At 56.9% G+C, this 57,671-nt stretch carries 50 protein-coding genes and 3 pseudogenes (1 of these 53 running past the window's edge); 15 read left to right on the top strand and 38 right to left on the bottom strand.

The features are described 5' to 3' along the window. The 7 genes from ACFOFO_RS12280 to ACFOFO_RS12250 all read right to left on the bottom strand — a co-directional run. Window positions 1-465, bottom strand: partial view of an ABC transporter permease gene (locus ACFOFO_RS12280; RefSeq protein ID WP_390331631.1) — the 5' portion only. It extends 285 nt beyond the left edge of the window; the window shows 465 of its 750 coding nt (coding positions 1-465); its start codon is at window positions 463-465; its stop codon lies beyond the left edge, outside the window. Between the two features lie 7 nt (window positions 466-472). Beyond that, complete coding sequence (locus ACFOFO_RS12275; protein WP_390331629.1) at window positions 473-1,165, bottom strand: ABC transporter permease; 693 nt, start codon at window positions 1,163-1,165, stop codon at window positions 473-475. A gap of 221 nt (window positions 1,166-1,386) precedes the next feature. Continuing rightward, the gene (locus ACFOFO_RS12270) at window positions 1,387-2,175 is read right to left on the bottom strand and encodes an ABC transporter substrate-binding protein (RefSeq protein ID WP_390323306.1); all 789 of its coding nucleotides are present in this window, start codon (window positions 2,173-2,175) and stop codon (window positions 1,387-1,389) included. A gap of 312 nt (window positions 2,176-2,487) precedes the next feature. Then, a complete protein-coding gene (locus tag ACFOFO_RS12265; protein ID WP_390323304.1) occupies window positions 2,488-3,741 on the bottom strand; it encodes an ABC transporter ATP-binding protein in 1,254 nt (417 codons plus the stop codon). Window positions 3,742-3,774: 33 nt separating this feature from the next. Next, entirely contained in the window at window positions 3,775-4,665 is an 891-nt protein-coding gene (locus ACFOFO_RS12260; RefSeq protein ID WP_390327980.1) for an ABC transporter permease, read from the bottom strand. Between the two features lie 20 nt (window positions 4,666-4,685). Further along, complete coding sequence (locus ACFOFO_RS12255; RefSeq protein WP_390331627.1) at window positions 4,686-5,597, bottom strand: ABC transporter permease; 912 nt, start codon at window positions 5,595-5,597, stop codon at window positions 4,686-4,688. 95 nt (window positions 5,598-5,692) lie between these two features. After that, window positions 5,693-6,790, bottom strand: coding sequence for an ABC transporter substrate-binding protein (locus ACFOFO_RS12250; protein WP_390331625.1), 1,098 nt, complete (start codon window positions 6,788-6,790; stop codon window positions 5,693-5,695). A gap of 258 nt (window positions 6,791-7,048) precedes the next feature. Between ACFOFO_RS12250 and ACFOFO_RS12245 the strand changes: the two genes are divergently transcribed. Next, entirely contained in the window at window positions 7,049-7,828 is a 780-nt protein-coding gene (locus tag ACFOFO_RS12245; protein WP_390331624.1) for an SDR family oxidoreductase, read from the top strand. Window positions 7,829-7,966: 138 nt separating this feature from the next. Here ACFOFO_RS12245 and ACFOFO_RS12240 read toward each other — a convergent pair whose 3' ends face one another. After that, window positions 7,967-8,926: a porin gene (locus ACFOFO_RS12240; protein WP_390323301.1), complete on the bottom strand. Its 960-nt coding sequence runs from the start codon at window positions 8,924-8,926 to the stop codon at window positions 7,967-7,969. A 421-nt stretch (window positions 8,927-9,347) separates the two neighbouring features. Here ACFOFO_RS12240 and ACFOFO_RS12235 point away from each other — a divergent pair, with 421 nt between their 5' ends. Next, the gene (locus ACFOFO_RS12235; RefSeq protein WP_390331622.1) at window positions 9,348-10,229 is read left to right on the top strand and encodes a LysR substrate-binding domain-containing protein; all 882 of its coding nucleotides are present in this window, start codon (window positions 9,348-9,350) and stop codon (window positions 10,227-10,229) included. Between the two features lie 236 nt (window positions 10,230-10,465). On the opposite strand, the gene ACFOFO_RS12230 is transcribed toward ACFOFO_RS12235, so the two are convergent. The 3 genes from ACFOFO_RS12230 to ACFOFO_RS12220 form a co-directional block, all read right to left on the bottom strand. Next, window positions 10,466-10,984, bottom strand: a complete 519-nt coding sequence (locus tag ACFOFO_RS12230; RefSeq protein WP_390331621.1) for a hypothetical protein — start codon at window positions 10,982-10,984, stop codon at window positions 10,466-10,468. Window positions 10,985-11,273: 289 nt separating this feature from the next. Next, window positions 11,274-13,445, bottom strand: coding sequence for a GGDEF/EAL domain-containing response regulator (locus ACFOFO_RS12225; protein WP_390323298.1), 2,172 nt, complete (start codon window positions 13,443-13,445; stop codon window positions 11,274-11,276). 116 nt (window positions 13,446-13,561) lie between these two features. Then, window positions 13,562-13,813, bottom strand: coding sequence for an acyl carrier protein (locus ACFOFO_RS12220; protein ID WP_390331619.1), 252 nt, complete (start codon window positions 13,811-13,813; stop codon window positions 13,562-13,564). A 483-nt stretch (window positions 13,814-14,296) separates the two neighbouring features. On the opposite strand from ACFOFO_RS12220, the gene ACFOFO_RS12215 reads away from it, so the two are divergent. After that, the gene (locus tag ACFOFO_RS12215; RefSeq protein WP_390331617.1) at window positions 14,297-16,381 is read left to right on the top strand and encodes an ATP-binding protein; all 2,085 of its coding nucleotides are present in this window, start codon (window positions 14,297-14,299) and stop codon (window positions 16,379-16,381) included. Window positions 16,382-16,669: 288 nt separating this feature from the next. Here ACFOFO_RS12215 and ACFOFO_RS12210 read toward each other — a convergent pair whose 3' ends face one another. After that, window positions 16,670-17,584: a crotonase/enoyl-CoA hydratase family protein gene (locus tag ACFOFO_RS12210; RefSeq protein WP_390323292.1), complete on the bottom strand. Its 915-nt coding sequence runs from the start codon at window positions 17,582-17,584 to the stop codon at window positions 16,670-16,672. Between the two features lie 27 nt (window positions 17,585-17,611). Then, on the bottom strand, window positions 17,612-18,874 hold the full coding sequence (locus ACFOFO_RS12205) for a beta-ketoacyl-[acyl-carrier-protein] synthase family protein (RefSeq protein ID WP_390331616.1): 1,263 nt from the start codon (window positions 18,872-18,874) through the stop codon (window positions 17,612-17,614). A 271-nt stretch (window positions 18,875-19,145) separates the two neighbouring features. On the opposite strand from ACFOFO_RS12205, the pseudogene ACFOFO_RS26595 reads away from it, so the two are divergent. Further along, a pseudogene (locus ACFOFO_RS26595) lies at window positions 19,146-19,244 on the top strand (IS6 family transposase); the annotation flags it as partial. Window positions 19,245-19,607: 363 nt separating this feature from the next. Here ACFOFO_RS26595 and ACFOFO_RS12200 read toward each other — a convergent pair. The 3 genes from ACFOFO_RS12200 to ACFOFO_RS12190 all read right to left on the bottom strand — a co-directional run bounded on the left by ACFOFO_RS12200 (window position 19,608) and on the right by ACFOFO_RS12190 (window position 21,879). After that, window positions 19,608-20,822 (bottom strand): 6-phosphofructokinase, encoded by a 1,215-nt coding sequence (locus ACFOFO_RS12200; RefSeq protein ID WP_390323290.1) that lies wholly within the window; start codon window positions 20,820-20,822, stop codon window positions 19,608-19,610. A 298-nt stretch (window positions 20,823-21,120) separates the two neighbouring features. After that, complete coding sequence (locus ACFOFO_RS12195) at window positions 21,121-21,381, bottom strand: hypothetical protein (protein ID WP_390323289.1); 261 nt, start codon at window positions 21,379-21,381, stop codon at window positions 21,121-21,123. Between the two features lie 318 nt (window positions 21,382-21,699). Next, window positions 21,700-21,879, bottom strand: coding sequence for a hypothetical protein (locus tag ACFOFO_RS12190; RefSeq protein WP_390323288.1), 180 nt, complete (start codon window positions 21,877-21,879; stop codon window positions 21,700-21,702). 686 nt (window positions 21,880-22,565) lie between these two features. Here ACFOFO_RS12190 and ACFOFO_RS12185 point away from each other — a divergent pair. The 4 genes from ACFOFO_RS12185 (at window position 22,566) to gcvP (ending at window position 27,542) form a co-directional block, all read left to right on the top strand. After that, window positions 22,566-22,766: a DUF2905 domain-containing protein gene (locus ACFOFO_RS12185; protein WP_390323285.1), complete on the top strand. Its 201-nt coding sequence runs from the start codon at window positions 22,566-22,568 to the stop codon at window positions 22,764-22,766. Window positions 22,767-23,009: 243 nt separating this feature from the next. Continuing rightward, window positions 23,010-24,125 (top strand): glycine cleavage system aminomethyltransferase GcvT, encoded by a 1,116-nt coding sequence (gene gcvT / locus ACFOFO_RS12180; protein ID WP_390331615.1) that lies wholly within the window; start codon window positions 23,010-23,012, stop codon window positions 24,123-24,125. Window positions 24,126-24,192: 67 nt separating this feature from the next. Further along, window positions 24,193-24,570: a glycine cleavage system protein GcvH gene (gene gcvH, locus ACFOFO_RS12175; RefSeq protein ID WP_390323284.1), complete on the top strand. Its 378-nt coding sequence runs from the start codon at window positions 24,193-24,195 to the stop codon at window positions 24,568-24,570. 80 nt (window positions 24,571-24,650) lie between these two features. After that, window positions 24,651-27,542: an aminomethyl-transferring glycine dehydrogenase gene (gene gcvP / locus ACFOFO_RS12170; protein ID WP_390323283.1), complete on the top strand. Its 2,892-nt coding sequence runs from the start codon at window positions 24,651-24,653 to the stop codon at window positions 27,540-27,542. A gap of 147 nt (window positions 27,543-27,689) precedes the next feature. Here gcvP and ACFOFO_RS12165 read toward each other — a convergent pair whose 3' ends face one another. Further along, the gene (locus ACFOFO_RS12165) at window positions 27,690-28,601 is read right to left on the bottom strand and encodes a LysR family transcriptional regulator (protein WP_390331613.1); all 912 of its coding nucleotides are present in this window, start codon (window positions 28,599-28,601) and stop codon (window positions 27,690-27,692) included. A 265-nt stretch (window positions 28,602-28,866) separates the two neighbouring features. Between ACFOFO_RS12165 and ACFOFO_RS12160 the strand changes: the two genes are divergently transcribed. The 6 genes and pseudogenes from ACFOFO_RS12160 (at window position 28,867) to ACFOFO_RS12135 (ending at window position 34,804) form a co-directional block, all read left to right on the top strand. Continuing rightward, window positions 28,867-29,730: an FAD binding domain-containing protein gene (locus ACFOFO_RS12160; RefSeq protein WP_390323280.1), complete on the top strand. Its 864-nt coding sequence runs from the start codon at window positions 28,867-28,869 to the stop codon at window positions 29,728-29,730. After that, entirely contained in the window at window positions 29,727-30,218 is a 492-nt protein-coding gene (locus ACFOFO_RS12155) for a (2Fe-2S)-binding protein (RefSeq protein ID WP_390323279.1), read from the top strand. Before ACFOFO_RS12160 ends, ACFOFO_RS12155 begins: the two co-directional genes overlap by 4 nt. Next, entirely contained in the window at window positions 30,218-32,503 is a 2,286-nt protein-coding gene (locus ACFOFO_RS12150; RefSeq protein WP_390331655.1) for a xanthine dehydrogenase family protein molybdopterin-binding subunit, read from the top strand. The genes ACFOFO_RS12155 and ACFOFO_RS12150 overlap by 1 nt, the downstream gene beginning before the upstream one ends. 188 nt (window positions 32,504-32,691) lie before the next feature. Continuing rightward, window positions 32,692-33,504: an outer envelope protein gene (locus tag ACFOFO_RS12145; protein WP_390327978.1), complete on the top strand. Its 813-nt coding sequence runs from the start codon at window positions 32,692-32,694 to the stop codon at window positions 33,502-33,504. A gap of 380 nt (window positions 33,505-33,884) precedes the next feature. Then, window positions 33,885-34,394 (top strand): annotated as a pseudogene (locus tag ACFOFO_RS12140) (alpha/beta hydrolase-fold protein); the annotation flags it as partial. A gap of 74 nt (window positions 34,395-34,468) precedes the next feature. Beyond that, on the top strand, window positions 34,469-34,804 hold the full coding sequence (locus ACFOFO_RS12135) for an HAD family hydrolase (RefSeq protein WP_390323277.1): 336 nt from the start codon (window positions 34,469-34,471) through the stop codon (window positions 34,802-34,804). Between the two features lie 258 nt (window positions 34,805-35,062). On the opposite strand, the gene ACFOFO_RS12130 is transcribed toward ACFOFO_RS12135, so the two are convergent. The 18 genes from ACFOFO_RS12130 to ACFOFO_RS12045 all read right to left on the bottom strand — a co-directional run bounded on the left by ACFOFO_RS12130 (window position 35,063) and on the right by ACFOFO_RS12045 (window position 53,503). Next, a complete protein-coding gene (locus ACFOFO_RS12130; protein WP_390323276.1) occupies window positions 35,063-35,791 on the bottom strand; it encodes a maleate cis-trans isomerase family protein in 729 nt (242 codons plus the stop codon). 82 nt (window positions 35,792-35,873) lie between these two features. After that, window positions 35,874-37,256, bottom strand: coding sequence for a UbiD family decarboxylase (locus ACFOFO_RS12125; RefSeq protein ID WP_390323274.1), 1,383 nt, complete (start codon window positions 37,254-37,256; stop codon window positions 35,874-35,876). A gap of 71 nt (window positions 37,257-37,327) precedes the next feature. After that, the gene (locus ACFOFO_RS12120; RefSeq protein ID WP_390323273.1) at window positions 37,328-38,242 is read right to left on the bottom strand and encodes an amidohydrolase family protein; all 915 of its coding nucleotides are present in this window, start codon (window positions 38,240-38,242) and stop codon (window positions 37,328-37,330) included. A gap of 63 nt (window positions 38,243-38,305) precedes the next feature. Beyond that, window positions 38,306-39,220, bottom strand: a complete 915-nt coding sequence (locus ACFOFO_RS12115; protein WP_390323271.1) for an amidohydrolase family protein — start codon at window positions 39,218-39,220, stop codon at window positions 38,306-38,308. A 364-nt stretch (window positions 39,221-39,584) separates the two neighbouring features. Next, on the bottom strand, window positions 39,585-40,526 hold the full coding sequence (locus tag ACFOFO_RS12110; RefSeq protein ID WP_390331611.1) for a LysR substrate-binding domain-containing protein: 942 nt from the start codon (window positions 40,524-40,526) through the stop codon (window positions 39,585-39,587). 212 nt (window positions 40,527-40,738) lie between these two features. Next, window positions 40,739-40,954: a porin gene (locus tag ACFOFO_RS12105; protein ID WP_390331610.1), complete on the bottom strand. Its 216-nt coding sequence runs from the start codon at window positions 40,952-40,954 to the stop codon at window positions 40,739-40,741. Between the two features lie 2 nt (window positions 40,955-40,956). Beyond that, window positions 40,957-41,730 carry a porin gene (locus tag ACFOFO_RS12100; RefSeq protein ID WP_390331608.1) on the bottom strand — a complete coding sequence of 258 codons (774 nt, stop codon included), beginning with the start codon at window positions 41,728-41,730 and terminating at the stop codon, window positions 40,957-40,959. 196 nt (window positions 41,731-41,926) lie between these two features. Further along, window positions 41,927-43,345, bottom strand: coding sequence for an amidohydrolase family protein (locus tag ACFOFO_RS12095; RefSeq protein WP_390323267.1), 1,419 nt, complete (start codon window positions 43,343-43,345; stop codon window positions 41,927-41,929). 127 nt (window positions 43,346-43,472) lie between these two features. Further along, window positions 43,473-44,558 (bottom strand): BMP family ABC transporter substrate-binding protein, encoded by a 1,086-nt coding sequence (locus tag ACFOFO_RS12090; RefSeq protein ID WP_390331606.1) that lies wholly within the window; start codon window positions 44,556-44,558, stop codon window positions 43,473-43,475. A gap of 111 nt (window positions 44,559-44,669) precedes the next feature. Then, window positions 44,670-45,602, bottom strand: coding sequence for an ABC transporter permease (locus tag ACFOFO_RS12085; RefSeq protein WP_390323265.1), 933 nt, complete (start codon window positions 45,600-45,602; stop codon window positions 44,670-44,672). Beyond that, the gene (locus tag ACFOFO_RS12080; RefSeq protein ID WP_390323263.1) at window positions 45,587-46,681 is read right to left on the bottom strand and encodes an ABC transporter permease; all 1,095 of its coding nucleotides are present in this window, start codon (window positions 46,679-46,681) and stop codon (window positions 45,587-45,589) included. The genes ACFOFO_RS12085 and ACFOFO_RS12080 overlap by 16 nt, the downstream gene beginning before the upstream one ends. After that, window positions 46,671-48,248, bottom strand: a complete 1,578-nt coding sequence (locus tag ACFOFO_RS12075; protein ID WP_390323262.1) for an ABC transporter ATP-binding protein — start codon at window positions 48,246-48,248, stop codon at window positions 46,671-46,673. The genes ACFOFO_RS12080 and ACFOFO_RS12075 overlap by 11 nt, the downstream gene beginning before the upstream one ends. Beyond that, the gene (locus ACFOFO_RS12070) at window positions 48,245-49,447 is read right to left on the bottom strand and encodes a CobW family GTP-binding protein (protein WP_390323260.1); all 1,203 of its coding nucleotides are present in this window, start codon (window positions 49,445-49,447) and stop codon (window positions 48,245-48,247) included. Before ACFOFO_RS12070 ends, ACFOFO_RS12075 begins: the two co-directional genes overlap by 4 nt. Window positions 49,448-49,863: 416 nt before the next feature. After that, window positions 49,864-50,490, bottom strand: a complete 627-nt coding sequence (locus ACFOFO_RS12065; RefSeq protein WP_390331605.1) for a UbiX family flavin prenyltransferase — start codon at window positions 50,488-50,490, stop codon at window positions 49,864-49,866. Beyond that, complete coding sequence (locus ACFOFO_RS12060; RefSeq protein WP_390331604.1) at window positions 50,487-51,512, bottom strand: XdhC family protein; 1,026 nt, start codon at window positions 51,510-51,512, stop codon at window positions 50,487-50,489. Before ACFOFO_RS12060 ends, ACFOFO_RS12065 begins: the two co-directional genes overlap by 4 nt. A 58-nt stretch (window positions 51,513-51,570) precedes the next feature. After that, window positions 51,571-52,956, bottom strand: coding sequence for a nucleobase:cation symporter-2 family protein (locus ACFOFO_RS12055; RefSeq protein ID WP_390323254.1), 1,386 nt, complete (start codon window positions 52,954-52,956; stop codon window positions 51,571-51,573). Window positions 52,957-53,102: 146 nt separating this feature from the next. Beyond that, entirely contained in the window at window positions 53,103-53,282 is a 180-nt protein-coding gene (locus ACFOFO_RS12050; RefSeq protein WP_390328349.1) for a hypothetical protein, read from the bottom strand. Continuing rightward, complete coding sequence (locus ACFOFO_RS12045) at window positions 53,225-53,503, bottom strand: (2Fe-2S)-binding protein (RefSeq protein WP_390327976.1); 279 nt, start codon at window positions 53,501-53,503, stop codon at window positions 53,225-53,227. The genes ACFOFO_RS12050 and ACFOFO_RS12045 overlap by 58 nt, the downstream gene beginning before the upstream one ends. Before the next feature lie 159 nt (window positions 53,504-53,662). On the opposite strand from ACFOFO_RS12045, the gene ACFOFO_RS12040 reads away from it, so the two are divergent. After that, the gene (locus ACFOFO_RS12040) at window positions 53,663-54,556 is read left to right on the top strand and encodes a LysR family transcriptional regulator (RefSeq protein WP_390323253.1); all 894 of its coding nucleotides are present in this window, start codon (window positions 53,663-53,665) and stop codon (window positions 54,554-54,556) included. Between the two features lie 108 nt (window positions 54,557-54,664). On the opposite strand, the gene ACFOFO_RS12035 is transcribed toward ACFOFO_RS12040, so the two are convergent. The 3 genes and pseudogenes from ACFOFO_RS12035 to ACFOFO_RS12025 all read right to left on the bottom strand — a co-directional run. Further along, window positions 54,665-55,015 (bottom strand): response regulator, encoded by a 351-nt coding sequence (locus tag ACFOFO_RS12035; protein WP_390323251.1) that lies wholly within the window; start codon window positions 55,013-55,015, stop codon window positions 54,665-54,667. A gap of 15 nt (window positions 55,016-55,030) precedes the next feature. Beyond that, the gene (locus ACFOFO_RS12030; RefSeq protein ID WP_390323250.1) at window positions 55,031-56,626 is read right to left on the bottom strand and encodes an ATP-binding response regulator; all 1,596 of its coding nucleotides are present in this window, start codon (window positions 56,624-56,626) and stop codon (window positions 55,031-55,033) included. Between the two features lie 457 nt (window positions 56,627-57,083). Further along, window positions 57,084-57,590: pseudogene (locus ACFOFO_RS12025) on the bottom strand (transposase); the annotation flags it as partial. Window positions 57,591-57,671 lie beyond the last annotated feature (81 nt).

Below are 57,671 nucleotides of genomic sequence, written 5' to 3'. Positions count from 1 at the left end.
CGGCAGCGCGCGGCGCAGCATCGACGGTATCAGGATGCGCCGATACAGCGTGATCTTTCTCATCCCGACGCTCTGCGCGGCTTCTACTTCACCGGATGGAATACTCCTCAAGCCGCCGGCAAAGATCTCGGTCGTGTAAGCGGTCGTGTTGATCACAAAAGCGAAAATAGCGCAGAAAGTCGCATTTGAAAACCATGCCCATAGAATGCTTTCACGCACCATTTCAAATTGCGACAAGCCGTAATAGATCAAAAACAATTGCACCATGGCCGGCGTACCACGCACCACGAACGTAAACGCGGCGACCGGGGTCGCCACCCATCTAGCGGAAGAAATGCGCATCACAGCCAGCGGAATGGACAATAAAAGACCGAACAGGACGGAAGTCGCGGTCAGGAACAGGGACACCAAGATTCCCTTGCCGAACAAGGGTAGATTTTCAAGAATCAAATTCCAGTTCATCATTGCGCCTCTATGAAAAATTCGCTGGTTTGAAGCCCATCGAATATTTCTTTTCCAGCCAGCGCAACATCAGCATAGAGACCGTCGTGATGGCGAGATACACCAGCGCCGTCACCAGATAGAACGTGAACGGCTGGCGGGTCGCTTCCGATGCGCCGCGCGCCTTGAACATGATGTCCTCCAGACCGATGATCGATACCAGCGCAGTGCATTTCACCAGCACCAGCCAGTTATTGGTAAATCCGGGAATGGCCAGGCGCACCATCTGCGGCAGGATAATGCGCAAGTACACGCGTGTGTTGCTCATGCCAAATGCCAGACCCGCTTCCGCCTGTCCCTTTGGTATCCCCAAAATAGCGCCGCGAAACGTTTCGGTCAGATAGGCGCCGAAGATGATGCCCAGCGTCAGCGTGCCCGCCAAAAAAGGATTCAGGTCGAAGCTGCCGTCGCCGCCCGCCAACTCGATGAGATAGTTCACCACTGCCGGCGCACCATAAAAAATCAACAGCATCATCACCAGGTCGGGAATGCCGCGTATCACGCTGGTATAGGCTTCCGCCGCTTGCATCAGGAACGGATGTGTCGACATTTTGCAGACGGCGCCCAATAGTCCCAGCGCTATCGCGAAAAATAATGCGACCAGCGCCACTTGCAGCGTGACCCACCCTGCCGCGACCACGGTCAAGACGTAATCCAGAATCATCTATAAATCCCTTGCTGTGACTCGGCGGCTCTATTGCGGAGTTAGCACATGATTGACACGCACTACCCCATACCGACCTCCTCCGCTGCAAGCGGGAAGGGGTTATGGTGGGGGCCGAACGTATCAATGCGCTCTGCTGCCAATCAATTACTAAAAAGTCAGTAAAACAAACGGCGGCTCGCGCTATCAAGGCCGCCGTTCCGTATCAACGATCGACCAGTTTATTTTTCGCCGGATATATCAAACGGGAAATGCTTGTCGTTGATTTTTTTGAAGGTGCCATTCTTTTTTACTCCCGCCAGTCCGGCATTGAACAGGTCGCGCAATTCCTTATCCTGTTTGCGGACGCCTACCGCGACGCCTTCGCCAAGCTTCTTGTTGTCCTTGCCGGTGAATGTCGGGCCGACAAACTCGAACATCTTGTCGTTACCATCCTTGCTCAGAAAGCCATCGTTGATCTGGACGATGAAGCCGAAATGTAGATCCGCACGACCATTCAGCAATTCGAGGTACGGTTCGCCCGCGCCGACATAGCGCTTGATCGTCGCCACATCGCCGAATTGCTCGGTCACGAAATTGTCTTGCGCGGTACCCGTTTGCACCGCGATGGTTTTACCCTTCAAACCTTCTTTGCTAATCGTAGTGTTCGTGCCTTTTTTGGCCACAAAGCGATTTTGCATGCGGTAATAGGTGTCGGAAAAATCGATCGCCTTTTTACGTTCTTCGGTAATGTTCATCGACGTCATCAACGCATCGTGTTTTTTTGCCACCAGGCCGGGAATCAAACCGTCCCAGCCAACGTTGACGATTTTGCATTTGACTTTCATTTCCACGCACAAGGCATTGGCCAGGTCCACCTCAAAGCCGACCAGCTTGCCATCCGGCCCGACCGATTCAAACGGCGGATAGGTTGCATCCATCGCGATGGTGACTTCTTTCCATTCTTTTGCCTGCACAGCGGGTGCGCTCAACACTCCGGCCAAGACCAATAACGTAACCAGCTTATTCATGATGTCTCCTTCTTTTTTAGTAATGAATGAATTGTGCTTAAGCTATGTTCCCGCTTACGCCCTACGGTGACAAGCTATCATTTCTCATTAAAAGCATGAGATTTATGCATAACGGTAGCAAAATTCAAACAGCGCGTCAGGCGCTTATCGAAAATACACTTATTATTGTATTTTTGGAAATATTCTGGCGGCGTCACGCATTCAGGTATTCGGCCCCCACGCCACGTCGGGAGGCCATCGCGCCCCTGCCCGGGAGGAAACGTCGCCCCTCCCCCTTTGCAGGCTGAAGGTTGGCATGGGTGGTGCTGCCAATCAACTTGTCAATTCTCCGCGAGCCTCCAGCACACAGCAGGCATGCGCCGGGATCTTGACCGCCACCGGGTTGCCCACCACAAGGCCTAGACCCTGGCGTGGCGTACTCAAGGCGGTCAGCTGGACGCCGTCACAATCGATGGTGGTCTCGATCGTGGCGCCGATATCGCGCACAAATGTCACAGTGCCGTACACATGGTTGCTGTCCGGTTCGAAGGCGGACGGTGATTCGTTGCCCTCCGGACGCACCAGGATCTTGATGACGCCAAAGTTCTGACTCGGCGTTGTTAACGCGGCCAGTACGGTGCTGGCACCGTCGACACTCGTTTCGATCATGGTGCCGCTGTCGCGCATGAAGATGACCGAGCCGCGTGTCTGGTCGTCATCAAACTCCGACACATGCGACAATTCAAGCTCTTCAGGGCGTACCATGATCTTGACCGCGGCGCCGACATGGATCCGGTCCGGCAACGGCACACGAATCGCGGCACCGCTGCGCAGCCCGACCCGACCGTCACCGATGGCGGTAGCCGGCAATATATTTCCCATGCCGATGAAATCAGCAACAAACTCGTTGGCCGGATTGCGGTAAATCTCAATCGGCGTGCCGACCTGCTGCACCCGGTTGTGCCCCATCACCACCACGATGTCGGCCATGGTCATCGCTTCGCGCTGATCATGCGTGACCATGATGGTGGTGATGCCGAGGCGCTGTTGCAGTTGCCGGATTTCGACCTGCATCGCTTCGCGCAGTTTGGCGTCCAGCGCAGACAACGGCTCGTCCAGCAATAGCAATTTGGGATCGGCGGCAATGGCGCGCGCAATCGCCACCCGCTGGCGTTGTCCACCGGACAGTTTGGCGACCGGGCGGTCCTTCATCTCTTGCAACTGGATCAACTGCAGCAGTTCGGCGACACGGCGCTGTTGCGCGCTTTTTTCCATGCCGCGCAGGCGCAGCGGATACGCGATATTTTCACCCACGGTCATGTGCGGGAACAGCGCCAGCGACTGAAACACCATGCCGAAGTTGCGCTGGTGGGCCGGCACACTGCTGATATCGTTTCCGTCGAGACGGATTTGACCGGCGCTCAGGGTTTCCAGGCCCGCGATCAAGCGCAGCAAGGTGGTTTTGCCACAGCCGGACGGCCCGAGGAAACACACCAATTTTCCTTCCGGCAGATGGAGGTTAACTCCTTGCACTGCGCAGGCGGTGCCAAAGCGCTTTTCGACGTTTTCCAGAATTAATCCACTCATACTAGTCTCCGAATTTCTGTTGAATTTTGTTAATTAGAATGACACGCCGCCATCGCCTACCAATTTTTCCAGCGCCCAGATCAAGACAAAATCGATCACCACCGTCAATACCGCGAACGAGAATACGGTCGGATCGAGCGAGGACACGGTGCGGCTGAACATCCAGATCGGCACCGTCATGACTTCGATGGTGTACAGGAAAAAGGTGACGGTAAACTCGTTGAACGAGACGATGAACGCCAGCAGCATCCCGGCCAGGATGCCAGAGCGCATCAGCGGCACCACCACATCGACGATCGCACGCAAGGGACGCGCGCCCAGCATCTGTGCCGCCTCCTCGATTTCGTTGCCGATCCCGGTCAGCGCAGCAGTGCAGTTCTTGATCGCAAAAGGCAATGCCAGGATCACGTGCGCGATCACCAGCCGCCAGCTGCCCAGATCGAATGGCAGATGATCCATTACCAGCAATAGTGACAACCCCAGCACCACCATCGGAAACACCAGCGGCAGCGACACCAGTTGGATCGCCAGCGCCCTGCCTCGAAAGCGGCAGCGCGTGATCGCATAGGCCGCCGGGATTGCTGCCAGTGTGGCCAGGATCATGGTCTGGAAGGCGACCAGCAAGCTGGTGGTGAACGCCTGACCAACGGACAGCACGTCGCTCTTGTCGGGCGAGACAAAGGTATTCCAGGCCGCCTGGTACCACCGCAGGCTATAGCTGGCGGGAGGGAAATCGAGCGTCTCGCCGGCACTGAACGACATCAGAATCAAGGTCAGAATCGGCAGCACAATGAGCAACAGAATCGTGCTGGCCAGGATCGTCACGAAGCGCCCGCCCTCACCCGGCAAGGTAGGTGCACAACGGAATGGATTCAAACTTGCCATCGCTGCCCGGCGCGGTGAGGCTACGGCCTCGGGCAACATTGCTGCGGCTGAGTGCGTCATCATGAAACCTCCAGGGCACGGCGGCTACGGCCGGTAAAATATTCGGACAAGCCCATGACTGCCAGTGTCGACAGTATCAGGACCACGCCGCCGGCGGATGCCGACGGCCAGTTGAGCAAGGGCGCGATCTGGTCATGCACCACGACCGCCAGCATCGGCACCCGGCGTCCTCCCAGCAGCATCGGCACCACAAAACTGCTGGCGTTGTAGGCAAACACCAACGTTGCACCGGTCATGATGCCGGGCATGCTCATCGGCAGCACGACCTGACGCAGCACTTGCAGTCGGCTGGCACCGAGGGTCGCGGCGGCTTCTTCATAGCTGCGCGAGACACCCCGCACCGAGCTGGCAATCGGCAGCACCGCCAGCGGAAATGCGGTCTGTACCAGCCCCAGCAACACGCCGGCCTGGTTATATAACAGCATCACCGGACGCTCGATCAGACCAAGCGATAGCAGCATTTTATTGAGCAAACCGGCCGGCCCCAGAATCACCAGCCAGCCATAGCTTTGCAGCAGCAGGTTGACCAGCAGAGGCAGCAACACCGCAGCCAGAAACAGCTGGCGCATCAGCGGCGACTTCAGCCGCGCCATCGCCAGCCCGACCGGAATCGCAAGCGCGACCGCGATCACTGAACTGACCAGCGCCAGGCGCATGGTCAGCAGCAAGGATTTCATGTAATAGGGCTCCAGCAGCCGCACATACGACTCCAGACTAAAGGCAGTCCATTCCTCGCCCTTGACGCCGACGCTCATGCGCAGCACCAGCAGGCTGGCCACCACCAGCACGAATAGAAACAGCATCGCCGGCAGCAGAAAAAGCCAGGCGCGCGCAGTGGGCGAGCGCATTTTTTTAGGGGGACGCACGGCAGCGTCGCCGGCCCGACTGGCCAGCACGTTACTAGGGTTCATCTCGATTCTCTTATCACAAGTTACAACACGACTGATTACGACCGACAGCGCGCGTCTGCACTGGAATCGGCAGACGCACGTTGATCACAACACCATTACGAAGAGAAGATTTCAGTGTAGCGGCGCAACCAGTCGCCCTGGACGGTGGAAAGGAAAGCGTTGTCGTGGATAATGCCCTTCTCCGCGATCAGCTCAGGCGTCAGGATATAAGGGCTCTTGCGCGCTTCGGTTGAAATCACTGCCTTGGAATTGACCGGGCCGTTGAAAATGTCTTCGGCCATCTTGCCCTGGACCACCGGGTCGAGCGTATGGTTGAGGAAGGCGTAAGTCAGATCGGGATCGCCAGGACGGGATTTCGGCATCACGGAGAACATCAGATCGGCAAAGAAGCCTTCCTTCATGCCGAAGGTGGAGCCCATGCCGTATGCAGGGTTCTTCAGTTGCTTGGGGAAGAAGGCCGGTGCATACAAGCCGCCGATATCGAGCGAGCCGGTGCGGAACAGTTCGGCGACCTGGTTCGGGTTTTCTCCCAGCATCATGACCCGGCTCTTCAATTCGGCCAGCTTCTTGAAGCCCGGCTCGATATTGTGCTCATTACCACCGGCCAGCTTGGCGGCAACAATGATCAGATCCATCGCCTCGGTCCAGCCTGGGGGCGGCAGGAATAGACGGCCAGCGTATTTCGGGTCCCACAGTGCGGCGTAGCTATCCGGCGCCTCCTTGATGGTGCGCGTGCTGTACATCAGACTATTACACCAAAGCAAATATCCTATGCCATGACCATCTGCACCGGTACGGTATTTTTCAGGCACATCCTTGATATTCGGAATCCGATTGAAATCGGGCTTCTCCAACAGGCCGGCTTTGGCCAGTCCCACTGCGCCGACGCCAGCCAGCGTGATCACGTCGTATTGCGGCTTGCTGCCAGCAGCCTTCAGCTTGGCCACCATTTCCGAGGTGCTGCCGGTGCGGTCGGCGATCACCTTGGCGCCGGTCTTCGCTTCGAACGTGGCGGCGATATTGCGTAACGCCGCCAGGCCAGTGTCGTCGGACCAGGTCAGCAGACGCAATGTCTTGCCCTTGAACTTGGAATCGGCCGCATGCACGAACGGTGCGGAAAGCGTGGCGGCTGCCACCGATGCTGCACCTATCGTCTTGATGAATCGTCTCCTGCTGACATCATGTTCGTTCATAGCTATCTCCTCAATGGATTGTATTAACGGGGGTACGAATTGCGCGGTATGGCGACGGGCTTTTTCTTCATGATGCTTTAGCGCCAAACCGCGCATCCCAGAACGCATCGCCTTTACGGAAAAACGGTTTGGTTGTCTGCATAGTGCAAGTCAAGCAGCACAGCGGCAATCGAAAAGATCTCATGCCCGCCATGTGAAAATGTCATGCCATTTATCAGTGCACGAAACTATGATCCTAACTAACGCAAAGGAGATCTTATGGATTTGGGCATTCGCGGCAAACATGCGCTGGTATGCGGGGCCAGCAAAGGATTAGGGCGTGGTTGCGCCGCAGCATTAGCGGCCGAGGGGGTACATGTCACGCTGGTGGCGCGCACCAGAACGGTGCTGGAGCAAACCGCAGAAGACATTCATAGCGCGAGCAATATGGTGGTAAACACCGTCGCATGCGACATCACGACAGCCGAGGGCCGCGCACTGGCGCTGGCAGCGTGCCCGCAGCCGGACATCCTGGTGACCAATGCAGGCGGTCCGCCCGCCGGCGATTTTCGCGACTGGGATCGTGAACAGTGGATGGCCGCGCTGGACGCGAACATGCTGACGCCGATCGAATTGATCAAGGCGACCGTCGACGGCATGATGGCACGCCGCTTCGGCCGCATCATCAACATCACCTCCAGTGCGGTAAAGGCGCCGATCGATATCCTCGGCTTGTCGAATGGCGCGCGCGCCGGCTTGACCGGTTTCGTCACCGGTCTGGCGCGTACCACGGCACTGCACAACGTGACGATTAATAATCTTTTGCCGGGACAGTTTTATACGGATCGCATGCAGGCGATGCTGAATTTTTCGGCACAGGCCGCAGGCAGAACTCTGGATGAGGAAATCGACGCCTGCCGGCGGCACATCCCGGCACAGCGTTTCGGTACGACGGCGGAATTTGGCGCAGTCTGTGCATTCCTGTGCAGCACGCATGCGGGGTATATGACCGGGCGTAACGTTTTGCTTGATGGCGGTGAATATCCAGGGACGTTTTAACTCGGATTACGCAGCACGCTGAGGCAAGGCAGGCCAGCGGTGCTGATTCTGGCGTCAAGCGATGTCACGTTTTTTTTCGCATGCGCCTGGCTCCCCTCACCCGCAGACGGGAAAGGGAGTTTTTATGCCGTAGCAGGGTCAGAACGTGTGATGAATACCCACATCAAATGCATTGCTGGAATCTCCAACAGCAGGTTTCCGCCTGGTCGCATCGGTGTAGAGCATCGTGCGCTTGGATAAATTGTGCCAGTAGCCGAGAGACACCTGTTTATTGGCGCCAGCATTCTCCGGCTTGACTTGGCCATAGCCGACTTTGACGCTGCCTACACCAACAGCAATGTCCGCTGCGACCAGCCAGTTGGTGTCCTTGACGCCCACAGCGCGATTCAGGCGGGAGTAGGACGCGATCAGGTTGGCGACGCCGACACGGTACGCACCGGACACGGTCCAGAATTTGTCTTCCGCTGTACTGCGTTCGACACCGACCAGTGTTGCCAGTGGACCATTGGCATACGTAGCGGATAACGAATAGGGGTTCGAATTGAGTTGCGGTCCGCCATTCAATCCTTCTTTGCTTGCCAACGTCGCATTGACCTGAAAGCCGCCCATCGATGGCGTGCTGTAGTACACGCCATTGGAAAGACGGTTACCGGAAGAACCCGCATACGACGGATCGGTACTGTAGTTGCCGAGGATCGCATCGAGCGAGCCGACTGTCTGGAAGCCAAACGGATCAAAATCCCCAATCGGATCTTGAACAGCGGTCAGGTCACGCCCCAGCTTGATCGAACCGAACGGGCCCGACAGACCCACCACGCTGCGACCCTGGAACAGCGGACGACGCCCGCCGGACTCTGTGGTGCCGGTATCCGGTTCAAAACGCATTTCGATACGGAAGTTGGCGCTCAAACCATTGCCCAGGTCTTCCGTTCCCTTAAAGCCTAGTTTATTGTTGTCGCCACGGCCAATCGCCAAGGTTTCGCCAGTGGCTTTGATCAAGCCGATATCCATTGCGCCATAGACCGCGACGTTCGATTGCGCTTGCGCCGCGCCTGCGAACGCACCGAAAATTGCGAGTGCCAGTAAATTTTTTGTCATTGTGTGTGTCTCCCTTTTTAGTTGATCGGCGAATTGAATCAATTTCGCACGGCCAATTCTCAAGGCTCAAGCCAACCGCCACAACCTATAGATTCTCATGGGGAACATGAGGTTTTTGCATGGGATGGACAAACTGGAAGCGTGGAACTGAGACTTGAAACGGGCATGAAAAATCTCCCGACATCGATTGGAAGGCATGTCAGAAAACAATTTTTTCGGACATCGTCCGAGCCGATTCGACACCCACCACGCCCTTACTTCATGAAGAAACTAGTGAGTCGATGCCTTTCATGAAATCCGCGACATGGTGCGAGATGGCCATTTTGTGCTAGTATTTTTGACGGCAGATGGATTCTTTGCAATCAAATTGTTGCCATGGTCGGCATGATTTTTACTAATACCTAACTCTCAAGGCTCATCCATGCAACGCATGCCTCCACTGAACGCGCTACAGGTATTTTTAATCGTGGCGCGTCATCGCAGCTTCACGCGGGCGGCGGAGCATTTGTGCCTGACACAAGGCGCGGTGAGCCGGCAGATCCTCGCGTTGGAGGAGCACTACGGCTTTCAGCTTTTCACCCGGTTTCCGAAAGGACTGGCGTTAACGGTCGAGGGTGAAATCCTGCTGCCGGTTGTGCGCGAGAGTTTTTCACGCATCGAAGAAATCTCGACCCGGTTGACGCGGCAGCGCAATGACTTGGCGCTCAAGGTGCCTACTTGTGCGATGCGCTGGATCTTGCCGAAGATTATGTTGTTTCAGGCGGAGCATGCCGACATCCAGATCCAGTTGACGACGACGACCCAACACAATGTCGATTTTCGGCATGATGCATTCGATGCAGCGATCGTATATGGCACCCCCACCGGTGACGACATTCATTCAATGCTGCTGTTTGAAGAACAACTGACACCGGTTTGCGCACCCGAAATCCTCCAAGGGGAGAAGCCGCTCGATACGCCTGAAGATCTGGTGCACCACACGCTGCTGCACCCGACGCGCGACCATCGCGATTGGCAAATGTGGCTGAAATTTGCGGAGGTGACTGGCGTCAATCCGGATAGCGGCCAGAATTTCGAAACGCTCGATTCGGCAATGAACGCTGCCGCCCACGGCTTCGGTGTCGCCATCGGCGATTGCGCGCTGGTGCGTGAAGATATTGAGATGAAGCGGCTGGTCATACCGTTCGACAAGATGCTGTCTACCGGACAAAGCTACTATCTGGTTTATCCGGACTGTGTGGCGAACTTGCAGAAAGTCGTGCTATTTCGCGATTGGATTGCGCGCCTATCGGGACGACCTTAAAGTATCCGAATCGGGCGTGACGTCGTACTGCGCTACGACTGTTAAACATTGGGTGCGCGTGACCCACGTTTTTTCACGTCGATTGGACTGAACGTTAGGTATGTGGCATAAAAATGTGAGCCGCCCGTTGTGCGAGTGGCGCCTCTGCCCTGTCCGGGGGTTTTCGGAGCAGCGCTAGCGTGAGCGAGAACGCCTTGTGAAAGCAGCAGGACACACGAAATCAATCGCGGCGCCAGTCAGCCGGGCTTCCGGAAGCCGTCTTCGATCCATGCCTCGGCGCTGGCCGCGTTCAACTTGAAGATCGGCGCCACGCGCACTTGCGCGAGCTGGTCGCCGGCCTCATCGTGAGCGCTCAGCAGCGCATACGGATGGTCCTCATCGGGAATGATGTCGAGAGTGACGCCTATCTGCGCGGATCCGGCGGTCACCGTGATGTTCTTGTGCAGCATCGCATGCAACTGTTGCTCGTGCCTGCGCAAGAATTCCGAGGCGGTCTTGACCAAGGTGCGGAACGCGGCTGAGTCAAGCGGCTTCGGATTCTTCTTGTCGCGACCCATGGTCCAGGGGCCGACCAAGGCGGGCTCGGGTTCACCGTCCATGATCATCGCCACCGCCCAGCCCTCGTCGTCCTCGTTCTTGATGACGCGCGCGGTCCACCCGTCGTCGCGCCACAGTCGTGGCTCTTGGGTGTTGGAATCACTGCCTGGCGCAGGATCATCGGACATATCAGACAATGGAATGGGCATGTCGGTCACATCGAAGGGGTGGGGGGAAACGGCAATTTGAATACCACAAACAAAATAGCCTCCACGCGGGAGGCATTATCAACGGGACGGGAAGTCGAATCATATCTTGAAACCCGCATCGATACTTGATTGATCAAGTATTTTAACTTCCCCCCTCAAAAAAATGTGCTCCCAAAAATATTTGCTTGTCTCGTTTAGGCTGATAGCCGGGCGTGTGCGCAAAGAATGCACCGATACCAATTAGGCATCAGACTCAATCAAAACCCACCCGACCATCTTATTGCCAGGAGGTCCTGCGTCAGGAACCGCCAGCCTCCATCGCCAGGCACTTTCCCTCTCGGAGTATCTGCCCGAACGTCTCGGCTGGCACTGGGTTACTGAAGAAATAACCCTGCATTACGTCGCACTCGAGAATGCGCAAATGCATCAATTGTTCTTGCGTCTCGACGCCTTCGGCGACCACGCGTAGCTTCAGGTTATGTGCCAGTGAAATGACCGATTTCACAATCACCGCATCATCGGAATCCAACGTCATGTCACGCACGAAAGACCGATCGATCTTGAGCACGTCGATCGGAAAGCGCCTTAAATACGCCAGACTCGAATAACCGGTACCGAAATCGTCAATGGACATTTGCACGTGCAAGGCTCTGAGCCCTTGCAGGATTTCAATCGCCGCCTCGACATCGTTCATCAACAGACTCTCCGTCAGCTCCAGCTCCAGAAAGTGGGGGGCAAGTCCCGTCTCCGCCAGGATATTGGCAATGGACTGCACGAGATCTTTTTGTGTGAACTGACGAGCAGATAGGTTAACGGCGACGCGTAATTGCCCGTACCCGGCGCGTTCCCATGATTTTGTCTGCGCGCAGGCCGTGTGCAACACCCAAGCACCGATCACTCCGATCAAGCCTGTTTCTTCGGCAAGACCAATGAACCGGTGCGGCAGCACCATGCCGAGGGTCGGATGCTGCCATCGAATCAGGGCTTCCATTCCGACAATACGACCTGTGCGGATATCGACCTGCGGCTGGTAATGCAAGACGAACTCCTCGCGTTCGATCGCATTGCGCAAATCCTTCTCGATGCTGAGTCGCTCCAGCAAGCGTGCATTCATCGCGGCGGTATAGAATTGGAAGTTGTTGCCGCCCATTTCCTTGGCACGATACATCGCGGTATCGGCGTGTTCCAACAATGCTTCCGACGTCGTTCCATCCGCCGGATACACGGCAACACCAATACTGCAGCCCAGGAAGAATTGGTGAGTCTCTAGCACGATGGGTTGTGCAACCGCTTCCATCATGCGATTGATGGCGTCCGTGGCCATGGTCTCATCCGCACGCTGGGGCAGGACCAATACGAATTCGTCACCGCCAAGACGGACCACCGTATCCATTTCCCGCGTCGTAGATTGCAGCCGGTCAGCAATCGCCTTGATCACCTGGTCCCCGCCCTTGTGGCCCAGACTGTCATTCACAAATTTGAAGCGATCGAGGTCAACGAACAGGACCCACACTGCATGCCCGTGACGCCCGGCATAACCAATCGCCTGGTCGAGGCGGTCGAGCAGCAAGGTCCGGTTCGGCAGTCCAGTCAGCGCGTCATGCAGCGCCATATGATGGATGCGTTCTTCTGCCTGCTTGCGCCGGGTGATATCTTTGCCCGTGCCGCGGTAACCTGTGAAGGCTCCATCGCTGTCGAACAATGGTTCGCCGTTGATGCACCGCCATGCAATATTACCGTTATCGCAACGAAATTTGTATTCAAAATCGGTAAATGCCTGGCGCGCCTCGAGCGCTGCCTTGTGCGCCGTCCATTCGTTCCCTTCCGTGCCTGCCGCACCTTCCCAGCGTGTTTGGCCGATCAATTGTTCCGGACATTCTGCTAAAGCAGTTTGTGTAGCGGAAATCATGGTGAACCGAAAATCGGCATCCTGTTCCCAATACCAGTCGGATGACATGACGGTAAAACTGCGGAACCGCGCTTCACTTTGGCGCAGATTGGCCGTTCGTTCCTGCACGGTCTGCTCCAACACTTTGCTGTGATTTTTCACCATCGTGTGCAACAACCGCACTTCCAACATGTTGTGGATGCGCATCAGCACTTCAACCAAATTATAGGGTCGGCTGATGAAATCCTTTGCCCCAACCTGCAGAGCAGGCAGTTTCAAATCGTGGTCAGCGGTGATTGCCAGCACAGGAAGATAGTCATCCGTGTTGATTTCCTTCAGGCGCTCCATCACCTGGAATCCATCCATGCCGGGCATCTTGAGATCGAGCAGGATTAAATCATAATTATTCTCGCGGTGAAGTGCGTAGACCGCATACGGATCGGTCGTGCTGGTAATGGATGCATACCCGGCGTGGCGCAACATCCCTTCAAGAATCAGCGCATGCGTTTTCTGATCGTCGACGATCAAAATACTGGCATTGAGAATATCGGCTGTGCTCACCATCTTGTTTGCATGGTTCATTTAGCTTGATCAAGGACCTGTTGTTGGCAAACGGTTGGCCTTGTCAGTATGCCATGAGCAACAATTCCCCGCAGGATACTATTTTAATCCGTCGATGTCGAAAGCGTATGCCTGGGTCACGCGCTTTTCAGCAAACCGTTTGAGACGATGGCGGCAAGGTCACCGAGCGTCGTTTCCGGAAGAAGTGGCAGATCCTCGATGGTGATATCCAATTCCGTTTCTATGTCGAGCATGATCTCGGCAAGGTGGAGGGAATCGATACCAAGATCGCTTAGTTTGGTGGAGTCGTCCATCGCCGACGTGTCGATTCCAAACCGTTCGTGCAGAATATATTTAATTTTGATAGCGACATCGACAGCGTTCATCATGGCGTTTCTTTCAGTGAGAGGACTGACGAACGTATTCGTCGGGAATTGGGCGCATCGACAACAATAGAAGCGATCTGCCAATGTGGGAGTAGGTACTGCATGATGGCTGTATAACAACACTCCGCCGGGCGTGGACTGCACCACCGTCGACAGCGCCATCTTTCGTGATTGTGGTAACTGGCATTGTAAGCCGTTAATTCACTATTCTTCCATGATTCAATCTCGGCATAGTCGAATGGCACGACCGCCGTCGCGTGATGTCAGGGATGCCCGATCAGGGATGCCCGATCAGGAATGCCCGATGAGGAATGCCCGATGAGTGCATCGGCGGTAAGATGCCAAATGCGCGGTGGATATGCAGTCTGGCGGAGGCAGATCGCCCCCCTGGTACCAGGGCAGAGAAGGATCGGAACATCCGCCATTTGGCACGGAAACATGGAAAAGGTGGTACGTATGACGACTGGGGGCAAGGCGACCACTAACATGACGGATGTCGAGTCCAGCGTCAGGGTTCAGGCGAAGGTGCGCGTCACGGTTGGATTTCCAGTCTTGTTATTCGGACTTGTCGCCGTCTGGTACTGGGGAACGCCGTATGGCGCGAACGGATTCATCGCCGTGGGCGTGATCGCCATTTTGCATGCGCTTTACATGTTTTCCACGCTCTGGTTGGTGACCCGCATGCGGCAGCCATCCACCGCGCGCGCTCTTGTGATCGGCACCGCAATTCTCGACCCGTTGCTGTTGTCCGGATGGCTAACCATGACGGGAGAGACCGGGGCCCTTTTTGTTTGCTTTTACTTATTTACCATTTTGGGTTTTGGTTTTCGGACCGGTCGGCGCGCTATGTGGATTTGCCAGGCTGCCTCGCTCACTGGTTTTGCCATGGTGTTGGTAATCGCGCCGATCTGGCGTGAGCATCCCATTATGGGACTCTCCCTGTTCACCGTACTCGTGGTCGTACCCCTGTATGCATCCGGCTTGATCAAGAATCTGCGGGACGCGCACGCACGTGCAGAATATGAAAGCCAGGCGAAATCACAACTCCTCGCAAAAGTAAGTCATGAACTGCGCACGCCCCTGTCGGGAATCGTTGCCTCTGCGCAGTTGATCTCGGCAGAAGCAATGGATGCACGCCTGGTCAAGCGCGCCGACATTATTCTGAGGTTATCCAACGATTTGCTGTTGGAAATAAACGACCTTTTGGACTCGGCAAAATTCGAAGCCAACGCTCTCATCCTTGCGTCGACGCTGTTCGATCTACACGATGTCATGGAACATATTCGGTTCACCTTCGCATCGACGGCAGAAGCCAAGAACATCAGTTTTACCGTGACGGTGGACCCCGACATCAAGAGCATGGTGCAAGGCGATGCGCATTACTTAAGTCGGGTATTGAAAAATCTCGCCGGCAATGCAGTGAAATTTACCGATGTAGGCAAGGTCGAGATCAACCTGCAGTTGCTCGAAAAGATCGATGATGTTTATCGAATCCGGTTCAGTGTGCAAGATACCGGTATCGGCATTCCGCAGGAACTGCATCAGCAAATCTTTGAACCGTTTTTCCAGGCGTCCGCCGGCGCAGCGCGCCGATACGGCGGTACCGGTCTCGGGATGAGTCTTGCAAAGGAAGTCGTGACATTGATGGGAAGCGAAATCATGGTGCAAAGTGAGCCGGGAACAGGGAGCTTGTTCTATTTCGACGTCAATTTACCTGTGGTCGTGAGAGCACCCCAGGAATCCGCGGACGTGGCGGCCGTGCCTGTCCTGTGCGGCAAGCGGGTACTGATAGCCGATGACAATGCTACGAATCTGATCCTGATCCAAGAATTACTGGAAGGGGACCGTCATGTAGTCACCGTGGCCAGCAGTGGTGAAGAGGCATTGACCCTGCTCAATTCGCAGGTCTTTGACGTGATCTTCATAGATTACAACATGGGGGACATGGATGGCGCGCAGGTTTTCCAGATCTATCAATTCGGAAAACTGGCGACGGCACCGGTATTCTTCCTCACCGCTGATACCACGGCAACCACCAGCGCGAAATTACAGGATATCGGGGCCGCGGGGGTCTTACACAAGCCGATCACGCGCGACGAACTGCGCCAGGCGATTGCGCAAGCCTGTGGCGAGGACGGCATGCCGGCGCAGTCCAGGCCGACGCCATCGACCCAGGCATCGCTGTCTGCGACCTTCACATCTATTTCGCCGCAGTATCTTGATCTTGCGGTGCTCGAGGATTTGCAGACCTGCAGTCAGCGCCCGGGATTCTTCGCGGAAATCCTGCGCAGCGCGACCATGGACATGGAACGCAATTGCAGCGCTTTGCTGGAAGCACTGGCTGCCAAGGACATCACGCAAATCCACGATTCGGCCCATGCATTGAGCGGCATATCGGTCAGTGTGGGCGCAGTACGGCTTGCGTCATTGGCCAGTAAGCTCATGCGCATCGATCGGTGGGAATTGCGGGCAGCAAAGGAGGATTACTGGACACTGGAGATCGCGCAGGCGACCAATCGCAGCGTGCATGACCTGCGCGCCATTTTGCGGGACCAGACCATCATGCACTAGTGTTTGCCACCCGACCTGAGACGGACCAGGTGCGCTGCCAGTGCCAGGCTGATCGACTTCCGAGCGCCGTGGAACACGGATACGAATCGGTGCGACATACCCCGACGCCAAGGCAGGCACACAGCACACCATGCGCGATATTCGCATGATGTTTTCATCTCCGCCATATTTTCAGGTTTGACCAGCGATGCGGCGCATCGCCCCCCTCGCGCGGGCGATTTGGGAATCCGAGAATCCGGCGACCAGATTCCGATCCGGTGACGCTGGAGGTCCCGGATCAGATTATCCCTAGGCGCGCCTTTCATGCGGCAAGTCCGCGCCTGGTTTGTGCGCGCCCGCCTGCATCATGATCAGCATGTCCATGACCCGCAATTCCGCCGCCGGCAATCCCATCGCTACCTCGACCCATTCATCGACGACGGCTAACAGTTCTGCGTAATCGAGCGGTGCGATGCGGTGCCGGCTACGCTGCACCATCAGGCGTGGCACGCGTCGTTTGGCGTGATGGGAAATAAATTTGGTGACCGCCAGATTGCCGTCGCCACGCGGGCAGATTTCATCGACCACGCCCATCTCCTTCAACTCGACGGCCGAATAGATCCGTGCATTCGTCATCATGCGTTCTGCCTGGTAGACACCAACCCGACGCGCCAGCAAGCTCATGCCGCCGGTACACGGAAACAGGCCAAACATGATTTCCGGGAACCCGAATTCACTGTGCTCTTCCGCGATCAGAACGTCCGCGCTGAGTGCCGACTCGAATCCACCGCCCAGCGCCCTGCCCTGCACGAGCGCAATGGTTGTCATCGAATCACCGGAACTGGTTGCCCAGTCATACAGCATGTCGAGACACAGCCTCGAATAGTGGTAGAGACCGCTTTTGTCTTGCCGCCTGATGCAATCGCGGAAATAGTTCAAATCCCCGCCAAGGCTGAAATAATCAGGATGTTCAGATCGCATCACCGCGTAATGGATCGGGATCGTGTTGCCGTCGCGATGCCAGCGGGGGCCATGTTCCTTGATGGTATGAACCAGGGCAGACAGATGATGCAAAAGAGGCAAGGAGAAATTCTGGATGGCGCCCGTTGGATCCTTCTTCATCGTGACCCATAATGTATTGGACAAGGTCGTCTCCAGTTCGACCGCAATCCGGTTTGAAGCGTATTGCTCCGATGTTGGCAACACAAAATCGATGGCTTTCATTATTGATACCCTTTTCAGTTAGCTCTGCTACACCGAAACAGAATGGCGTCTTGCCGGCATTTCGCGGTGCTTCGAAATAGCCAGTGCCACATTGGTACCGCCAAAGCCACACGAAAAAGACATGGCGTGTTCGATTTGGCGATTGAAAAGCGGGGTATTCGCAACATGATTCAATGCGCATTTGGGATCAATGGCATCTAAGTGTGCGGTAGCGGGAAGGAACGACTCGGTCATCGCCAAGATCGTGATCACCAGTTCGAGTGCACTGGTTGCCCCGAGCAAGTGGCCATGAATGGATTTTGTCGAGCTGACCGGCACGGAGCGAGCGCCGAAAACGGCACAGATGGCATTCGCTTCGACTTCGTCTCCGCCCCTGGTCGCGGTGCCATGCGCATTGAAGTAGTCGATATCCGATGGCTGTAGCCCGGCGTCGGCGAGCGCCGCACGCAGCGCTGCGGTCTGCCCGTCTGCGTTCGGCGTGCCGATATGATACGCATCCGAGGAAATGCCATAACCGGACAAGGCGGCGAAGCAGGCGGCGCCCCGCTGTTTGGCATGCTGCGCCGATTCAAGCACGATGAATGCAGCACCCTCGCCCATGACCAGTCCGGTTCGATCCGATGAAAAGGGCTTACAGCTGCGGCTGATATCAGTCGGATCCGCCATGGCCAACGCCCGGATACCATCGAACGCCCCGAAGCCGCTCGACGTCAGCGGCGCCTCGGCGCCACCGACAACTGCCACATCCAGGTAGCCGTCGCGGATGGCGCGGAAGGCTTCCCCGATCGCCGCGCCCGACGAGCTGCAAGCACTACCATGCGTCATCACCGGCCCCTGGATCTGGTGCCGAATCGAGATTTGCGACGCGCCTGCATTCTGCATGATCGCCATCGCGGTGAACGGCCTGGCCGCCTGTTTCCCCTCTACCAGCAGCTGCTGGTACCACGCCTGCTCGGTGGCGACCCCACCCTTGACGCTGCCGTAATACAGGCCGGCCCGCTGGCCATATTCCGCGAAATTGTCAAATCCAGCGTCCGTGATTGCCTGGCGCGCGGCGAGAATCGCCATTTGCTGGCAACGGTCCAGATACGGCAATTCGAGCTTTGTGAATCGTTCGGTAAATGATTCAGGAATCAGGCCAGCCGGAAATGGCTTGCTTAACGGATCCGCGTCACAGCGTCTGATGCCGGATGTCGCTATGGACAGCGAACGAAACAGCGCATCCGCGTTGAGGCCGACGGGCGAAATTACGCCCAGACCCGTAATGACAACAGTGTTTTTCTTATACATATTTTTCACCTTTCAGCAAAGGACGGAGACACCCACGAAATAAAATTTGTGCGGACAGTATGGCAGTAATATCCGGGCCACAGATGCGCAGAGATAGCGTTCAGTAGCGCAAAGTTTTCTTCGAAAACGCACGGGCCGGTGTCGCATTCACTATCGGGCGACGGATTCGACGATTCTGAACGTCGTTCAAAAAACGACGTAAATCGCGATGCTCAATATTTAGGAAATCCGATTTCTACAGGACGCTATTTTGCTGCGCATCAGGTAGCCTGCGACTCCGTTGAGTTACCGGTATCTGGAGCAAATGATGGAAGAGTGCGGGGTAACGGTCGAGCATTCATCGATCAATCGTTGGGCATTAAGATTGGTCTGAGATTGGTGTCATTGCTTGAAACGGTCTTCCCCATGCACCAGCGCGGTCGGTAAAATCCGGCGTGTGGAAGAGACAATTATCAAGGAGAAGGATGTCTGAAGATATCGGACGTGCGGGAGGGTGGGATGCGATGTGACGCGGATTTATCGAACGGGTATTACAGGACCCAAAAGTAGCGCAAAAATTTATTGAACACGACTTACGAGCCAACTGCGCCAACGATGCATAGCGGTGGCTCGGGTAGTTTAGACAGAAAAACTGCTGTCGTTAATTGTTGAACTGCGATTCAGGGTTATCCACGGCGCCGCTCGCCACACCGGAGCATGGCCGGCATCACCGGCAACAGCAGGTCGGCGCGCGCTATCGATTCATCAACTTGGTGACCGGCTTGGCCCGGAGCCGGAAGGCATCTGGCATGCCCGACCCCAGTAACGGGCGCAGGTAGAGCCGGAATGCATCGGTGATATCGGTACCGGATGAAGCGATGAATTCATCCTCCATCACGCGCGTCTTGCCCGCCACCGCCTCCAGCGGCAGCAGCTCATAATCGACCGAATAAGAGCCGGTGCGCCTGATCGCCACCGAGCCGTCGCAACTGCCCCACATTGCAAACTGCACCGCTTTTTCGCCGACCTCGCGCGCTTCACGCTGGTCCACGTCGGACACGCAACCGATAAACGAGCGTTGCAGATAACCAAAGGTATCGCCCCGCACGCGCTTGATCTTGAGCTTGCTCTTGATCTCCTCGCACAGCAGGTCGGCCAGCGCGCCATTGCCCGACAGCTGCACATTGCCATGGGCGTCATGCTCCAGTTCCTTGGCCAGCAGGCTCGCGATCGGTACCCCCGACGCGTCGTGAATACCCTCCGAAACCGCAATCACGCAGCGCCCGAATCGCTCGTAGGTCGCCTTCACGTCGGCCAGAAACTTCTCAAGTACAAAAGTGCGCTCTGGCAGGTAGATTAGGTGCGGGCCGTCGTCATGGAACTTCTTGCCCAGCGCCGACGCCGCCGTCAGAAACCCGGCGTGACGCCCCATCACGACGCCGACATATACGCCAGGCAGGGATGCGTTATCGAGGTTGGCGCCGGCAAACGCCTGCGCGACAAAGCGTGCAGCCGATGGGAATCCCGGGGTGTGATCGTTGCCGACCAGATCGTTGTCTATCGTCTTCGGAATGTGAATGCAGCGCAGCGGATAGCCGGCCTTTTGGGCCTCCAGGCTGACGATACTTACCGTGTCGGACGAGTCGTTGCCGCCGATGTAGAAGAAGTGCTCGATCTGGTGCGCCCGCAGCACCTTGAAGATCTCCTGACAATACTTGATGTCCGGTTTATCGCGGGTGGAACCCAGCGCAGAGGAAGGCGTGTTGGCCACCAGCTCCAGATTGTGGCTGGTTTCCTGCGTCAGGTCATAGAAGTCCTCATTAACGATACCGCGTACGCCGTGGCGGGCGCCGTAGACCAGCTCAACGTTACGAAACCGACGCGCCTCAAGCGTAACGCCCACCAGCGACTGGTTGATCACCGCGGTCGGACCGCCACCCTGGGCGACAAGAATTTTTCCGGATGCCATGCGATTCCCCTCCTATCCGTGGTTGACCGCCGAAACGGAGATAGAGTCTGCGGTTAAAAAACTGTCTGCACATCTGTTCGGCGTCGGCGTGCGCCTGATACCGCCTCCGCCACTTGCGTAGCGTTGGTCGAGAAATGCCGCAACGCAGGCTTTCCACGCCTGCGTCGACGAGTGGCACATACAATTGAAGTGGCTCATACAATTGAACCCATCGAAGTCGTTTCCGAATCTCGTCGTCCATCGCTTCATTTTAGTTGAAACGATGTCTATGAATCACCCAGCAAAGGTAACAACCATACTACTCGGCGATGCCGAGCCCTCTCTCGATAATGCCTTCCATATAGCTGACGATATACACTTTCAGAGCCTCGCCAGTAAATGCGTTATCAATGATCGTGCCGTTCGGCTCTCCCTTCAGAATGCCGTCCTGATATACACGGGCGCTCCAGGCTACCGTCTCTCCAGACGAGTATTCGACCTCGTACTGAAAGGTTTCGCCGCTGACTTTGCGGGTGTATTCATCCTTGATCGCTGTTGTTTTTTCCGCCATTGCAGTCATCGTCAGCACCCAAGGGTCACTGATGCAGTTGTTCGCCGCATTGCAAAATATCGCCCCGCATTCGTGATCTCGCGTTCGTGAGTGCGGTCCGGTTCAGGATGCCGCCATCATCGGCACCGTTGTTATTGGACACCTGCGGCAAACAGCGCGATCAACAGAATCACCATTGCAGTCCACAGCACAAATAACCATAAAAGCCAATTGAGCTTCATTTCCGCATCCGTTCCCGCACGAAATATCGCGGTTAGGAGCCGATGACTGCTAAGCCCACCGCCATGGTTTCATTCTAGAACATGGACCAGCACGTCGCTTGAAGAATCAGGCTGCATTCGGGGATTTCTTAATCCTGGAGCGCGGCAGCAGCGGGTCCGAGAGCGCCACCAGCAACTCGGCCGGTGCGAACACTTCGGGATCGTCCTGCAATCCCCCGCCAGTCGTAACTGTGCGTGACGATTCGGCTCTGACGACCTCGCCAATCTGCTGGAAGTTCTTGAGCATTTGCCTAGATTGTTTTGCAACATCTCGAATAGAGCAAGAATTTTGACGAAAAAAAGCCCGCTGGTAAGAGCGGGCTAAATCCAATTCTTGGAGGAGATTGGAGGAGACAGACGAACTATGCTGCATTGCCACATATATTGCCACTTTTTATTCTGCATGACTGATATCATTTGCGTGAATAACAATCGATGCCGGCATCGTGAAAATCTACCCGGTCGTGAAGCACCTGCGGGGTGAGCAGCATGCCGCCGGGATTCAGTGGGTGACCGACACCACCACCTTGAAATATCTTCCAAAACACATTTTCGATAGACTTGTATGACAAGCGCCGCCCCAAGGCACTGGTCGGGTTCCCGTCCGATCGCTTCGAGCGTCTTCGACACCGATCCCGGGCTTATGTATCAATAAACATGCAAACCGAGAAAGTTTCTTATTGGAAATGACACGCCGCCCATTTAAGTGAACTCTTGCGCGTCACATTACCAAACGGAAAAAATCGTCCGGTAAGCGCCGTCGCGGTTTAAAACAATCGATGCCGCGTACTACAATTATGGCTGCAAATGCACTGGTTCAGGTTCGCCAGTCGAATAGTTGGAAATGGCGACCTGGTACTGTGGGTAACGGGCACCGCGATTGCCTTGTACGTTGCCATTCTGTAGCGGGATATTCTTTTTTATATAAACATAATGCAACGTGTCCTCGTTATCGCTGGACTTCTCTTGGTGGTTGCCGGTGTCGGGTGGCCTTGGCTGTCAAAGATTCCGTTTGGTCGACTGCCGGGGGACATTCATATTGTTCGGGAGGGATTCAGCTTCCACTTCCCCATCGTGACGTGTATCGTCATCTCCTTGGTGCTGTCGATCCTGTTTTGGATCTTTAGGCGCTGAAGGTGCGCGAACTGATAGAACGGCAACTGACTGAACGTGTAATTCCAAGGCACAAGCGTCTGAAGGACTGGATGGCGAGATCCCAAGGCGTATCGGCCAGACACCACCTGCCGAACCACCTTGGATGGCCGGCTACTCGACAAAGAAGGGGCGAACCTGACGCCTATCGGGTTGCTTCGACACGCAATGGGATAATTCCGACGCTGAATCTCAAACAGCCTTCTTTTTGATAACGAGGATTTCATGACACTTAAAGCGACTCCACTTAATGCCGCGCATCGTGCCGCAGGCGCACGCATGGTCGATTTCGGCGGTTGGGACATGCCAGTCAACTACGGTTCGCAAATCGAAGAACACCATGCGGTGCGCACCGATTGCGGCATGTTCGATGTGTCCCACATGTGCGTGGTCGATCTGCAGGGTGCCAATGTGCGCGGCTTCCTGCGCGGTCTGGTGGCCAACAATGTCGACAAATTGCAGGTCTCAGGCAAGGCACTGTATTCCTGCATGCTGACGCCGGAAGGCTTTGTCATCGACGACCTGATCATCTATTTTTTCACTGAAAACTGGTTCCGGCTGGTGGTCAACGCCGGTACGGCGGAAAAAGACATCGCCTGGATTTCGACCCAAAATGACAAAACCAATAGCGGTCTGAGCATCACCCAACGACGTGATGGCCAGGATGCGATGGCGCTGATCGCGGTACAGGGGCCGAACGCCCGTGCCAAGGTATGGCAGGTATTGCCGCAGACGCAAGCGGCCAGCGAATCAATCAAACCGTTCAATGCGGTGTTGGTCGCCGATACTGCGTTCGGCGAAATGATGGTGGCGCGTACCGGCTATACCGGTGAAGACGGTTTTGAGCTGGCGTTTCCGGCAGCGCAGGCCGAAGCGTTGTGGAATGCGTTGCTGGCCGCTGGCGTCAGGCCTGCCGGTCTGGGCGCGCGCGACACGCTGCGGCTGGAAGCCGGCATGAATCTGTACGGTCAGGACATGGACGAGACGGTCAATCCGCTTGATGCCGGTCTGGCCTGGACCATCGATCAGGTCAGTGAGCGTGACTTCATCGGCAAAACGGCTCTGCTGGCCAAGGGGCAGAACGCCCAGTTCGTGGGCCTGATCCTGCGCGAAAAAGGCGGCGTGTTGCGGGCCCATCAAACCGTCATCACCGAACAGGGCGATGGCGAAATCACCAGCGGCACCTTCAGCCCGACCATGCAGCAGGCGATTGCGCTCGCGCGTGTGCCGATGGGCGTGGCGCTGGGCGACACCGTACAGGTAGCAATCCGCGACAAAAAACTGGCGGCCACGGCGGTCAAACTGCCATTCGTGCGCAACGGCAAGATTTTGGTTTCCTGATTTACCATGTTGGTAGTGCTGGCACGGAGCCCTGCCCTACCAAAATATTTTTATCCTTGGAGCAATAATGAATATTCCTGCTGAACTCAAATACACTGAATCCCACGAATGGCTGCGCGTTGAAGCCGATGGCACCGTCACTGTCGGCATTACCGAATTTGCGCAAGATGCGCTGGGCGACATCGTGTTTGTCGAATTGCCACAGGTAGGCAAATCGTTTAAGGCCGGTACCGACTGCGCAGTGGTGGAATCGGTCAAGGCTGCCAGCGACATCTATGCGCCGATCGCAGGTGAAGTGGTCGCGGTCAACGAAGCCGTCACCGATGCGCCTGACCAGATCAACCATAACGCCTATGATGCATGGCTGTTCAAGTTGAAACCGGCGGATATCAACGACGTTGATGGCCTGATGTCAGCCGACGCCTACGGCAAGAACATCGCCTAACTCGCCTTCGGTTTTACGCATTCCGAGAGTGCGGTGCAGCTTGCACCGCATTTTTTATACCCCCTCTTTCGCTCCAACTCATGACCCGCCCCAGCCTATCCCAACTTGAAGCACGCGATGCCTTCATCGCCCGCCATATCGGCCCTTCCGAATCCGAACAACAGTCTATGCTGGCCACGCTCGGCTACCGTACGCGCGCCGAGCTGATCGACGCCATCGTGCCGGCGAATATCCGCCGCAAAGACGCGTTGCCGCTCGGCGAGTTCACCCAAGCGCTATCGGAGAAGGCCGCACTGGCCAAGCTCAAGGAACTCGCCGCCCAGAACCGCGTGCTGAAGTCGGTGATCGGTCAGGGTTATTACAACACCGATACACCGGGCGTGATCTTACGCAATATTTTCGAAAATCCCGCCTGGTATACGGCTTACACGCCGTATCAGCCTGAAATTTCGCAAGGCCGTCTGGAGGCGATGCTCAACTTCCAGCAGATGATCATCGACATGACCGGCATGGACATCGCCAATGCGTCCATGCTGGATGAAGGCACTGCGGCGGCAGAAGCGATGACGCTGGTGCAGCGCGTCGGCAAGTCCAATTCCGACGTGTTCTACGTGGCACACGATGTGCTGCCGCAAACCCGTGAAATCATTGAAACACGCGCCCAGCCGATCGGCATCGAGGTGCGCACCTGCACCGGTGATGAGGCTCTCAACAACGACTGTTTCGGCGTGCTGCTGCAGTATCCAGGCGTCAACGGCGACATCTGCGACTACCGCGAATATGTTGCGGCGCTGCACGCCAAGGGCGCCATGGTCGTCGTGGCGGCCGACCTGCTGGCGCTGACGCTGCTCACGCCGCCGGGTGAATGGGGTGCGGACGTAGTGGTCGGTAACAGCCAGCGCTTCGGGGTTCCGCTCGGTTTCGGCGGCCCGCACGCCGGCTATATGTCGACTCGCGATGCATTCAAGCGCAGCATGCCTGGCCGTCTGGTCGGCGTCACCATCGATGCCCAGGGCAATCAGGCTTACCGTCTGGCGCTGCAAACCCGCGAACAGCACATTCGTCGTGAAAAAGCGACTTCCAACATCTGCACCGCCCAGGTTCTGCTGGCCGTGATGGCATCGATGTATGCGGTCTATCATGGCCCGGCCGGCCTGCGCCAGATCGCCCGGCGCGTACACCGTTACACCGGTGTGCTGGCGGCCAGCCTGCGCCAGCTTGGTTACACCATCGTCAATGAAACGTTTTTCGACACGCTGACGGTGCAGGTCAAGAATGCGGAAAAACTGCATGCGACCGCGCAGTCGCACGGCGTTAACCTGCGCCATATCGACGCCAAACATGTCGGCCTGTCACTGGATGAAACCACCAGCCGCGACGACGTGGCGCTGTTGTGGTCGATTTTTGCACATGGCTTCCGGCCGCGTGCCCAGGTGCCGGATTTCGACCAGATCGAAGCTGCAGTGCACGATGCGATTCCGCCCGAACTGGTGCGTGGCAGCGCTTACCTGACGCATCCGGTATTTAACCGTTATCACGCAGAACATGAAATGCTGCGCTACCTGCGCAGCCTGGCCGACAAGGATCTGGCGCTCGACCGCACCATGATTCCGCTCGGTTCCTGCACCATGAAACTGAACGCCACTAGTGAAATGGTACCCGTCGGCTGGCCCGAGTTTTCCAGCATCCATCCGTTCGCGCCCAACGATCAGACCGTCGGCTACCGCGCGATGATCGACCAGCTGGAGGCGATGTTGTGCGCCGCGACCGGTTACGCGGCAGTGTCGCTGCAACCAAATGCCGGCTCGCAAGGCGAATATGCCGGCCTGCTGGTGATCAAGGCTTACCACGCGTCGCGTGGCGAAGGGCATCGCAATATCTGTCTGATTCCGTCCTCGGCGCACGGTACCAACCCGGCATCGGCCAATATGGTCGGCCTCAAAGTGGTGGTGGTGGCGTGCGATGCGCGCGGCAACGTCGATCTGCTAGACCTGCAGGCGAAAGCGCAGGAGCATAGCGCCAATCTGGCGGCGGTCATGGTGACCTACCCATCGACCCACGGCGTGTTTGAAGAGGGCGTCCAGCAATTGTGCGAAATCGTTCATGCGCACGGCGGCCAGGTCTATATCGACGGTGCCAACATGAATGCGCTGGTCGGGGTTGCGGCGCCGGGGCAGTTCGGCGGCGACGTCAGCCATCTGAACCTGCACAAGACTTTCTGCATCCCGCATGGCGGTGGCGGCCCGGGCGTCGGTCCGGTCGCAGTGGCTGCGCATCTGGCCAAATTCCTGCCGAATCAGCAATCCAGCGGCTACCAGCGCGATGCCAGCGGCATCAACGCCGTCAGCGCCGCGCCGTTCGGTTCGGCCAGCATCCTGCCGATCTCATGGATGTATATCGCGATGATGGGTGCAGAAGGCCTGACCGCCGCGACCGAAACCGCGATCCTGGCAGCCAACTACATCGCCCGACGACTGGCACCGCACTATCCGGTATTGTATTCCGGTCATGATGGTCTGGTCGCGCATGAGTGCATTCTCGATCTGCGTCCTTTGACCGATGCCACAGGCATAAGCAATGAAGATGTCGCCAAGCGTTTGATGGATTTCGGTTTCCATGCGCCGACCATGAGCTTCCCGGTCCCCGGCACCCTGATGATCGAGCCGACCGAGAGCGAATCACAAGCTGAAATGGACCGCTTTATCGACGCCATGATCGCCATTCGTGAAGAGATCGCCAAGGTGGAGAGCGGCGAATTCGACCGTGAGGACAATCCGCTCAAGCACGCGCCGCACACCGCACAAGTGTTGATGGCAGAAGAGTGGACGCGTAAGTACAGCCGTGAAGTGGCGGCCTTCCCGATCCCGGCGGTGCGCAAACAAAAGTACTGGCCGCCGGTCGGCCGTGCCGATAATGTGTATGGCGACCGTAACCTGTTCTGCGCCTGCGTGCCGACCAGCGAGTACGAGTAATGGTTTAGACCTGGACCTCGCTTTTGTGATGTCCAGGAAGCGATAAGATGGATGCCGGATTCAATTCGGCATCCATTTTTTTTAGGCTGTGAGAGTTCAGCGTTGGTTCTGGCAATCTCCTTGAAACAGCTGGGGAGCCTACCAGAGTCAGTCTTGAGACATCTCGAGTTTGTTTCGGACCAAGGAGTCGCGGAAGCGCTGCGCCGTAGGGGACAGCGAGCGGTCGGCATGAAAAAGCAGCGACACCTCGCGTTTGATGACCGGATTCGTAAGCGTCCGGGTCACCAATCCGAGCCCGGTTGCAAGTTTAGTCACCGCGGTACTCATAACGGCTATCCCTAATCCTGCCTCGACCATCCCGACCATCGTCAGCGGAAGGTATGCTTCATGCGTACGCGAGAGAACGATTCCCTCGGTCGCCAGAGCACGGTCGAGCCGCTCGCGAATCGGGTTACCTTGGCGCGGGCCGATCAGCGGAACATCGACCAAGTCCTGCCAGCGAAGCTCGCGTTTGCGCGCAAGTGCGTGGTCCGCGCGCATTACGACAACAAAGGCGTCTGCCGACAGCAGGTGCGCCGCGAGATCAAGCCGATTGCCGGATTCTGTACCGATACCGAAGTCGACTTCGCCCGAGCACACCATCTTGGGCACCTCGTGCTCTGCCACGTCATACAACTCCACCTTGACGTCCGGGTACTCAATACAAAACTGCTTAATGAAGCGCGGCAACAATAAGGCTGCTTGCACCGAGGATGCCGCAATCGACACACGCCCGCGCCCCAGAGTTTTCAGTTCGTTCGAGCTGAGGATCACGCTGTCGATATCGGACACTGCCTTCTTCATCAAGGGCAAGAGCTCGGCGCCGGCCTGGGTGATGCGCAATAGTCGGGTATGGCGGTCGAACAGGCGCAACCCGAGATTGGCTTCCAGCTCGTGAACCAGCGTGCTGACCGATGACTGGGACAAATCCAGCTTGTCGGCCGCGCGCGTGAAGTTCTGCTCCGCGGCGACCGCGATAAATGCACGTAACTGACGTAGGGAAACGTTCATATTGCTCATATCATTCATAGCCTAATACGATTAATAAATAGAATTATAGCCATTTACTGATAGTTTGGAAAGGACCATTATTACCTCGTCCGAAAGACAAGCAGTTGCGGCTACAAGTGTGATGCGTGGCCGGCCAATTGGTACTACGCAAGCACAACCGCCTTTTCGTAATAGCGCAATCTGCACGACCGATGACCGTATCCCGGGGCTCGACATGCCCAGATTCATCCCGGATGCGCGCCGCAGTGGCTCTATGAATCTTTAAGGAAGACTGATGAGAGATTTTGAATACTTTGAACCGGTAACGCTCGATGACGCCGTAGCATTGCTGCAGAGCTGCAAAGGAGAAACGAGCCTGATTGCCGGCGGCACCGATCTGCTGGTCCAGATGAAGGAGCATGTCCGCCAGCCCGATCATGTCATCAACATCAAGAAGATCCCGGGAATGGATGAGCTGGACTATGACGAGCGCACCGGTTTGCGCATCGGCGCATTGACGACGACCCGCGCCGTCGAGACCTCCGCTGTCGTGCAGCAACACTTCGCCGGCTTATGTCGCGCCACGACCGACTTCGCGTCGATCCAGGTTCGCAATCGGGCGACAGTGGTAGGCAACATCTGCCGCGCGTCGCCTTCGGCGGACACGTTGCCGCCGTTGATCGCGGATGGCGCAACCCTGCAGATTCGCGGTCCGGACGGTGACCGTGTGGTAGCGCTGGAAGACTTCTTCACCGGACCGGGCAAGACGGCGCTGGGCTCCGATGAAATCGTCACGCACCTCATGGTCCCGCCACCGCCGCCGCATACCGGCAAGGTGTATATCAAGCACGGCCGTCGCATTGCGATGGAACTGGCCACCGTCGGCGTCGCAGTGAGCCTGACAATGGAGGGCAACATCTGCCGCAAAGTACGCATCGTGCTTGCCGCAGTGGCAGCAACGCCACTGCGGGCGATACATGCGGAAATCCTGTTGCGCGATCAGCCCATCAACGACCAGGTGATTGCAGCCGCGGCACTGGCCGCCATGGATGAGTCGCGACCGATCAGCGATGTGCGCGGCAGCGCCGGCTACCGGCGGGAGATGGTGAGCGTACTGACACGAAGAGCGATCGCACAGGCAATCAAGGAGGCCCAATGAAACAGATTATTCCCGTCAAAATTAACTCAGAGCAGTGCGAATTAGCGGTCGAACCGCACCGCAGTCTGCTCGACGCGCTGCGCAACGAGGGTGGGCTGACCGGCACCAAGAAAGGCTGCGATGTCGGCGAGTGTGGTTCGTGCACCGTCATCCTGGATGGCAAGCCGGTCAACTCGTGCCTGGTGCTGGCAGCCGAGGTGCGCGGCTGCAACATCGTGACGATTGAGGGCATTCAAACTTCCAGCGACCAGGTGCATCCGTTGCAGGACAACTTCATGAAATGTGGCGCAGCGCAGTGTGGCTTCTGCACGCCCGGCATTATCGTCATGGCCAAAGCGCTGCTGGACGAGAACCCGACGCCGACGGAAGATGAGATCAAGTTTGCAATCGCGGGCAACATCTGTCGCTGCACCGGCTACACCAAGATCATTGAAGCCATTGCGTTGACCGCCAACCAGCTGAACCACAAAGCGCAAGAGGAAGCATGATGAATCACTCTATCATTGGTAACAGCGTCAAGCGTACCGACTTGCTGGGCAAAGTAACCGGCGACGCCAAGTATGCCGGCGACATCATCTTGCCCGGCCTACTGTATGGCAAGACCAAACGCAGCACGGTTGCTCACGCCAACATCAAGCGCATTGACGTCAGCAAGGCGCTGGCGCTACCTGGCGTCAAGGCGGTCCTCACCCACGAAAACGTGCCACGGGTGCTGCATGCCGGCTCGCCGCATCCGCGTTCAGCGTCAGTAACTTGCGACCAGTACATCCTCGACAGCAAGGTGCGCTACTGGGGAGAAGGTATTGCGGTAGTCGCAGCCGTCACGGAAGAGATCGCAGAAAAAGCGATAGCTCTGATCGAGGTCGAGTACGAAGAACTGCCGGCGGTGTTCACGGTCGAAGATGCACAGCGCCCGGATGCGCCGCTGATCCATGACCGGGAACCCGGTGGTAACCTGGTTCTCAACCCGGTGCAGTTTACGCGCGGCGATGTGGAGAAGGGATTTGCCGAGGCCGATGTCATCATCGAGGGCGAATACGAAGGCGGACGCCCGACGCCTGCCTATATGGAACCCAACGTCTGCGCCTGCCAGTGGGATGGCAACGGCAATTTAACGGTGTGGATTTCAACCCAGACCGCGTTCATGGTGCGCGGCATCATGGCCGAGGTGCTGGGGTTGCCGCTGCACAAAGTGCGTGTGCTGGTAGACCACATGGGTGGTGGCTTCGGCGCCAAACAAGATCTGTTTCAACATGAATTCCTGTGCGCGCTGCTGGCCAAAGAAACCAGGCGACCGGTGCGCATGGAGTACAGCCGCGAGGAGACCTTTCTCGGCGGCCGTTCGCGCCATCCGGCCAAAGTATGGCTCAAGCAGGGCTTCAAGAAAGACGGCACCATCACGGCACGGCAAGCGCGCGTGGTCTTCAACTCCGGCGCGTATGGATCGCACGGCCCCGGCGTCACCATCGTCGGAACCTCGGCGCTATTGTCACTCTATCGCTGCGACAACATTCTTCTCGAAGGCCGTTGCGTCTACACCAACAGCCCAATCGCCGGTGCGTTCCGTGGCTACGGTGTGGTGCAAACCTACTACGCGCTCGATATCCAGATGGATGAGGCAGCCGTTCAGCTCGGCATCGACCCGCTTGAACTCAAGCTGAAGAACGCCGTGCGCGAAGGCGACATCGCGCCTTCCAACCATCCGCTTATCGGCCATGGCCTAGAAGATTGCATCACCACGGGCCGGCAACTGACGGACTGGGCCGCACTGCGCCAGCGTACCCGCAAAACCGACGGGCCGATGCGCGGCGGCTGGGGTATCGGCTGTGAGATGCATGGCAGCAGCGCCTATCCAGGCATCAAGGAGCAAGGCAACGCCATCGTTAAAATGAACGAGGATGGCACCGTGGTGCTACTCACCGGAACCGCTGGCTTGGGCACCGGTGCACATACCGCGCTGGCCCAGATTGTGGCCGAAGAGCTGGGCGTGAAATTCGAAGACGTGGCGGTGGTGCATGGCGACACCGATGTCGTGCCCTGGGACATTGGCGCCTTTGCCAGCCACACCACCTATATGGGCGGGCGCGCCGCACAGATGGCCGCCAGCTCTGTCAAGTCGCAGCTGCTTAAGCGCGCCGCGGAACAACTCGATGCGGCACCGGAGGATCTTGAAGTCAGTCAGGGCGAGATTACGGTACGCGGCGTTCACCCGCGTAGTATGACGGTGCGCGAAGCAGTGAGCCCCAAAAAGGGCATCCCGGCCGCGCAGTTCGTCGGCACGGCCACCTATCATCCGACCAAGTCGTACTCGTTTGCGGCCCACTTCGTCGAGGTCCAGGTGGACATCGAGACCGGATACATCACCGTGGCCCAGGTGATCCCCGTGCATGAAATCGGCAAGGTCATTCATCCGGTCGCGGCAGCGGGCCAGATCGAGGGTGGCATCCAGCAAGGCATCGGACATACGCTGTATGAGGACTACCAGATCGACATGCGCACCGGGCGTTCGCTGAATGCCAACTTTGTCGATTACAAAATGCCGCTATCGATGGACATGCCGCCGATCCACACCGTCATCCTGGAGACTGCGCCCGATCCTGGCGGGCCCTTCGGTGCCAAAGGTGTTGGCGAGGACCCGATCGTCGCCATTGGCCCGGCCATCGCCAACGCCGTGTATGACGCCATCGGCGTGCGCTTCCGCCACTACCCGATCAAGCCGGAGCAAGTGTTGCAGGCGCTGAGGCAAAAAGCGGAACAGGAAGTGCGCCAGTAACATCTGATAATCTTCGATCTAAAATATTTTTGGTATACCATTATTTTAATTTGGAATACCATTTATATTGACTTTCGATACATGGCAAGCCTTGCCGCAACCGGTTAAAACGTCGCTCCTTAATTCTTTTTTGATTATCAACTTCTCTTTTGGAGATCAGCATCATGGCAAAGCAAGTGGCAATAAAAATGGGCAAGCTCGTATCCTGCGTACTGACAGGAGTAACTGCACTGGCCAGTATCCAGCCGGCCGGTGCAGCCGACTGGAGTGATACATCGATCGGCTATCGCTACGGCACCCACTTTGCCGAACCGTTCAACGGGCAGGACATTACGAAGAACATTTTCAACCTGACTCACGCTAGCGGCTACAAATATGGCTCGAACTATTTCAACGTGGACTTGCTGCAATCCGACAGCAAGGACGACAACGCGCAGGAAGCCTATGTCGTTTATCGCCACACCCTGGATATGGGGAAAATTTCCGGAAAAAACCTCGCCTTCGGCCCGGTTCGCGGCCTTGGCCTGACAGCCGGGTTCGACTGGAACACCAAGAGCGACACCGGTTATGCATCGAAAAAGCGCATGCTGCTGTTAGGGCCAACGTTAATGATGGACGTGCCGGGCTTTCTGAATATCAGTCTGCTGTTGATGCATGAAAGCAACCGGCCGGTTGGCATATCCAGCCGCTACACCTACGACCTGCACCCGATGCTCAATGCGGCATGGGGCATCCCAATCAGTTCCACTGGCCTAGCTTTCGAAGGTTACATGAACTACATTGCCGCCAAGGGGCGGAACGAATTCGGCGGCGATACCGCTCCGGAACTGAATATCGATGCGCAGGTGATGTACGACCTTGGCACACCTCTGGGCCTCGGCAGAAACACGCTGCGGGCCGGCCTCGAGTATCAATACTGGCATAACAAGTTCGGCAATCCGTCGTCCGTGCCCGGCTCCCTCGCCAAAACACCGATGGCACGCATCGAATACCACTTCTGACGCACAAGCGCACGCACCGTCATCGGCGCCACGCCGACTGCATGTTCTTTGTCGGTACCGAGGTTGCCGTAATTTTGGTGCGAACACGAAGGCGGCGCTGCTGATTCATCCGAAGATCATGTTCGATATCGGGGCTCGCCAGTGATAAGGGACTTGTTCGAGTGGGATTCGGGTTGGAGTATTGGAAAAATAAGTACGGCAATAACAGCAGTAAAGTTACCGGTGCATCGCAGCGCACGCCATTCGTCGCAGCGGATGGGCTCTCTGATTCACCCGCGCGCATGGTGTCGTGCGAGATGACGATCTTGGAGGTTAACGGTTTGCCGGGCGACTGCGATGCAGTGGCCCGGTTTTTTTTGCAGTCAAAATACAACTCAATCATGCTTTCTTTACTCGAACCTTACCTGACCCGTTCTTTTTCAGACGAGAATCACGCGAACCTTGAAGTTATCTCAACCAGCGCCTGCCATGGCGGAGTTCAGGTCTTTCTCAAGCATTCCTCAGAAAAAATCGGCCTGCCCATGCGATTTGGAATTTATCTTCCGCCGCAGGCTGCATACCGTCGCGTGCCGGTGCTCTACTATCTCGCAGGCCTCACATGTACCGAAGAAACGTTCTTCGCAAAAGGCCAGGCTGCGGCGTTGGCCGCGACACTGGGACTGGCGCTCGTTTCGCCAGACACGAGTCCGCGGACCGCGAACATTGCGGGTGAGGCGGACGACTGGACTTTCGGTCTTGGCGCGAGTTTTTATGTGGATGCTACCGAGTTACCTTGGTCCACCCATTTCAAGATGTACAGCTACGTGACCAGGGAGTTGCCTCAACTTGTCGCGTCACACTTCCGCGTAGATCCCGCACAGCAAGGCATTTTCGGTCACTCTATCGGCGGCGTACCACCGCCAGCGCGGGTTGCGCTGCCGGCACACTTCCCGCTGCGAAGTATAAATTTGGATGGAAAGCTGCCATGTCGAATGACATAATTGATAGACATTCTGCGTACGCGACAGAAGAATTTCATCTGAGCGCCTATAACGCTGCATTTTACGAACTCGGCCTGAGATGGCACTGGGACGCCGATACCTACCATGCGCTGCGGCGCAACGCATGCGAGAAAGAGCGCATCCGCATTTATCTGCAAACGAATCAGCCGCATCTGCTTAAAGCCTACGATGCCGACTTTTTGATTGATGCGATCCAAACCACCAAGGCGCGCTGCTACGAGACCATCATTGCACGCGGTGCTTGCGTGGCGCCCAAGGTCGATTGGGCGGCAATCCAGGCCATCGAAGTAGGCGTGTGAGTTTGATCTGCAAGGAGCCTGTCGGACTTAGGGAGTCGAAGCGAAAGAGTGGCTGAGCGAGGACAGATTTTGCTGATTTTTTGTGTCATAGCGGGACTATTGACCAAAAAATCAATGAAATATAGACCGCTCAGGCGCTTTTGCAGCCGATTCTTAGGGGGCGCCTAGCCCTAAGTCCGGCAGGCTCCTACACAATATAAATTGATAACGAAGATATCGATGACCGCGTGGGCACCTTGTGCCCACCCTACCCGGCTGTTATGCGACTTCCTGAAACAAACGCCCCCAGCCTGTCAGTTGACGGGTGTCGTAGCCGGCCATGCGCAATGATTTCCACACCACGGTCGAGATCGTATCGTAGATGGGTACGCCAATTTCCTCTTCCAGCTCCGGCACCAGATGCGCTGCTTTCAAATTGGTACAAAAAGTTGAAATCGCTTTCGGTTTTTGTTTTGCCACATCGCGCACCATGTCGCGAATCTGATCTTCCGTCACTTCCGAAAAAGAAAAATTCACATGCAGATTCAGGTGACGCTCGGCGACACAGTTGAAACCGGAGCGACCATAGTTGGCAACAATTTTTTCTTGAACATTGTCAAGGTAAGGAGTGACAAGGCCGAAATCATTTGCATCTGTTTTTTCCATAATTTCGTTTAACGCGAGTACCGATGTGGTCGCCGGAATCCCGGTCGCCTCAGTGATGCGCTGGCATAACCGTTGATCTGCTTCAAAGCCGAGCCAACCGGACGACGTGCCGCTCCAGCCAATCACGTCGACCTTGGCATCGGCCAGCAGCTTGGCTGCCGCGATGATCTTGCTGTCGTCGAACTGGCCGAGCGCCTGGTCGCGCAGCGAGATTTCAGTCACGGTGAAGCGCGAAAAGTGGGCCGAGACCCCAGGCAGGCCATGGATCATGGCACTCGTGATCGGTTCCAACGCGGTATTGGACGAAGGGGTCAACATGCCAAGCAGAATGCGTTTTGTCATTTAAATACTCCATGAATAATTTTGCAAAATGGTTATGATGTGCAATGCGCGTAATCACACCGGAATTTTTTCTCGTCAGCAATCAAGCTCGGACTCGCGCGAGAATCTGCGCTGCCCGTGCGATCGCATCCGAACCAATTTCAGCGCGCACGCCATCGAAGTTCGGGCCACGCGTTGCATCCAGTCCCATGCGCGAAGTGGTACCAGCGCCGGACGCTGATGGATCTAGCGCGCTACCCGGCAAGCCATCGATGATCACCACATCAAGGTGCGGCTGCAAATGCGTAGCTACCGCCCACAGCACCTCTTCGTCGCGCGTCACGTCAACATCCGCATCGACCGCAATGACCGTCTTCAGATAAGGGTCCCATCCCAGCAAGCCCAGCATCACTTGACGCGCTTCGCCCGGCCGCATCTGCTTGACCGCTACGTAAGCATGGAAGTGGGTGCCGGAGCTCGGGTAGTGGACCGCGGTGACGCTCGGAAAACGCTCGCGCAGTTTCTCGACCATCTCCGATTCGCGCGGAATGCGTCCCAGGTTTAAATGCTCGGCTGAATTGCCGCCGACCACATCGACCAGAATCGCATCGCGCCGGCGCAGGATAGACTCCACGCGCAACAAATTATTGGTCGAGCGGTCTGACGAATAACCGGTGAATTCGCCGAACGGTCCTTCTTCGACCCGCGCATCCGGATCGATCACGCCTTCCAGCACAAACTCGGCTGATGCCGGCACGGCGATGCCATACTTCGGTGTACGCACGACTTCCAGCGGCTCACCGAACAGGCCGCCGGCCACGTGGCGCTCGTCGACGCCAAACGGCAGACGCGCTGCGCCGGCCAGCATGAACAACGGGTGTGCGCCGATCACCATCGCCACCGGCATCGGTTGGCGACGTTCGATCGCAATTTGCAGCAAACGCCATAAATGCCCGCGCGAATGCAGGCTGGTTGCGATCTCGGTTGGCGAGTGCAACATCGAGCGGTGATAGCTCATATTGCCGACACCTGTGTCGGGGTGTTCGGCAATAATGATGGCGTTGGTAATGTACGGTCCCCGATCAGTGGCGAAATGCTTGATGATCGGCAGCGTGCCGAGATCGATCCGGCTTTGCTCGACCGAGTCGAGCACGGGACCTGTGCTGACCAAGCGCGGTGGCATCAGCTGGCGTGTGCGCGCCTGATATTCCTCGTGAATGCGCGCTGCATCCACACCAAGCATCCGTCCGACTCGTTGACGCGAAGCGAACATGTTGGTGACAAGCGTTGCCCCAAGGTCTCTGACTTGCTCGAACACGACCAGCGGATGCCGCCCTTGCGCTGCAAGCTCCCAGACAACAGCGGTGGCGTCCTGATCGGTACTGACCTCTTCCTGGACTGTCAACACATCGTCGGGATGCGACTCGCGATAACTGCGTAGAAACTGGTGGAAATCCTGGTGGCCTGGCGAATGTGACAGCGTCATTTCGTTTTCTCTTTTCAGTTGGCTCGACGGCGCACAGGACTAGCCCGTGCGCCGCGTGTAACTTTATTGCCTTACTTCACGCCGGCATAGGTGTCGGTCAGTCGGGCTTGCGCTTCCTCCATGGTGCGCGGTGGCGGCGTCGTCTTGATGCCGCACAGTCGCGCGATGTTGTTGCCCATGTAGTCCTCCAGCCCTTCCTCGTCGAGACCCATGCCTTGCGGCGCAGGCGAACACAGTACTTCGAGTTCGCGCAGCCACATGCCCGGTTCATTCGGCGGCGTGTCGGTGCCAAATACGATCTTGTTGCGCGGCAGTTGCTTGGCAAACTCGACGATGCGCGACTGGAAGCACCAGCCCGATTCGCACACCACATTCGGTGTGTCCATCGCCATCCAGAACGCCTCGAATGAGTAGTTGCCGCCGGTCTGAATACCGAAGTGGCCGATGATGAAATTCACCATCGGAAACTCGCGGATGATCGGGTAGAACTGGGTCGGGATCGTGTACGGTCCGTCGCCGGTATGGATCAGCACCACGATGTTGTACTTTGCGCACACCTTCATTGCCGGACGCAACCAGTCCAACGCGCGATCAGGCCGGTAGCCGTGCATGTTGGCATGCAGCTTGAGCATCTTGAAGCCATATTCCTTGATATGGAATTCAAGTTCGAGCGCACCTTCTTCGGGGCCCCAACGCGGATTGAAGGTGAAGTTGCCGATGAAACGGTCAGGATACTTTTGGCAGAGTTCAGCGATATAAGCCATATAGTCGCGAATACCATCGCGACCTCGGCGGTTGCCGTCACGATAGCCAGTGTTACCCGGCGGAGGCTGGATGAAACCCATGTCGATGCGGCGTGGCTTGCCGTTGATCATGTAGGGGCCGTCCATCATTTTGAGCATACGCTCGCCGTTGAACGGTTCGCCGGTGTGGCGCCATGCTTCATCCACCAGGTTGGTCGGGTGCAGATGGGTGTCGATAATCATTGATAAACTCCAGAATTAGGTAGTGGGAATGCGCGCGGAATATGTCGAGTACTCAGCGTTTGCTCACTTATTGTTAATTTTTGCCAGATGGGCCTGCGCCTCCTCTACGCTGCGCGGCGGTGGACTCGGTTCGAGGCCGATCATCTTGGCGAGGTTGTTGCCAAGGTAATCCTCCAGCGTATCTTCATCGAGATTCAAGCCCTGCGGCGGCTCGAAGCACAGCACTTCGAGCAAACGCAGCCACATCCCCGGTTCATTCGGAGGCGTATCGGATCCGAACAAAATCTTGTGCTTAGGCAGTACTTTGGCGAACTCGACGATGCGCGATTGCAGACACCAACTGGACTCGCAATACACGTTCGGCATATCCATCGCCATCTGGAATGGCTCGAAGCAGTAGACACCACCGGTCTGCACGCCGAAGTGCGCCATGATGAAATTCACCGTTGGGAATTCCTTGATCATCGGCACCCATTCGGTCGGGATGCTGTACGGGCCATCGCCGGTGTGCAGCTTGACCAGCAAGCCGAGTTCAGCACATTTTTTTAACGCGGGACGCAGCCAATCGAGCGCGCGGTCAGGCCGGTACGCGTGCATATTGGCTTGGAACTGGACCATCTTGAAGCCGAGTTCCTGCGCGTAGTACTCGATTGCCTTCACGCCATTCTCTACGCCGCAGCGCGGGTTGTAGACGAAGCAGCCGAGTAAGCGATCGGGATATTTTTGCACTAGCTCGACCGTGTAGGCCATGTAGGCGTCGATCGACTCGCGACCGGAGAGCTCGCCGTCTGTCCAGGTGTAGATGGTGTTGCCTTGCGGCGGCTGGATGAAGGCTTTGTCGATTCGGCGTGGCTTGCCGTTGATCGTATAAGGGCCATCCATCATTTTGATCAAGCGTTCGCCGGTGAAGGGTTCACCGTCGTGTCGCCAGGCGAGATCGACGAGGTTGGTGGGATAACAACTGGTGTCGACAATCATGTGGGTTCTCCTCACAGTACTTCAGGTTGGGGATACGCAAGTCTCAAATCAAGATTTGCGCTCTGCTTCTGGAAGACTGTCAGGGGGGCGTGCTATAGAAGAATTGAAACCCCACTGACGAGTACTCCGCCAGTGAGCAATCTCCTATTGAACTGTTGCGGCTTTGCACCGCTGGATGTTCAATTGAACGCTTCTACCCACTTACAAGGGTAAGTTATACCTTTCTTGGAACTGGACAGTCAAGACGAAATTTATAAAAAATTTGATATATCGGTATTGCTGATAGATAGCGTGACGCTTTCAATGAATCGCATACGGATCAAGTAGGAACCGCATGCACTTAGACGGAGGGGACAGCAGGCAACTATTTTGCCAACAGCGATTTCGCCGCTGTGCTGACCAGTTCGCGCAACCATATGTGCTCGGGACCGTGGTGCATGCGTTCGTGCCACATTTGATAAAACCGCATCAATGGAAATTTGATCGGCACGGTAAAGCTCTTGAGCGGAAGAATTTTTTCATAGAATCGCATGAACTGGCGCCCGGTTGTCAGTACCAGATCGGTGCGTGTCAGCATATCTGGGATCAAACCAAAATATGCCGATTCGACTACGACGTTACGGCGCAAGTTTTGGCTGGCGAGAAAGGATTCAATGACGCCAAAATACCCGGGCAGCATCGGGGATGGCGCGATATGTGGCAAAGAAAAATAGTCTTCCACCGTCATCTCGTTGGGCCCGGTGCGCAGCGCATACGCGCAATCGCCCCGCATGACGCAGGCGATCTGGTCTTCAAACAGTGTGAATATATGTAGATGCTGCTGCGGCGGCTGGTCCCAGTTCGCGATGACCAGGTCGAGCTCGCCGTCGGACAGCAGCTTGATGTAGTCCGTTTTCGGCCCCAATCCATGAATGACTACGCGGCTCTTGGGCGATTCGCGCCTCACGCCGGCAACGATGCTTGGCAAAAACTGGCTATCCAGATAATCGGGCGCGGCGATATGAAATATTCGTCCTTCATATTCCGGCATGAACGACAATTTTTGCGCGAATAGACAATCGGTTCTATCCAGGATGCGTTTGGCCGGTTTGAGCAGGCTTTCCCCGTGCAGCGTGGGCACCATTCCGTGCCTGCCGCGCACCAGCAACGGATCACCGGTCAGGTCGCGCAGCTTGCGAAGAGATGTCGAGATAGAGGATTGCGGCAGGTTCAGCTTAAGTGCGACACGAGACACGCTTTTCTCGCAGAGAAGCAAATACAGGACCCGAATCAAATGGATGTCTAGATGGACTGGCAAGTCCGACATGGTGGCCTCGATATGAATAATGGGATGCCAAATAAACCGGATGTTCGATGAAGACGCAATCAAAAAAATCTATCTGGTAACGGCCTTAAAAAAACCGGATGATGTCGCATTTTTTTGCATCGATTTTTTATACCTATCCAAAAGCATCGGAGCCACAGAAAGTTGGTAAAAAAAGCGCTCGCAAGCGCTGGTTTCCATAGCCGCCAATCGGATCAGAAGCGATGGCGGACACCAAGGCCAAAGCTATTGCCTGCAGACTGCCTGGTGATCTTGTCGTTCATGTAAACCGCATACAGGTCTGTACGTTTGGACAGATCGTAATCGTAGCCGACGGAAGCGGTGTCACATTTTTGATCAGCGCCGAACGCTGCGCCGCTACGCTTGGTTTGTGCCCATGCCGCGAGGATTTTTCCACCGCCGACAGGCACGCTCACCCCAGCGAAAGCGTCTTGTCGGCGAAGTCGATATCATGCGAGGTTTTGCCATATGTCGCAAACAATTTGGCCGCGGTGAAGTCATAGCTGCCGCCGACCATCCATGCTGACTGGCGTGTTGCGAACTGCCCGGACGGCAATGGGATATTGCCAGCCGGCTGCACATTGCCGATTGGCGGACTGAGAGGGTTGTTGATCTTCAGATTGTGATAGAACGCGGTCAATGCCAGCGGGCCGCGGAAATAGAGGACGTTGGCACCAGCGTTGTACTTGCTGCTGCCGCCGGCGACTTCGCCGAACTGGTAGTGGATATTAGCGGTCAGACCACCCATATCGGGCGTGCGGTAAATAATCCCGTTGCTCCAGCCGGTATCGCCCTGCACTGAATTGCTCCAGCCGGACGCATTGAACAATGGCACATCCATCTGCAGAATGAGAGGCGAGAAAGTAAACGAATTGCCGAACGGATTGAATATGACAGATGACAGGAAATTCGGTGCCAGGCCGCGGCCTACCGAGACCGCGCCGAAGCTGCCGGCGAGTCCGACGTTGGCATCGCGCGACCAGAAAGTATCTCTCGGGAAGCGGCCGGATTGCCCGCTGTCGCCCTTGAAGTAGCTGGTCAGTGCGAACTTCGCTTTCAAGCCGCCGCCGAGATCTTCGCTGCCCTTGAAGCCGAACCACGACGTCGTCATGCCGCCGCTGTTGACCACGGAGCGGCCGGCAGTGTCTCCGCTATTGCGCATGGACCCGACATAGGTGTCGACCACACCGGTGACAGTGACGCTGGTCTGCGCGATGACCGGCGTCGTGAAGGCTCAACGAAGCCAAGAGCAGCAGTTTTTTTAATTTATAGCTGTTTTGTTGCATGGCATCTCCTGTTGTGATGCAAATTTTAATAAACCGAGGTTGGTTCCCGGACGGTGAAAACATCGATGTCCGCTGATCGGCATGCAGACCCGTCGTTCATGTGTCCTTCATCAAACACAACACGTCGGCGCGCGCCTGGGCGCGCAACTGCGCCATGTCCAAACCAGGAATCGCGTCATCTTCGACGACGATGCGGCCGTCGACCAACAGCCATTTCAGGCGAGGTCTGCCGGCGCTCACAACCGGGCCGATGGCCATATCGTGCAGACCGAAGTAACGCGGTGCATCAAGGTCATATACCGCCAGGTCGGCCGCTTGGCCGACGGCCAAAGTGCCGACCCCGTCGAAGCCCAGCATGCGTGCGCCGCCGGCCGTGGCCCAATGCACGACCTGCTCGACAGTGACGCTATCGGCGCCGGCCTCACCAGCGCCCTCCGGCCGCGGGCGGGTGGCGGCGCCCGCATGGGCCCGGTGCATCAGCCAGCAAAAATGCACCTCGCTGAGCATGTCGGCCGCTTCATTGGAGGCGGCGCCGTCGACTCCGATGGAAACCGCAGCGCCCAATCGGTCCAGCGCCGGCGCGCTGGCTATGCCGTCGGCCAGCCGTGCATTGCTTTGCGGGCAATGCGCCATGCCTGTACCGGACGCGCCCAAAATCCGCATCTCGGCATCGGTCAGATGCGTCAGATGCGCCAAGGAAACGTCGGGACCGATCCATTCGTTTTCGGCGAGATATTCGATCGGCAGGCAGCCAAACGCCTCGCGACAGTGCTCCATGAATGTGACTGATTCCGACATATGGGTGTGCATCGGAATGCCCATGCTGCGGGCAGCACTCGCGATCAGCTTCAGCTCGTTGCGCTGCACGGACACGGTGACCGTGGTCGGTGCCATGGCGACGCGCGTGCGCGGTCGCACCCCGTTTTGATGGAAGCGCGCCGCAGTGCGCTCGATCTCGGATATCATTCCGTCCAGGGTTTCTGGCTCGAAATAGTTTCGATCATTTGCTTCCAGCTTGCGGGTGACGGTCGCGCCGCCCCGATGCAACATGAACCGTACGCCCAGAGCGGCTGCTTCGTCGAACAGTGCGGCCGACGCATCGTAGGACATGCCGGGGTAATAGATGTAGTGATGGTCGGCGATGGTGGTGCATCCCGACAGCATCAGCTCGACAATGCCGATCCGTGCCGCCAGACGCAAGCGCTCTTCGTGGAAGGAGCGGCGATAGATAAAGGGAACGGCCTGCAGCCACGGGCTCAGAGTGAGATTGATTCCGGCCGGGACACCCTTGAGCAGCGACTGGAACAGATGGTGATGCGTGTTCACCCATCCCGGGTAGATAACGCAGTCGCGGGCGTCGAGAATCCGTTCGCCAGGTTGGGCCTCCAGATCGCGCCCCATTTCGATGATGACGCCCTGGTCGATGCGCAGGTCGCTGGCCGAGCTGCGGGCATCGTCGCCGCGTCTTCCGGTAAGGATGCTGTGTGCGTTTTTGATCAGAATGCTGTTTGTCATTTCCACGCTACTTTCTTCAAATCAAACGGGTCCGGCAGGGGTGGGTTTCATCTTCATGATTCAGCCCGCGCCGATGGGGCGACCTGCAGCTCAGCTGCCCCTGAGAGCAGTTGAGCTGCGCGACGCATTACTTCGGTGCTGTGCCTTCCACGCCTTTGACCAGATAGTTCATGTTGCTCATCTCCTCGTTCGTTACGACCTTGCCTGCAGCTACGCGTTCCTTGCCATCTTGATCGTAGATAGGTCCGGTAAACGGTTGTAGCTTGCCGTCGATGATGTCGCGTTCCAGGCTAGCAAGTTTGTCGCGCAGGTCGGCCGGCACAGCGCTATTTAGAGGTGCCATCTTGATCATGCCCTCGCGCAGCCCACCCAAGGCGCTGGTTGATTTCCAGCGACCGGCAAGTACGTCTTCCACCACTTTGACGTAGTAGGAACCCCAGGTTTGCATCACTGACGTCAGGTTGGTTTTGGGGCCGAACTTGGACATGTCCGAGTAGTAGCCGAGCGTGTACACACCTTTTTCTTCGGCCGTCGTGACGATAGAAACCCCGGAGGTCGCATAGGCAAGCACGTCGACGCCCAGCTTTGTCAGCGTATTGGCCGCGTCACGCTCCTTGCCCGGGTCGTACCACGCGTTCACCCAGATCAGTTTGACGTGCGCATTCGGGTTGACGCTGCGCATGCCCAAGGTAAACGCGTTCAGCCCTTGCAGCACCTCCGGGATCGGGAAGGCGCCGACATAACCGACCACTCCCTTCTTGCTCATGCTGCCAGCCAAAACTCCTTCCAGGTAGCGGCCCTCATAGTAGCGAGCGTTGTAGATGCCCAAGTTGGGTGCAGTCTTGTACCCGCTGCCGTTCATGAAAATGACATTGGGCGATTGCCGCGCTACTTTCAAGGTTGGCTCCATGAATCCGAACGATGGTGTGAATACGAGCTTGCAACCTTCCTGCACGAAATTTCGGATGACGCGCTCGGCATCAGGCCCCTCGGCGACGTTCTCGACGTATTTGGTCGTGATCTTGTTTCCCATCGCCGCGGCCAGTTCCTTGCGCGCCAGTTCATGCTGATAGGTCCAGCCGCTTTCACCAATTGGATTGGAGTATAGGAAGCAGGTTTTGAGTGGTTCGGATGCGTGGCCGGAGACGACAAAACCCAGACCAACGGCCAAACTGACGATAAAGCGATGCGTGCGGCGAAAATCGTGTGACATGTTGAGGCTCCTATCTTTTATAGTTGAACAACCAACGGATGACGCAAAGGATGCGACTTGGCTTACCCACACGGGCTTCAAAATCGCTGTGACGCTTCAGAAACTTCAGCTTCATGCATCGGGCCTGAACGGCTGCCCCAAGGAAACAGGGGCATTGAGCCGGATGGTGTGTACATTGCGTGAGATCAGCACCAGCACGACGATCGTTGCGAAATACGGCAGCGACGACAGCAACTGCGATGGCACATCGATCTTCAGGCCGGCGCCCTGGACGAACAGTTGCGAAATCATCACACCGCCGAACAAATACGCGCCAAGCACTACGCGCAGCGGACGCCAGGTGGCGAACACCACCAGTGCCAGCGCGATCCAGCCGCGTCCGGCAACCATGCCCTCTGCCCACAGCGGGGTGTAGTACACCGACATGAACGCGCCACCAATGCCCGCCATCGCACCACCGAACGCGACCGCTGCGTAACGCAGCGCGATCACCCGGTAACCCACCGAATGCGCCGCGGACGGCGACTCGCCCACCGCGCGCAACACCAGCCCCCAACGGCTTCGGTACAAAAACCAGATCACTGCGGCGACCAGCACCCATGAGAAATACACCAGCGACTGCTGATTGAAAAATGCAGGGCCGATGACCGGAATATCAGCGAGCCACGGAACGCGGATCGGCGGCACCATCGAGAGCGGCGCTGACTCGTACGGTTTGCCAATGAATGCCGACAGGCCGACGCCGAAGATCGCCAGCGCCAGGCCCGAAGCGACCTGATTAGCCAGCATGGTCAATGTCAGGAAGCCGAATACCAGCGACATTGCGCAGCCGGCAGCCATCCCGGCCAGCACAGAAGAAAACGGGCTGCCTCCGGAAAATCCCACGGCGAACGCTGCCACCGCGCCGACCGACATCATGCCTTCGGCCCCCAGGTTGAGCACGCCGGCTTTTTCGGTAACAAGCTCTCCCATCGCGACGAGAATCAAGGGCGTGCCGGCAACGATGGTGGCAGCAATGATTGAGGTGATCAGGTAGTTTTCCATATAAACTTTCTCCATGTCGCGGCGCCATCGAAACGAAGCCGGTAGCTGATGAACAGATCTGAGGCGAGCAGGAAGAACAGCAACATTCCCTGAAATACCTTGGAGATCGAGGACGGTAAGTTAATGAACTGCTGGGCCTGCTCGCCGCCCAAAAACAGCAGTGCCATCAACAAGCTGGCGAAGCAGATACCGATAGGATTGAGGCGTCCCACAAAAGCCACAATAATTGCCGCAAAGCCGTAGCCGCTGGAGATAGATTCGGTCAACTGACCCATCGGACCGGCCACTTCGGACATACCAGCCACACCGGCCATGGCGCCACCTGCCAGCAGGCCGATCCAGATGGTGCGCTGCGCCGAATAGCCGGCGTACCGCGCGGCAGCGTCGGCCTGACCCGCCACCTGCATCTGATAGCCGTAGAAACTGCGCTCCAAAAAAACGTAGCCCACCCCAAGCGCGGTCAGCGCCATCAGAAACGCAGTATTTAGACGGGTACCTTCGATTAGCAGCGGAAGCAGTGCAGAATCGGCGAACATCTTGGTCTGTGGAAAGTTGAAACCCTCCGGGTTTTTCCATGGGCCATGCACCAGCCACGAGCCAAAAAATTGGGCGATATAGACCAGCATCAGCGTGACCAGGATTTCATTGGCGCGGAAGCGGGTGCGCAGAAATGCAGGGATGGCCGCCCACAGCGCCCCGCCGATCGCGCCTGCCACGACCATTGCAGGTAGGAGCCAGACGCTGGCTACGTGCTGATAATGCAATGCGACACCGGTGGCGGAAATGGCGCCGAGGATGAATTGACCCTCAGCGCCGATGTTCCACACATTGGCCCGGTATCCGACCGCCAGTCCCACACCGATCAACATCAACGGCGTGGCCTTCAATAACAATTCGGACATGCCATACAGATCGTGCACCGGATTGAAAAAGAAGACCTTGAAGCTCTCGATCGGATTCTTGCCGAGCGCGGCAAACAGAATCAAGCTGCCCAGCAGCGTCAATACCACTGCAATCACGGGCGATAAATAGCGCATGCGTCGCGACGCCTCCGGACGCGCTTCCAGTCTAAGCAACATGCTGAATCTCCTTGGCGTTGACGCCCTGATTACTTTTTGCAGTACCGACGGCACTGACCCACATCCCGCTCATGCGCACTCCAATCTCCTCGACATTGGTATCGCTTGCAGGTGTGGCCGGCGAAAGCCGACCGCCGGCAATCACCGCAATGCGGTCGCTGATTTCAAATAGTTCATCCAGTTCTTCCGAGATCACCAGCACCGCCGCTCCTGCGTCGCGCAGGTCGAGCAGCGCCTGTCGAATGAAGGCTGCTGCGCCGACGTCCACACCCCAGGTCGGCTGCGCGACGATCAATAGGCTGGGCTGCTGCATGATCTCGCGCCCCACGATGAACTTCTGTAAGTTGCCGCCGGACAACGAACGCGCCGGCGCATCAGGTCCGCCGCATTTGACGTTGAAGCGTGCAATGCACCGCTCGGCAAAGTCGCGCATCACGGCGAAGCGGATCAGGCCGTAGCGCACCATGCCGCTGCCGTAGGCCGTCAGCAGCGCGTTCTGGGACAACGACATGCGCGGCACCGCGCCGCGGCCGAGTCGCTCCTCCGGCACGAAACACAGTCCGAGCGTGCGACGCTTGTCGGGGCCCATGCATCCCGCTGCGATGCCGCAAATCTGCACCGGCGACTTCTCGACCAGCGGCGCCTCGCCCGAGAGCGCGTAGAGCAGTTCCTGCTGCCCATTGCCGGAGACTCCGGCGATGCCGACGATCTCGCCCGACCTTACTTCCAGATGAATATCTTTGAGATCCACGCCGAACGGGTCATCCGACTTTTGTGACAGATGTTCCACGCGTAAGCGCAGCTCGCCTCCAGTACTGGGCGCACCGTGTTCGCATACCGGCAGATCCTTGCCAATCATCATGCGGGCCATCGACTTCGGCGTTTCCTGTGCCGGCACACAAGCGCCGGTGACCTTGCCAGCGCGCAGGACGGTGGCGGTGTGACAGAGTTCCTGGATTTCATCCAGCTTGTGGCTGATATACAGAATGCTGCAGCCTTCGTCGGCTAACTGGCGCAGGGTATCGAATAGCTTGCGCACCGCCTGCGGCGTCAGCACCGAAGTCGGCTCGTCCATGATCAGCAGGTTGGGATTTTGCAGCAGGCAGCGGATGATTTCTACCCGCTGGCGCTCGCCGACCGACAGCCCGTGAGTCAGGCGGCGCGGATCGACCGGCAATCCATATTTCTCCGACACTTTCTCGATCCGGCGCGCGAGGTAGCCGAGGTCAGGCCTGCCGGGCAGCGACAGCGCGACGTTTTCCACCACGCTGAGCGTCTCGAATAGTGAAAAGTGCTGGAACACCATGCCAATGCCGAGCTGGCGCGCGTGTGCCGGATTTTCAACCTGCACCGGAGCGCCTTCCCAAAACATTTCTCCCGACGTTTGTCGCGTCACGCCGTAAATGATTCTCATCAGCGTAGATTTGCCGGCGCCGTTCTCGCCCAGTACCGCATGAATTTCGCCCGGCATCACGCTCAGGTCGATGCCGTCGTTGGCAACCACCGACGGATAGACCTTGCAGATACCCCGCAACATAAGCCGCGGCGTGTTGGCTTTATCGCTCATTTGTTCTCCTCTGCGACGTCGTTTGTATCACGTACCGGCATTGGTGACAAACCTGGCACGCGCAGCGTCTCTCGAGGCGCCGCTTCGGCTGCATACACGCACTCGAGCAACCCTGTTTGCAAACTGCGCCGATCGAGGTTGCGGCCGATGAACACGACTTTGCTGGAACGCGTTGCGCTATCCCATGCATCCGCAGACCGCAGCTCCAGCACGCGATGCACCCCCTGCAACACGTAGCGCCTATCGTCACCGGCTATTGCAAGAATCCCTTTCAGCCGGAAGATGTCGTCGCCGTGGGTGGCCAGCAGTTGCGCCAGATGGGCGTCTAGCGCTTGCTTATTGAATGGCATGTCGAAAACAAATGAGACCGACTGGACAGAAGGGTCGTGCATATGGCCGTGGGCCGCACCACCCGCCTGCACGTGGTCATGCTCATGCTCATGCTCATGATCGTGCTCGCATGTGTCATCGCAAACGTGAGCGTGTTCGTGCTCGTCCAGAAAATGGGGATCGGTCGCCATCGCGGATGACGAAGAGAATCCACCGATGCCAAGGATCTTTGTGAGGTCGACCTGGGCGTGGCTTGAGCGCATGATCTGGGCTCCCGCGTTGATGCGGCGAATGCGCTTCTCTAGTGCAACGATTGCCGCTTCGTCGACCAAATCAGTCTTGTTGATAATGATGCGATCGGCTGCCACGATCTGATCGACCGCCTGGTTGTCAATGCCCTGCAGCTGGGGATCATCGAGGTGGCCTTCGATGTGCAGTGCATCCACCAGTGTCACTACCCCGTCGAGGCTCACTTGACGCGCGACCTCGTTGTCCATGAAAAAGGTGGCCGCGACCGGCGTCGGATCGGCCAGGCCGCTAGTCTCGACCAGGATATGGTCGAACTTCTCGCTGCGTGCCAGCAGCTTTTGCAGAATACGTACCAGGTCGGTGCGCACATCGATCACGCAACAGATGCAGCCATTGGTCATCTGGAAAATCTCTTCCTCAGATGTCAGTACTAGATCGGAGTCGACGTCGACTTCGCCAAACTCATTCTCGATCACTGCGATGCGGTGGCCATGTTTCTCTGTCAAGATGTAGTTGAGCAGCGTCGTTTTTCCCGAGCCCAGAAAACCGGTGAGTATCGTTACAGGAACCTGCTGCGATGCGGTGGTTGTGTTGTTGGTCATGATGGTTGCTTCTTTCATGTCTGCTCCGATATTGGTGGTGGGTCCCGATCAGGGGTGATGGAATAGCAGTGTGTGGCGCGACAACGCGCGAGAGACGTAACCGTGCCCTGCTTCGACATACCGGCCGGTCGGAAACGCGACCGTCTCCGGCGAGACGACGGGGCAAAAATTTGACTTGTTGCAACGACGACCGCATCAAATGCGGACGACTTAATGAGGAGGAATAATGAGTTATGCATTACAGCTCTTGGTAGAGAAAAATCACATCACTGTCGGATCGTCCAATGTTTCAATGTCTATCGGACGACAGTTTCACAGTGAGCAATCTCCCGCTTACCATCCTTCGGCATTGCGCCTTCGGATGCACAGCTGATCGCTTCTACCCACTCATGACGCTATTTAGATTTTCTATTCAAATCCATGTCAAGGACAAATTAAATGCTTATCAAGTGCTCTCGCGATACCGATTCTTTTACCAGCGCGGCGGTTTTTTTTAGTCCTTGCCAGCGCTGTAACAACCCGGCGTGCTCCACATTGAAAAGATCAAGGGTACGACCGACGGTATGGTTCACGATATCGTCGATCGTGCCTGGCAGATTGTAGAAGGCCGGCATAGGGGGAGCCACGATCGCCCCCAACTCGGTTACCGCAGTCATGTTACGCAGGTGTGCAAGATTAAGCGGGGTCTCACGCGCCAGCAACACCAGCCGACGGCGTTCTTTCAGCATGACGTCGGCGGCGCGTGTGATCAAATTATCGGCGAGGCCATGTGCGACAGCTGCGAGCGTTCGCATAGAACACGGGGCAATCACCATGCCATCGCATTGAAACGACCCACTTGCAATCGAGGCGCCAATGTCGCGCACGTTGTGCACTACGTCCGCCAATGCCTCGATTTCCGGCCGTCGCATTGTCAGCTCATGCAGCGCCGTCAGTGCTCCTGAAGAAGAGATCACCAGATGACTCTCCCAATCGTCCAGCTGCGACAAAACCTGTAGCATCCGCACGCCATACACGGCGCCGCTTGCGCCAGTGATCGCAACCACCAGACGTTTTTTCATGGTGCTCCTTCACACAAATCTATGGAGGGGCGCTGGCGCTGCGCAGTTTTCGCATTCTCGATACGCGCTTCGTCCAGTAACGGCACACCATTTTTGACTGCAGTCATTTCAGCCAGAATCGAAATCGCAACTTCGGCCGGCGTTTTGCTGCCGATGTAAACCCCGATCGGACCATGCAGCTTGCTCAATTGGGCGTCACTCACATCAAATAGTTTGAGGCGTTCGCGACGTTTCGCGTTGTTCACGCGCGAGCCGATCGCACCGACGTAAAATGCATCTGAGCGCAGCGCTTCCATCAATACCAAGTCGTCCAGCTTGGGATCGTGCGTCAGCGCAATGACTGCGCTGTGACTGTCAAGTTTCATCTCTATCGCAAGATCGTCCGGCATCGCATGAATTACCTCGACGCCTGCAACCTGCCATCCCTCACGGTATTCTTCGCGCGGATCACAGACCGTGACGTGGTAATCCATGCCAATCGCAATTTGCGCCAGGAAGCGCGACAACTGTCCGGCGCCGACGATCAGCAAGCGCCAGCGCGGGCCGTGTATGGTGGTCATCGCAGTTTCAGAGACTTGCATGCTCATGCCGGTTGTGGCTGGTCCAAGTGTCACTGCTCCCGATGACAGATAAAGCCGGCGCGCGACCAACTCATTTTTCGACAAACGTTGCAGAAGTTCGGTGACGCGGCTGTCGTTCGACAATGGTTCGATTGCCAGCTGAATCGTGCCGCCGCACGGCAATCCGAAGCGATGGGCCTCGTCTGCTGTAATTCCATAGGTGACAATCTCGGGTCTGGTGCGTGTAATACCTTCCCTGCGCACGCGGTCGATCAGATCGTCTTCGATGCAACCGCCCGATACCGAACCGACCACACAACCGTCGTCGCAAATCGCCAGCATCGCCCCTTCCGGTCGCGGACTAGAGCCCCACGTCCTGATGACCGTCACCAGTTCACATGGACGTCCATCAGAAATCCATTCCTCACAGGATTTCAATACTTCGAGATTGATGCTATCCATATTGCTCCGACACGATAAGTTTCTGCTTGTAGACGATTGTGCTTGTTGCGGTTTCTGATCAGTGCGCCTTCACAGGGTTATCCTCAAATGTGAAACCTTCGTAAGCTGCCGTGCTCCGATAGTTGAAGAGCAGGTTCAACGCCACTGCCGCGAACCCTCCGAGCAGAATCCCGTTTTGAAAAAACTTGGCCACGAGTTCGGGGAGTTGCGTGAAGAACCGATCTGCCACCAATGGAATCATCCCGAGGCCGAGGCTGACGGCCACGATGTAGAGATTCTTGCTATTGTTGGCGAAATCGACGCGCGTCAAAATTTTGATGCCGGCCGCTGCCACCATGCCGAACATCACGACGGCCGCGCCGCCAAGCACGTACTGCGGGATCGAAGCCGCAAGAAATGCCATCTTGGGCAGGCATCCAAGAACGACCAGGATCGCACCAGCCGCGGCGCATACCCACCGGCTGCGCACACCCGTCATCTGAACCAGTCCGATATTCTGCGAATACGACGTATAGCTGAATGTGCCGAAGATGCCGCCGATGATATTGCCGATGCCGTCGGCACGCAGTCCGCGCGCGAGGTCATTCTTCGATATTGGCCGTCCGGTGATGTCACCCAGTGCGAGAAACAGCCCTGTGGATTCGATCATCATGACCAGCATGACGACGCTTAGCGTGACAATCGACAGCAGATCGAACGTCGGCAAGCCAAAGTGAAACGGCCTGATCAAGTTAAACCATCCGGCAGTGGCTACGCCGGCGAAACTCACTTTGCCGAGCGTGACCGCGATGAAAAAACCTAGCGTGATTCCCAACAACACCGAGATGTTGGCGACGAAGCCCTTAACGAAGGCGGTGCAGAGCAGCACCGACAGGAGCACAGTTCCAGCAATGGCCAGATTCACCGGAACGCCGTAGAGCGGATTGGGAGTCGGCCCGGTCGGACTCGACATCATCGGTTGACCTCCTGCAGCCCAGTTGATGCCGACTCGCATCAGCGAGATACCGATCACCAGCACCACGGAACCGGTAACGATCGGCGGGAACCAGCGGACCAAGCCGCTCATGTAAGGCGCCACCAGATACGTGAAGATCCCCGAGACGATCACCGCACCGAAAACCGCCTGCATGCCGAGCTCCGGGTTGGTGCCAGTCGCGATAATCGGTGCAATCGCGGTGAAAGCCACGCCCATCATCACGGGGAGCCGGATGCCAATATTCCATACACCAATGCACTGAAGCATCGTCACGAGGCCGCAGCAAAACAGATCGGCGCTGATCAGGAACGCGATTTCATCCTTCGGCATCTTCAGCGCACCGCCAATGATGAGAGGAACTGCGATGGCTCCCGCATACATCACCAGCACGTGTTGCAAGCCCAATATGAAAAGCTTAGGGGCTGGAAGAATTTCGTCGACGGTATTCACTTGCGCAGAATTGCTCATGTTGTCTCCTACTTTTATTCGCCCGATTTCCTGAGATGGCATCCCCGGCGATACGCTAGAGTCGGTGAAGCGCGAGACCAGAGTGCCACTTCGTCAGTTATCGGTAAATAGCTAGAAAATATTTATCAATCGTGTTACTCGATGAATTAGATCATTTGCCAAATACACGCTTTTATGGCGGTCAGGTTGCCGCAAGCAATTGCCAAACTTGGCCTTCTCGGTTGAATATCGCCAGCAATCGCCCCACGCTTTTCCGCACGCCTCCCTGTTAAGTCGATTTCAAAAATAGAATTTTTCCATGTGAGCAACTGTTTGCGATATAGCATTGAGGCAAGCTTTCCAATGCGTCATGCGGTCGCTCTTCGTTATAGCTAAAACTGTTTGGCGAATTGCCGTCAAGGTGCACAGCGCACGCGCCACACAGCGCCGCACTGCAACCGAATTTCGTGCTTGCCAGATTTAAGTGCTCGCGCAACACCCACAGCACCGGTGTATCGGGCTCGACTTTGACCGGGTACGATTTACCGTTGACGTTTACATGGATCATGTCCGCTCTCATGGCTCTCTTTGTTTGTCTCTATCGCAATGCGGATACCCGTCATCTGTGCTGGGCGCGCTTGCTTTCGCTATGAATTCGTGCTGAGTATGGGTAAACCGCGTTGGTATGTACAATATATTCTTTACCCTTGATTGATATCTACAGAGTATGGATCTGCGCCTTTTACGCTATTTCTCTGTGCTCGCGGAAGAACTCCATTTTGGGCGTGCGGCTACCCGCCTCCACATGTCGCAACCGCCGCTGAGTCAGCAAATTCGCTTACTGGAATTGGAATTAGGAACGCCACTGTTCTTGCGGACGCAACGGCGGGTCGAACTGACAGCCGCGGGCGTCGCGTTAAAAGAACAAGCGCCGTTGGTATTTGCGCAAATGGAGCGCGCGGTCGATCTCACCCGGCAAGCCGGGCGCGGTCATCTGGGCAAACTGGAAATCGGGATGATCAGCTCGGTCATGGTCGGCATCCTGCCGCACACCCTGCGCGTGTTCCAGGAACGCTACCCCGATGTGAAATGGACGCTGCGCGAGCTGATGCCTGCCGCACAGCTGGAAGCGTTGAAGGAGAGGCGCCTCGACCTTTGTTTCTTTCGCACCGCGCAAGACGATGCACAACTGGCCAGCGAGCCGCTCTCAAGCGAGGCGATCGCGGCCGTATTACCGCAAGGTCACCGTCTCGCTAAACGTACCCGCTTGCAGTTGGCAGACTTGGCAGAAGAGCCGTTCATATTCTTTAAGCTCGGCCAATCGCAATTCGCAGAGTATTTGCGGCAATGCTGTATCGAAGCCGGCTTTACACCGCGCATCCACCAGCAGGTAGTCGAAGTGCAGACCTTACTTGGTCTTGTAAGAGAGGGATTGGGTATTGCGCTGCTGCCCGCATCGACCGCGCATTTTGTTCATAGCGGTATCGTCTATCGCGCGCTGACACAGCCGGCGCCGCAGACCACGCTCTATGCGATCTATCGCAAGGAAGACCCGTCGCCGGTCTTGCAGGTTTTTTTGGAAACCGTGCGGGAGCTAGTTGCGCAAGAATCAGATAAGTGAGGCCCGCACCCTCGCTACATTTGCAGTGATGTCACGCAGCATAGACAAACATTCGGTATTGGGGGTAGTCGTCCTTTTCGTGCATAACCCCGTGCACGAAAAGGACGACTACCCCAGATCAAACGGTTTGCTGACGAAATCCTTCGCGCCGGCTTGCAGCGCGCGCAGCTTGTGACCCGGTTGGGCGGTGATCACGAGGACCGGTAGGTAGCTGTCCGTTTCGATTTCCTTCAAGCCCTCCATCACCTGGAATCCATCCATGCCGGGCATCTGCAGATCGAGCAGGATCAGGTCGTAGCGGTTTTTTCGGTGCAGCGCGCAGACCGCATGCGGATCCATCGTCGACGTGATAGAAGTGTAGCCGGCACCGCGCAGCATCCGCTCGAGCAGCAGGACATTGGCTTCCATGTCGTCAACGACAAGGACGCTGGCGTCAAGTAGGTCGGATGAACTGATCATCGCATGCGTCCTGCCTCATTGGCGCTGATTAACCCTCGCGAATGCCAGTGCCACGTTCAGCGCGTCCATGAACTCATCGAGCTTGATTGGCTTGGTAACGTAGCGAAAGAATCCTGCCTGCATGCCCTTCTCGATGTCGCGTGGCATCGCATTGGCACTGAGGGCGACAACCGGGATGTGCGCCGTTGCCGGGTCGTCGCGCAGGATTTTCAGGGCGTCAACTCCGCTGATGTCCGGCAGATTGATGTCCATCACGATCACCTCCGGCTGCGCGGTGCGCGCCAGCGCGATGCCGAGCTGCCCGTTCACCGCGGTTAGCAGGCGCATCTCGGTGTTGCGCGCGATGAGTTGTTCGACCAGTTCCAGGTTCGCCGGGTTGTCCTCGACATAGAGCAAGGTGTGCAGCGACGCGCCATTCTGAACTTGCGCTTTGGCAAGCATGGCGGGTTCGGCTGCGCCAGTCGTGACTTGTGGCGCGGCTGCCGAGCGTAGTTCGAACCAAAACACGCTTCCCGCGCCGACGGTACTTTCTGCGCCGATCGCGCCCCCCATCAGTTCGACTAGCCGCTTGGCGACCACGAGGCCGATGCCGGTGCCTTCCTCGGCGCCGGCTTCTTGTCCGAGACGATTGAACGGCTGGAACAGCTGCGCCAGCTTGTCCGGCGGCAATCCTGCGCCGGTGTCCCTGACGCTGACGCACATGCGTTCCGAGATGCGCGCGCTGCACGTGACCTCGACCGTTCCCTGTGCGCGGTTGTATTTGATCGCGTTGGACAGCAGGTTGATCAGGATCTGCTTGACCCGAGTCCGGTCGCCATGGACAAAGCAAGGGAGGTCGAACCGGGGAAAGGTCATGCGAATGCCCCGCTGTTGCGCCTGCGGTTCGATCATCCCCTGGCATTCACGCATGACTTCGGCCAGCGACACCGGTTCCTGCGACAGCGACACCTGGCCGGACTCGATCTTTGCGAGATCGAGCACTTCATTGATCAGCTCCAGCAGATGCCATCCGGCCCGGAGAATCTGATCGATGCTGGCCTGCTGCGAGGGCGTCGGCGGCGGGGAATCGGACGCCATCAGCTGCGCGAAACCGAGGATCGCATTCAGCGGGCTGCGCAGCTCATGGCTCATGCCGGAAAGGAAATCCGATTTCGCGCGGTTCGCGCTTTCGGCCGCTGCCTGCAGTTGCTTTTGGTCCTCGATGTCGGTGCTGGTCCCAACCCATTTGACGATATGTCCATTGGAGTCTTTCACCGGTAATGCGCGGCCAAGATGCCATCGATAGACGCCATCGGACGCTCTTTTCAAGCGGTATTCAATCTCATAAGCCTCACCGCTCTCTAATGCGCTCGTCCTGCGATCGATCACAGGTTGCAAATCATCCGGGTGGAATACTAGACTCCTCCAATCCCCGAATTGGCCTTGCTCCAACGTGAGTCCTGTATAGGTGATCCACCGTTGGTTGCAGTACTCCTCTCTGCCATCCGGACTGATTGTCCACACGAGTTGGGGGATCGCATCTGCAAGCGATCTAAAGCGCCGTTCGCCCTCATCAATTTCACCCGCTAAAGAAGGCAATTTTCCCGGCGGTTGGGGATGTCGTTTTCGCATGTTCGCCTACCTCAATAAGCTTAAATACAACTTTTTCGCACCGCGCCCAGGCGTTCCGCGTCGAGGCTCACCGGTCGTCCAGTTCCACCAACCCGTGCATTGCTGAACCCGTTCACCCATCACCGGATCTTGCACAATATAGTGTGTGCCGTGATCCAGGACAGGTCAAGCTGCTAGGATAAGCGCAAAGCGGGCATGCCGCCCCTGTTCGAGACCATCAGGCAGGGCCCAGAACCCTTTCTGCAGGGCAGTTTGCTGGCGTGAAACAAGGACGCGTCCATGTATGGTGCAAATTAAAGAATTTTGACGACTCAATTTCTTCATGCCGCAAAACTTGGCGTGGTTCAAAAGGTGCCATTTTTGGCTGACACAGGCAAAGGGAATCCTTCCACCTGTGAAGGAGGGATTTCAGTTTGAAGGGGCGATGCCGAGGGAGGCTGGTCGGCCTCCCCGTGGGTCAAGCCCGCTTGGGCTGAAGTGGCCCCAAGCCCAGAAGCGTGAGCCAGTGAGGATGGCCTTGTCCTGTCATCAATTGCTTGGGACTTTTGCCTACATGCGCGGGACGCCGGCTGCGTAGGAAGCACCGATGGTTCAGGAAGGACTGCAGCAAACTCGGTACGCGATAGCGGACCTTGGCAAATCCCCACAGACGCTTCACCACGGCAAAGACGTGCTCGACCCTGGACCGGATCTTCGATTTGTTGCGGTTCTTGCCGCGCGCAATTTCGTCAACTTCTCCTGATTTGCGCGTGCGCTGATTCGTGAAGTCCTTGGCCTTCGGGGCTTTACCCTGTATCAGCTTCTTTTGGCTGGCGTAGGCGCTGTCGCCGTAGACGCGCCTTTCCTGTCCGTGCAACAGGTCGGGCAAGGGATGTTTGTCATGCACGTTGGCCGCTGTCACGACGGCGCTATGCGTCAACCCGCTCTGGCTGTCGACGCCGATGTGCAGCTTCATCCCGAAGTGGTGAGTCGGCCGAGGGAGCTTCCCCCTCAGCCGCTCGCAGGTAGGGTCGAGCACTGGCGCGTTGATTTAGGCCGATATCTA

This window comes from Pseudundibacterium arcticum (assembly GCF_042646465.1).
Taxonomy (GTDB): domain Bacteria; phylum Pseudomonadota; class Gammaproteobacteria; order Burkholderiales; family Burkholderiaceae_D; genus Undibacterium_A; species Undibacterium_A arcticum.
The sequence above is the reverse complement of the archived record's forward strand: the minus strand, read 5'-3'. Positions and strand labels throughout refer to the sequence as shown.

Coding starts and splice junctions, on each gene's coding strand:
- ACFOFO_RS12275 (WP_390331629.1), bottom strand. CDS start 1,165: ATGATTCTGGATTACGTCTTGACCGTGGTCGCGGCAGGGTGGGTCACG.
- ACFOFO_RS12270 (WP_390323306.1), bottom strand. CDS start 2,175: ATGAATAAGCTGGTTACGTTATTGGTCTTGGCCGGAGTGTTGAGCGCA.
- ACFOFO_RS12265 (WP_390323304.1), bottom strand. CDS start 3,741: ATGAGTGGATTAATTCTGGAAAACGTCGAAAAGCGCTTTGGCACCGCC.
- ACFOFO_RS12260 (WP_390327980.1), bottom strand. CDS start 4,665: ATGTTGCCCGAGGCCGTAGCCTCACCGCGCCGGGCAGCGATGGCAAGT.
- ACFOFO_RS12255 (WP_390331627.1), bottom strand. CDS start 5,597: ATGAACCCTAGTAACGTGCTGGCCAGTCGGGCCGGCGACGCTGCCGTG.
- ACFOFO_RS12250 (WP_390331625.1), bottom strand. CDS start 6,790: ATGAACGAACATGATGTCAGCAGGAGACGATTCATCAAGACGATAGGT.
- ACFOFO_RS12245 (WP_390331624.1), top strand. CDS start 7,049: ATGGATTTGGGCATTCGCGGCAAACATGCGCTGGTATGCGGGGCCAGC.
- ACFOFO_RS12240 (WP_390323301.1), bottom strand. CDS start 8,926: ATGACAAAAAATTTACTGGCACTCGCAATTTTCGGTGCGTTCGCAGGC.
- ACFOFO_RS12235 (WP_390331622.1), top strand. CDS start 9,348: ATGCAACGCATGCCTCCACTGAACGCGCTACAGGTATTTTTAATCGTG.
- ACFOFO_RS12225 (WP_390323298.1), bottom strand. CDS start 13,445: ATGAACCATGCAAACAAGATGGTGAGCACAGCCGATATTCTCAATGCC.
- ACFOFO_RS12220 (WP_390331619.1), bottom strand. CDS start 13,813: ATGATGAACGCTGTCGATGTCGCTATCAAAATTAAATATATTCTGCAC.
- ACFOFO_RS12215 (WP_390331617.1), top strand. CDS start 14,297: ATGACGGATGTCGAGTCCAGCGTCAGGGTTCAGGCGAAGGTGCGCGTC.
- ACFOFO_RS12210 (WP_390323292.1), bottom strand. CDS start 17,584: ATGAAAGCCATCGATTTTGTGTTGCCAACATCGGAGCAATACGCTTCA.
- ACFOFO_RS12205 (WP_390331616.1), bottom strand. CDS start 18,874: ATGTATAAGAAAAACACTGTTGTCATTACGGGTCTGGGCGTAATTTCG.
- ACFOFO_RS12200 (WP_390323290.1), bottom strand. CDS start 20,822: ATGGCATCCGGAAAAATTCTTGTCGCCCAGGGTGGCGGTCCGACCGCG.
- ACFOFO_RS12195 (WP_390323289.1), bottom strand. CDS start 21,381: ATGACTGCAATGGCGGAAAAAACAACAGCGATCAAGGATGAATACACC.
- ACFOFO_RS12190 (WP_390323288.1), bottom strand. CDS start 21,879: ATGCTCAAGAACTTCCAGCAGATTGGCGAGGTCGTCAGAGCCGAATCG.
- ACFOFO_RS12185 (WP_390323285.1), top strand. CDS start 22,566: ATGCAACGTGTCCTCGTTATCGCTGGACTTCTCTTGGTGGTTGCCGGT.
- gcvT (WP_390331615.1), top strand. CDS start 23,010: ATGACACTTAAAGCGACTCCACTTAATGCCGCGCATCGTGCCGCAGGC.
- gcvH (WP_390323284.1), top strand. CDS start 24,193: ATGAATATTCCTGCTGAACTCAAATACACTGAATCCCACGAATGGCTG.
- gcvP (WP_390323283.1), top strand. CDS start 24,651: ATGACCCGCCCCAGCCTATCCCAACTTGAAGCACGCGATGCCTTCATC.
- ACFOFO_RS12165 (WP_390331613.1), bottom strand. CDS start 28,601: ATGAGCAATATGAACGTTTCCCTACGTCAGTTACGTGCATTTATCGCG.
- ACFOFO_RS12160 (WP_390323280.1), top strand. CDS start 28,867: ATGAGAGATTTTGAATACTTTGAACCGGTAACGCTCGATGACGCCGTA.
- ACFOFO_RS12155 (WP_390323279.1), top strand. CDS start 29,727: ATGAAACAGATTATTCCCGTCAAAATTAACTCAGAGCAGTGCGAATTA.
- ACFOFO_RS12150 (WP_390331655.1), top strand. CDS start 30,218: ATGAATCACTCTATCATTGGTAACAGCGTCAAGCGTACCGACTTGCTG.
- ACFOFO_RS12145 (WP_390327978.1), top strand. CDS start 32,692: ATGGGCAAGCTCGTATCCTGCGTACTGACAGGAGTAACTGCACTGGCC.
- ACFOFO_RS12135 (WP_390323277.1), top strand. CDS start 34,469: ATGTCGAATGACATAATTGATAGACATTCTGCGTACGCGACAGAAGAA.
- ACFOFO_RS12130 (WP_390323276.1), bottom strand. CDS start 35,791: ATGACAAAACGCATTCTGCTTGGCATGTTGACCCCTTCGTCCAATACC.
- ACFOFO_RS12125 (WP_390323274.1), bottom strand. CDS start 37,256: ATGACGCTGTCACATTCGCCAGGCCACCAGGATTTCCACCAGTTTCTA.
- ACFOFO_RS12120 (WP_390323273.1), bottom strand. CDS start 38,242: ATGATTATCGACACCCATCTGCACCCGACCAACCTGGTGGATGAAGCA.
- ACFOFO_RS12115 (WP_390323271.1), bottom strand. CDS start 39,220: ATGATTGTCGACACCAGTTGTTATCCCACCAACCTCGTCGATCTCGCC.
- ACFOFO_RS12110 (WP_390331611.1), bottom strand. CDS start 40,526: ATGTCGGACTTGCCAGTCCATCTAGACATCCATTTGATTCGGGTCCTG.
- ACFOFO_RS12095 (WP_390323267.1), bottom strand. CDS start 43,345: ATGACAAACAGCATTCTGATCAAAAACGCACACAGCATCCTTACCGGA.
- ACFOFO_RS12090 (WP_390331606.1), bottom strand. CDS start 44,558: ATGTCACACGATTTTCGCCGCACGCATCGCTTTATCGTCAGTTTGGCC.
- ACFOFO_RS12085 (WP_390323265.1), bottom strand. CDS start 45,602: ATGGAAAACTACCTGATCACCTCAATCATTGCTGCCACCATCGTTGCC.
- ACFOFO_RS12080 (WP_390323263.1), bottom strand. CDS start 46,681: ATGTTGCTTAGACTGGAAGCGCGTCCGGAGGCGTCGCGACGCATGCGC.
- ACFOFO_RS12075 (WP_390323262.1), bottom strand. CDS start 48,248: ATGAGCGATAAAGCCAACACGCCGCGGCTTATGTTGCGGGGTATCTGC.
- ACFOFO_RS12070 (WP_390323260.1), bottom strand. CDS start 49,447: ATGAAAGAAGCAACCATCATGACCAACAACACAACCACCGCATCGCAG.
- ACFOFO_RS12065 (WP_390331605.1), bottom strand. CDS start 50,490: ATGAAAAAACGTCTGGTGGTTGCGATCACTGGCGCAAGCGGCGCCGTG.
- ACFOFO_RS12060 (WP_390331604.1), bottom strand. CDS start 51,512: ATGGATAGCATCAATCTCGAAGTATTGAAATCCTGTGAGGAATGGATT.
- ACFOFO_RS12055 (WP_390323254.1), bottom strand. CDS start 52,956: ATGAGCAATTCTGCGCAAGTGAATACCGTCGACGAAATTCTTCCAGCC.
- ACFOFO_RS12050 (WP_390328349.1), bottom strand. CDS start 53,282: ATGCTATATCGCAAACAGTTGCTCACATGGAAAAATTCTATTTTTGAA.
- ACFOFO_RS12045 (WP_390327976.1), bottom strand. CDS start 53,503: ATGATCCATGTAAACGTCAACGGTAAATCGTACCCGGTCAAAGTCGAG.
- ACFOFO_RS12040 (WP_390323253.1), top strand. CDS start 53,663: ATGGATCTGCGCCTTTTACGCTATTTCTCTGTGCTCGCGGAAGAACTC.
- ACFOFO_RS12035 (WP_390323251.1), bottom strand. CDS start 55,015: ATGATCAGTTCATCCGACCTACTTGACGCCAGCGTCCTTGTCGTTGAC.
- ACFOFO_RS12030 (WP_390323250.1), bottom strand. CDS start 56,626: ATGCGAAAACGACATCCCCAACCGCCGGGAAAATTGCCTTCTTTAGCG.